At 59.7% G+C, this 54,811-nt stretch carries 60 protein-coding genes (2 of these 60 only partly in view); 28 read left to right on the top strand and 32 right to left on the bottom strand.

All coding sequences use genetic code 11. From position 1 onward, the window contains the following. Together ACQZ45_RS05950 and ACQZ45_RS05945 are read right to left on the bottom strand one after the other, a co-directional pair. Positions 1-375: the start of a 2-dehydro-3-deoxygalactonokinase gene (locus tag ACQZ45_RS05950; protein WP_003519045.1), read on the bottom strand. Its footprint begins 540 nt before the window's first position; only the first 375 of its 915 coding nucleotides appear in the window; its start codon is at positions 373-375; the stop codon falls past the left edge of the window. Next, positions 375-1,145, bottom strand: a complete 771-nt coding sequence (locus tag ACQZ45_RS05945) for an SDR family NAD(P)-dependent oxidoreductase (protein ID WP_003519044.1) — start codon at positions 1,143-1,145, stop codon at positions 375-377. The genes ACQZ45_RS05950 and ACQZ45_RS05945 overlap by 1 nt, the downstream gene beginning before the upstream one ends. Positions 1,146-1,228: 83 nt before the next feature. Here ACQZ45_RS05945 and ACQZ45_RS05940 point away from each other — a divergent pair, with 83 nt between their 5' ends. The 12 genes from ACQZ45_RS05940 (at position 1,229) to ACQZ45_RS05885 (ending at position 13,133) form a co-directional block, all read left to right on the top strand. After that, the gene (locus tag ACQZ45_RS05940) at positions 1,229-2,098 is read left to right on the top strand and encodes an IclR family transcriptional regulator (protein WP_003519043.1); all 870 of its coding nucleotides are present in this window, start codon (positions 1,229-1,231) and stop codon (positions 2,096-2,098) included. A gap of 208 nt (positions 2,099-2,306) precedes the next feature. Beyond that, positions 2,307-3,047 (top strand): helix-turn-helix transcriptional regulator, encoded by a 741-nt coding sequence (locus tag ACQZ45_RS05935; protein WP_003519040.1) that lies wholly within the window; start codon positions 2,307-2,309, stop codon positions 3,045-3,047. Between the two features lie 78 nt (positions 3,048-3,125). Then, positions 3,126-4,349 (top strand): CmpA/NrtA family ABC transporter substrate-binding protein, encoded by a 1,224-nt coding sequence (locus ACQZ45_RS05930; RefSeq protein ID WP_003519038.1) that lies wholly within the window; start codon positions 3,126-3,128, stop codon positions 4,347-4,349. A 127-nt stretch (positions 4,350-4,476) separates the two neighbouring features. Next, positions 4,477-5,628 carry an Mrp/NBP35 family ATP-binding protein gene (locus tag ACQZ45_RS05925; RefSeq protein WP_111801209.1) on the top strand — a complete coding sequence of 384 codons (1,152 nt, stop codon included), beginning with the start codon at positions 4,477-4,479 and terminating at the stop codon, positions 5,626-5,628. 337 nt (positions 5,629-5,965) lie between these two features. Continuing rightward, a complete protein-coding gene (gene corA / locus ACQZ45_RS05920) occupies positions 5,966-6,943 on the top strand; it encodes a magnesium/cobalt transporter CorA (protein WP_003511691.1) in 978 nt (325 codons plus the stop codon). 15 nt (positions 6,944-6,958) lie between these two features. Beyond that, a complete protein-coding gene (locus tag ACQZ45_RS05915) occupies positions 6,959-8,878 on the top strand; it encodes a potassium transporter Kup (protein WP_448742219.1) in 1,920 nt (639 codons plus the stop codon). A gap of 146 nt (positions 8,879-9,024) precedes the next feature. Beyond that, on the top strand, positions 9,025-10,176 hold the full coding sequence (locus ACQZ45_RS05910) for a cell wall hydrolase (protein WP_019564219.1): 1,152 nt from the start codon (positions 9,025-9,027) through the stop codon (positions 10,174-10,176). A gap of 270 nt (positions 10,177-10,446) precedes the next feature. Further along, positions 10,447-10,812, top strand: a complete 366-nt coding sequence (locus ACQZ45_RS05905) for an AtpZ/AtpI family protein (RefSeq protein WP_003511695.1) — start codon at positions 10,447-10,449, stop codon at positions 10,810-10,812. A gap of 60 nt (positions 10,813-10,872) precedes the next feature. Continuing rightward, the gene (locus ACQZ45_RS05900) at positions 10,873-11,622 is read left to right on the top strand and encodes a F0F1 ATP synthase subunit A (protein WP_003511697.1); all 750 of its coding nucleotides are present in this window, start codon (positions 10,873-10,875) and stop codon (positions 11,620-11,622) included. Between the two features lie 73 nt (positions 11,623-11,695). Further along, positions 11,696-11,923: a F0F1 ATP synthase subunit C gene (locus tag ACQZ45_RS05895; RefSeq protein ID WP_003494147.1), complete on the top strand. Its 228-nt coding sequence runs from the start codon at positions 11,696-11,698 to the stop codon at positions 11,921-11,923. Between the two features lie 81 nt (positions 11,924-12,004). Next, complete coding sequence (locus ACQZ45_RS05890; RefSeq protein ID WP_003511698.1) at positions 12,005-12,646, top strand: F0F1 ATP synthase subunit B; 642 nt, start codon at positions 12,005-12,007, stop codon at positions 12,644-12,646. Between the two features lies 1 nt (position 12,647). After that, a complete protein-coding gene (locus ACQZ45_RS05885) occupies positions 12,648-13,133 on the top strand; it encodes a F0F1 ATP synthase subunit B (RefSeq protein ID WP_003511699.1) in 486 nt (161 codons plus the stop codon). Positions 13,134-13,319: 186 nt separating this feature from the next. Here the strand turns inward: ACQZ45_RS05885 and ACQZ45_RS05880 are convergent, their stop codons facing one another. From ACQZ45_RS05880 to ACQZ45_RS05870, 3 genes are all read right to left on the bottom strand, one after another. After that, a complete protein-coding gene (locus ACQZ45_RS05880; protein WP_113292244.1) occupies positions 13,320-14,009 on the bottom strand; it encodes a permease in 690 nt (229 codons plus the stop codon). Positions 14,010-14,146: 137 nt separating this feature from the next. Next, entirely contained in the window at positions 14,147-14,800 is a 654-nt protein-coding gene (locus tag ACQZ45_RS05875) for a ribonuclease HII (protein WP_112958945.1), read from the bottom strand. A gap of 337 nt (positions 14,801-15,137) precedes the next feature. Further along, positions 15,138-16,295, bottom strand: coding sequence for a PA0069 family radical SAM protein (locus ACQZ45_RS05870; RefSeq protein WP_003511704.1), 1,158 nt, complete (start codon positions 16,293-16,295; stop codon positions 15,138-15,140). Between the two features lie 288 nt (positions 16,296-16,583). On the opposite strand from ACQZ45_RS05870, the gene ACQZ45_RS05865 reads away from it, so the two are divergent. Further along, complete coding sequence (locus tag ACQZ45_RS05865) at positions 16,584-17,102, top strand: hypothetical protein (protein ID WP_003511706.1); 519 nt, start codon at positions 16,584-16,586, stop codon at positions 17,100-17,102. A 27-nt stretch (positions 17,103-17,129) separates the two neighbouring features. Here ACQZ45_RS05865 and ACQZ45_RS05860 read toward each other — a convergent pair whose 3' ends face one another. The 3 genes from ACQZ45_RS05860 to ACQZ45_RS05850 all read right to left on the bottom strand — a co-directional run bounded on the left by ACQZ45_RS05860 (position 17,130) and on the right by ACQZ45_RS05850 (position 20,262). Then, positions 17,130-18,563: an FAD-binding oxidoreductase gene (locus ACQZ45_RS05860; protein WP_113292245.1), complete on the bottom strand. Its 1,434-nt coding sequence runs from the start codon at positions 18,561-18,563 to the stop codon at positions 17,130-17,132. Positions 18,564-18,611: 48 nt separating this feature from the next. After that, entirely contained in the window at positions 18,612-19,589 is a 978-nt protein-coding gene (locus ACQZ45_RS05855) for an L-threonylcarbamoyladenylate synthase (protein WP_113292246.1), read from the bottom strand. A 64-nt stretch (positions 19,590-19,653) separates the two neighbouring features. Beyond that, entirely contained in the window at positions 19,654-20,262 is a 609-nt protein-coding gene (locus ACQZ45_RS05850) for a DUF6656 family protein (protein WP_013635584.1), read from the bottom strand. A gap of 331 nt (positions 20,263-20,593) precedes the next feature. Between ACQZ45_RS05850 and ACQZ45_RS05845 the strand changes: the two genes are divergently transcribed. The 4 genes from ACQZ45_RS05845 (at position 20,594) to ACQZ45_RS05830 (ending at position 24,323) form a co-directional block, all read left to right on the top strand. Next, positions 20,594-21,838, top strand: coding sequence for an aromatic ring-hydroxylating oxygenase subunit alpha (locus ACQZ45_RS05845; protein WP_003511714.1), 1,245 nt, complete (start codon positions 20,594-20,596; stop codon positions 21,836-21,838). A 7-nt stretch (positions 21,839-21,845) separates the two neighbouring features. After that, on the top strand, positions 21,846-22,928 hold the full coding sequence (locus tag ACQZ45_RS05840) for an FAD-binding oxidoreductase (RefSeq protein ID WP_013635587.1): 1,083 nt from the start codon (positions 21,846-21,848) through the stop codon (positions 22,926-22,928). Between the two features lie 181 nt (positions 22,929-23,109). After that, a complete protein-coding gene (locus ACQZ45_RS05835) occupies positions 23,110-23,574 on the top strand; it encodes a BA14K family protein (protein WP_003511718.1) in 465 nt (154 codons plus the stop codon). Positions 23,575-23,798: 224 nt separating this feature from the next. Then, positions 23,799-24,323, top strand: a complete 525-nt coding sequence (locus ACQZ45_RS05830) for a BA14K family protein (protein ID WP_003511720.1) — start codon at positions 23,799-23,801, stop codon at positions 24,321-24,323. 103 nt (positions 24,324-24,426) lie between these two features. Here ACQZ45_RS05830 and ACQZ45_RS05825 read toward each other — a convergent pair whose 3' ends face one another. After that, complete coding sequence (locus tag ACQZ45_RS05825) at positions 24,427-25,422, bottom strand: transporter (RefSeq protein WP_003511722.1); 996 nt, start codon at positions 25,420-25,422, stop codon at positions 24,427-24,429. 223 nt (positions 25,423-25,645) lie between these two features. Between ACQZ45_RS05825 and ACQZ45_RS05820 the strand changes: the two genes are divergently transcribed. From ACQZ45_RS05820 to ACQZ45_RS05810, 3 genes are all read left to right on the top strand, one after another. Further along, entirely contained in the window at positions 25,646-27,430 is a 1,785-nt protein-coding gene (locus ACQZ45_RS05820) for an acyl-CoA dehydrogenase (protein ID WP_113292247.1), read from the top strand. Between the two features lie 10 nt (positions 27,431-27,440). After that, complete coding sequence (locus ACQZ45_RS05815; protein ID WP_003511725.1) at positions 27,441-28,199, top strand: crotonase/enoyl-CoA hydratase family protein; 759 nt, start codon at positions 27,441-27,443, stop codon at positions 28,197-28,199. 90 nt (positions 28,200-28,289) lie between these two features. Beyond that, positions 28,290-28,604, top strand: a complete 315-nt coding sequence (locus ACQZ45_RS05810) for a hypothetical protein (protein ID WP_003511727.1) — start codon at positions 28,290-28,292, stop codon at positions 28,602-28,604. On the opposite strand, the gene ACQZ45_RS05805 is transcribed toward ACQZ45_RS05810, so the two are convergent. Then, positions 28,605-29,855, bottom strand: coding sequence for a class I SAM-dependent RNA methyltransferase (locus ACQZ45_RS05805; RefSeq protein WP_113292248.1), 1,251 nt, complete (start codon positions 29,853-29,855; stop codon positions 28,605-28,607). It lies immediately after the preceding gene. Then, on the bottom strand, positions 29,852-30,604 hold the full coding sequence (locus tag ACQZ45_RS05800) for a TlyA family RNA methyltransferase (protein ID WP_003511732.1): 753 nt from the start codon (positions 30,602-30,604) through the stop codon (positions 29,852-29,854). Before ACQZ45_RS05800 ends, ACQZ45_RS05805 begins: the two co-directional genes overlap by 4 nt. Before the next feature lie 277 nt (positions 30,605-30,881). Here ACQZ45_RS05800 and ACQZ45_RS05795 point away from each other — a divergent pair, with 277 nt between their 5' ends. Further along, positions 30,882-32,903 carry a methyl-accepting chemotaxis protein gene (locus tag ACQZ45_RS05795; protein WP_003511735.1) on the top strand — a complete coding sequence of 674 codons (2,022 nt, stop codon included), beginning with the start codon at positions 30,882-30,884 and terminating at the stop codon, positions 32,901-32,903. A 126-nt stretch (positions 32,904-33,029) separates the two neighbouring features. Next, positions 33,030-33,413, top strand: coding sequence for an ACT domain-containing protein (locus ACQZ45_RS05790; RefSeq protein ID WP_003511736.1), 384 nt, complete (start codon positions 33,030-33,032; stop codon positions 33,411-33,413). A gap of 62 nt (positions 33,414-33,475) precedes the next feature. On the opposite strand, the gene ACQZ45_RS05785 is transcribed toward ACQZ45_RS05790, so the two are convergent. Then, complete coding sequence (locus tag ACQZ45_RS05785; RefSeq protein ID WP_003511738.1) at positions 33,476-33,931, bottom strand: Lrp/AsnC family transcriptional regulator; 456 nt, start codon at positions 33,929-33,931, stop codon at positions 33,476-33,478. A 119-nt stretch (positions 33,932-34,050) separates the two neighbouring features. Here ACQZ45_RS05785 and ACQZ45_RS05780 point away from each other — a divergent pair, with 119 nt between their 5' ends. Continuing rightward, positions 34,051-35,013: a nucleoside recognition domain-containing protein gene (locus ACQZ45_RS05780; protein ID WP_448742218.1), complete on the top strand. Its 963-nt coding sequence runs from the start codon at positions 34,051-34,053 to the stop codon at positions 35,011-35,013. On the opposite strand, the gene ACQZ45_RS05775 is transcribed toward ACQZ45_RS05780, so the two are convergent. Together ACQZ45_RS05775 and ACQZ45_RS05770 are read right to left on the bottom strand one after the other, a co-directional pair. Then, positions 34,994-35,347 (bottom strand): putative quinol monooxygenase, encoded by a 354-nt coding sequence (locus ACQZ45_RS05775; protein WP_003511740.1) that lies wholly within the window; start codon positions 35,345-35,347, stop codon positions 34,994-34,996. The two genes, ACQZ45_RS05780 and ACQZ45_RS05775, sit on opposite strands and share 20 nt — an antisense overlap. A 6-nt stretch (positions 35,348-35,353) precedes the next feature. Then, positions 35,354-36,148, bottom strand: coding sequence for a helix-turn-helix domain-containing protein (locus ACQZ45_RS05770; protein WP_003511741.1), 795 nt, complete (start codon positions 36,146-36,148; stop codon positions 35,354-35,356). Positions 36,149-36,255: 107 nt separating this feature from the next. On the opposite strand from ACQZ45_RS05770, the gene ACQZ45_RS05765 reads away from it, so the two are divergent. Beyond that, a complete protein-coding gene (locus tag ACQZ45_RS05765; RefSeq protein WP_003511743.1) occupies positions 36,256-36,618 on the top strand; it encodes a nuclear transport factor 2 family protein in 363 nt (120 codons plus the stop codon). 41 nt (positions 36,619-36,659) lie between these two features. Here ACQZ45_RS05765 and dxs read toward each other — a convergent pair whose 3' ends face one another. The 7 genes from dxs to ACQZ45_RS05730 form a co-directional block, all read right to left on the bottom strand. Next, the gene (gene dxs / locus ACQZ45_RS05760) at positions 36,660-38,579 is read right to left on the bottom strand and encodes a 1-deoxy-D-xylulose-5-phosphate synthase (RefSeq protein ID WP_003511745.1); all 1,920 of its coding nucleotides are present in this window, start codon (positions 38,577-38,579) and stop codon (positions 36,660-36,662) included. Between the two features lie 98 nt (positions 38,580-38,677). Continuing rightward, the gene (locus ACQZ45_RS05755; RefSeq protein ID WP_003511747.1) at positions 38,678-39,601 is read right to left on the bottom strand and encodes a pirin family protein; all 924 of its coding nucleotides are present in this window, start codon (positions 39,599-39,601) and stop codon (positions 38,678-38,680) included. Positions 39,602-39,703: 102 nt separating this feature from the next. After that, entirely contained in the window at positions 39,704-39,958 is a 255-nt protein-coding gene (locus ACQZ45_RS05750) for an exodeoxyribonuclease VII small subunit (RefSeq protein WP_003503059.1), read from the bottom strand. A 2-nt stretch (positions 39,959-39,960) separates the two neighbouring features. Next, on the bottom strand, positions 39,961-40,896 hold the full coding sequence (locus ACQZ45_RS05745; RefSeq protein ID WP_003511750.1) for a histone deacetylase family protein: 936 nt from the start codon (positions 40,894-40,896) through the stop codon (positions 39,961-39,963). A gap of 26 nt (positions 40,897-40,922) precedes the next feature. Continuing rightward, entirely contained in the window at positions 40,923-41,486 is a 564-nt protein-coding gene (locus tag ACQZ45_RS05740; protein ID WP_003511752.1) for a biotin transporter BioY, read from the bottom strand. Between the two features lie 31 nt (positions 41,487-41,517). Next, a complete protein-coding gene (locus ACQZ45_RS05735) occupies positions 41,518-42,123 on the bottom strand; it encodes a CbiQ family ECF transporter T component (RefSeq protein ID WP_003511754.1) in 606 nt (201 codons plus the stop codon). After that, a complete protein-coding gene (locus tag ACQZ45_RS05730) occupies positions 42,120-42,800 on the bottom strand; it encodes an energy-coupling factor ABC transporter ATP-binding protein (RefSeq protein ID WP_003511755.1) in 681 nt (226 codons plus the stop codon). Before ACQZ45_RS05730 ends, ACQZ45_RS05735 begins: the two co-directional genes overlap by 4 nt. A gap of 115 nt (positions 42,801-42,915) precedes the next feature. Here ACQZ45_RS05730 and ACQZ45_RS05725 point away from each other — a divergent pair, with 115 nt between their 5' ends. Then, positions 42,916-44,109 (top strand): winged helix-turn-helix domain-containing protein, encoded by a 1,194-nt coding sequence (locus ACQZ45_RS05725; RefSeq protein WP_113292249.1) that lies wholly within the window; start codon positions 42,916-42,918, stop codon positions 44,107-44,109. 168 nt (positions 44,110-44,277) lie between these two features. Here the strand turns inward: ACQZ45_RS05725 and ribB are convergent, their stop codons facing one another. The 3 genes from ribB to ACQZ45_RS05710 all read right to left on the bottom strand — a co-directional run bounded on the left by ribB (position 44,278) and on the right by ACQZ45_RS05710 (position 46,901). Further along, complete coding sequence (gene ribB / locus ACQZ45_RS05720) at positions 44,278-45,378, bottom strand: 3,4-dihydroxy-2-butanone-4-phosphate synthase (RefSeq protein ID WP_003511757.1); 1,101 nt, start codon at positions 45,376-45,378, stop codon at positions 44,278-44,280. A gap of 12 nt (positions 45,379-45,390) precedes the next feature. Beyond that, positions 45,391-46,488 carry a chorismate synthase gene (aroC, locus tag ACQZ45_RS05715; protein WP_113292250.1) on the bottom strand — a complete coding sequence of 366 codons (1,098 nt, stop codon included), beginning with the start codon at positions 46,486-46,488 and terminating at the stop codon, positions 45,391-45,393. Positions 46,489-46,625: 137 nt separating this feature from the next. After that, positions 46,626-46,901 carry a hypothetical protein gene (locus ACQZ45_RS05710; protein WP_448742217.1) on the bottom strand — a complete coding sequence of 92 codons (276 nt, stop codon included), beginning with the start codon at positions 46,899-46,901 and terminating at the stop codon, positions 46,626-46,628. A 40-nt stretch (positions 46,902-46,941) separates the two neighbouring features. Here ACQZ45_RS05710 and ACQZ45_RS05705 point away from each other — a divergent pair, with 40 nt between their 5' ends. Further along, positions 46,942-47,202, top strand: coding sequence for a DUF1344 domain-containing protein (locus ACQZ45_RS05705; protein WP_003511760.1), 261 nt, complete (start codon positions 46,942-46,944; stop codon positions 47,200-47,202). Positions 47,203-47,402: 200 nt separating this feature from the next. Here the strand turns inward: ACQZ45_RS05705 and ACQZ45_RS05700 are convergent, their stop codons facing one another. The 4 genes from ACQZ45_RS05700 to ACQZ45_RS05685 all read right to left on the bottom strand — a co-directional run bounded on the left by ACQZ45_RS05700 (position 47,403) and on the right by ACQZ45_RS05685 (position 50,749). Further along, positions 47,403-47,996: a histidine phosphatase family protein gene (locus tag ACQZ45_RS05700; protein WP_013635606.1), complete on the bottom strand. Its 594-nt coding sequence runs from the start codon at positions 47,994-47,996 to the stop codon at positions 47,403-47,405. 31 nt (positions 47,997-48,027) lie between these two features. Continuing rightward, a complete protein-coding gene (fabI, locus tag ACQZ45_RS05695) occupies positions 48,028-48,846 on the bottom strand; it encodes an enoyl-ACP reductase FabI (RefSeq protein WP_003511762.1) in 819 nt (272 codons plus the stop codon). Between the two features lie 131 nt (positions 48,847-48,977). Then, positions 48,978-50,087, bottom strand: coding sequence for a DnaJ C-terminal domain-containing protein (locus tag ACQZ45_RS05690; protein WP_025592658.1), 1,110 nt, complete (start codon positions 50,085-50,087; stop codon positions 48,978-48,980). A gap of 212 nt (positions 50,088-50,299) precedes the next feature. Then, on the bottom strand, positions 50,300-50,749 hold the full coding sequence (locus ACQZ45_RS05685) for an RT0821/Lpp0805 family surface protein (protein WP_003511767.1): 450 nt from the start codon (positions 50,747-50,749) through the stop codon (positions 50,300-50,302). Between the two features lie 56 nt (positions 50,750-50,805). Here ACQZ45_RS05685 and pdxH point away from each other — a divergent pair, with 56 nt between their 5' ends. Then, the gene (pdxH, locus tag ACQZ45_RS05680) at positions 50,806-51,426 is read left to right on the top strand and encodes a pyridoxamine 5'-phosphate oxidase (protein ID WP_003511768.1); all 621 of its coding nucleotides are present in this window, start codon (positions 50,806-50,808) and stop codon (positions 51,424-51,426) included. Between the two features lie 31 nt (positions 51,427-51,457). On the opposite strand, the gene ACQZ45_RS05675 is transcribed toward pdxH, so the two are convergent. After that, the gene (locus tag ACQZ45_RS05675; protein WP_162736256.1) at positions 51,458-52,237 is read right to left on the bottom strand and encodes a TSUP family transporter; all 780 of its coding nucleotides are present in this window, start codon (positions 52,235-52,237) and stop codon (positions 51,458-51,460) included. 150 nt (positions 52,238-52,387) lie between these two features. Between ACQZ45_RS05675 and ACQZ45_RS05670 the strand changes: the two genes are divergently transcribed. Next, entirely contained in the window at positions 52,388-52,693 is a 306-nt protein-coding gene (locus ACQZ45_RS05670; protein WP_113292251.1) for a MazG nucleotide pyrophosphohydrolase domain-containing protein, read from the top strand. Positions 52,694-52,960: 267 nt separating this feature from the next. Here ACQZ45_RS05670 and ACQZ45_RS05665 read toward each other — a convergent pair whose 3' ends face one another. The 3 genes from ACQZ45_RS05665 to tldD all read right to left on the bottom strand — a co-directional run. Next, entirely contained in the window at positions 52,961-53,635 is a 675-nt protein-coding gene (locus tag ACQZ45_RS05665; protein ID WP_013635610.1) for an HAD family hydrolase, read from the bottom strand. Between the two features lie 6 nt (positions 53,636-53,641). Beyond that, positions 53,642-54,079 carry a bleomycin resistance protein gene (locus tag ACQZ45_RS05660; RefSeq protein ID WP_003511773.1) on the bottom strand — a complete coding sequence of 146 codons (438 nt, stop codon included), beginning with the start codon at positions 54,077-54,079 and terminating at the stop codon, positions 53,642-53,644. A 275-nt stretch (positions 54,080-54,354) separates the two neighbouring features. Continuing rightward, positions 54,355-54,811 carry the 3' portion of a metalloprotease TldD gene (tldD, locus tag ACQZ45_RS05655; RefSeq protein WP_113292252.1) on the bottom strand. Its footprint extends 959 nt past the window's final position, so 457 of the gene's 1,416 nt are visible here — the last part of the coding sequence; its start codon lies off the right edge, out of view; it ends in the stop codon at positions 54,355-54,357.

Here is a 54,811-nt window from a genome sequence, read left to right as displayed (position 1 = left end):
TTCGCCGCGCATCACATCAGGTGCGTTTTTGTCCCGCTGCGCCAACCCCGGCAGAATGCGGACATCCCGCTCCTGACCCGGCACGCGCACCGCACCATCAAGAACCGCTGAAAGCGATGCAGGCACGTCGATATAACCGGCCTCCACCCAGCCTTGCCGCGCACCCGCCATGCCGCAGATAAGAACCGGCAGTTTTTCCGGTGCGCCGATGGCACCGAGATGCGATTGCAGCACCTCTGTAAAGCCGGTCCGCATGGCCGTCGTCATGCCTTCAGCACTTCTGCGCTCAGCCAGCACCGCGCCGGACCGGCTGAGCAGCCAGAGCCGGAAACTGGTCGTGCCCCAGTCGACGGCGATAAAAGCGGGTTCAGACATTATAACAGGCCTCCGTCTACGATTATGGATTGCGCGGTGATCGCGCTCGATGCCGATGATGCGAGAAACAGGCACGGACCCACCAGATCGGCGGCGACAAGCGTGCGCTTGAGACATTGCCGTGCCGTGGTCGAGGTGACGTTGTCGTCCGTCAGCCACAATTCTTTCTGCCGTTCCGTCACGATCATGCCCGGCAGCAGCGTGTTGACGCGGATATTTTCCGGCCCCAACCGTCCGGCCAGGCTTTTCGTCAGGCCGATGATGCCGGCCTTGGCTGCCGCATAAGAAGGAAGCTCGCCCATGTTCAGCAGAAATGAAATCGAGGAGAAATTGATGATGGCTGCGTCCTGCGCCTGCCGCAGATGTGGCAAGGCGGCCTGAACCGTGAAGAACATCTGCTTGAGATTGACGGCCTGATTGGCATCCCAATAGGCTTCTGTGACGGTATCGATGTCGTGGCGGTCGTCCCATGCGGCATTGTTGACGAGCACCTTGATGCCGCCGGTTGCAGCTGCCGCCGCCTCCACGCTCTGCCGGGTCGCCGCAACGTCGCGCAGGTCGGTCTTGAAGAAATGGACCGGATGGCGTGCGGCATGAGCAAGCCGCGCAACGAGCGCCACGCTCGGCTCTTCGGCGATGTCTATGAACGCGACCCTTGCGCCCTGCGCCGCAAAGGCCTCCACCAGCGATGCCCCGATGCCGGAGCCGCCGCCGGTGACGAGCACGCCCGCGTCCTTGAGGTCAGGGAAATGGGCTTGCATCATCGGCATCGTCTCGTCCAGTAGGGGCTTGATTGTTCCATTATTTGGAACTAGATTTTACTAAATGGAATTATTCTCTTGGCCGCAGACTTATGTCAAGACAGATGACGGTGGATGTTGCCATGCCCGATCACAGAAACCCAAATGACAGCGAGCATGAGGTGGTTCCTGCCTTGGAGCGAAAAAAGGAAAGCGTAACCGGCACGCTTGGTAAGGCCGTCTCGCTTCTGGAGCTTATCGCCCTTGCCGAAAGACCGATGCGCTTCACCGACGTTGTCGAGGCTTGCGGCCAGCCGCGCGGCACGGTGCACCGCCAGCTCGCCCATCTCGTGGCCGAAGGTCTGGTCGATCATGTCGCCGACCAGACCTATGTCGTGGGTCTGAGGCTGCTGCAATTGGCTGCCAAGGCCTGGAGCAGCAATGATCTGCGCAGCGTTGCCGCGCCGCATCTGGCGGCATTGCAGGAGGCGACGCAGGAATCCGTGCATCTTGCCGTTCTGAATGGCGGGCAAGTCACCTATCTGGACAAAATGGAGGGCAAGCATACTTTGCGCATGCATTCGCAGGTGGGCAAGACATCCCCCGCCTATTGCACAGGGGTGGGCAAGGCCGCGCTGTCAATACTTTCCCCTGACGATCTCGCTGCACTTGCCGCAGAGCTGGACTTCCACCGCTTCACGCAAAATACGATCGTAACCCCGCAAATGCTGGCGCAGGATGTGGACGCCATTCGCAGCAATGGCTACGGTTTCGACCTTCAGGAGCATGAGATCGGCATTCACTGCGTTGCCGCGCCGGTAAGGGCGCCGGGGCGCAATTTTCTCGCGGCGATTTCCGTCACCGGCCCAGCCTATCGCGTGGATGTGGAGCAACTGCAGAAATGGGGTCCTCTGGTGCGCGAAACGGCCGATCAAATTTCGGCAGAACTTGCCTGCAGATTATCTCCGGTTGCGAATGGTTGAGAAAAATGGATGCGTGAAGCTTTTGGTTTCCGCTTCAAAAACGGCAGATCGCGCGCCGATGCGTGTAAGTGAAATCTTATTTTCGATTATTCGGAATTAAGTTTCAACTTTTGTTTGCATGAATCATTTTGGCGAGTAACATCCGCGCAATTTCCGCACGAAGGCAGGCCTTTGCGGCGGTATTTTCTCTTTTTTGAAGAACCGCTTCATGCAGAAAACAGAGACGGCCGCCGTTCAGTCGATTGGTGTTGATTGCGTTCGCGAGATCGCCGGTCTCAACACGCAATTCGATATATTCCGGTTTTTGAAACGGCTGACGGAAGCCTGGGGATTCAAGGCCTTCATGGTGCTTGACCTCTCGGCCGAAATGGCGAGCGAATTGTCGCAATGCACCATCATCACCAGCTGGCCGGCCGAGCTTTTGCAGCGTTATGATGAAGAGGGCCTGCTGCAGAGAAGCCGGGTGATGGCGCAGTTGAAAAAATCGACCACACCCTTTTCCGTCTCCCTGGATTTTCTGGTCAGCGGCGACGAAAACGCGCCGAAGAAACCGGTCATCGGACTTTTTGAGCGGTTCGATATGATAAATTCGGTGTGGTTTCCCGTTCACGACATCACCACGATGCGGGGAGCGGTGTCCTTTTCCGGTAACAAAACGACTTTGCCCACCAGCCAGCTGGCGGAACTTTTTTACATTTCCAGCCACATCTTTGCCCGGCTATCAGAAATCCGCCGCCTTGATCTGCGGGTTCCCGAGACGTTGAACGAGCGCGAGATAGATTGTCTGAACTGGACGGCCGCCGGCAAGACTAGCGCCGAGATCGCTGAAATCATGATGCTCTCGGAACATACCATCAATCACTACCTGAACCGTGCGACGAAAAAACTCGATACGGTCAACCGCACCCAAGCCGTCGCAAAGGCGCTCCGGGTCGGTCTGATTAAATAGCGAAACCGCAAATTTATCATTGTGATAAATGGGTTCCTGGGCGATCCTTCTTTCGAATCACCGGGAAGGAGAAATCGTTTGCCGGAACGGCATAGGATAAAAGCGGGGTTTTCTCCGACTGTCGATTGCGCCGTACTGATAGCCGCTGCCGAAAAAGGCTTTGCTGCCGACGAAGGCGTCGAACTGGAACTCATCCGAAAACAATCCGCGCGCGCCGTGCTTGCAGCACTTGGCGAGGACGAGGTTCAGATCGCCCATTTGCCCGCCGCGGTTCCCGTCGGTTCCGCGGTTGGCCTCGATGACCTGCCGGCCGATATTGTCGGCGTCTTCACTCTTTCCCTTGGCGGATCGGCAACGACCGTTTCGCACGGATTTTTCGACGAGCTTTACCGGGAGGGCATGAAGCTGCCGGACCCGGCCGCGTTCGGGCGGGCGATGGCCCGTGTCTGTTCCGCGCGCCGGGCGGCGGGTGAAAAACCGCCGGTCTTTGCGATCGAGGATATCGTGTCCACGCCGTTTTATGCGCTGCGTTATCTGCTCGGAAGCTGCGGCGTGCTGCTCGGCCGCGACATGGAAATCGTTGAAGCCCTGCCGAAGGCTATGCCGGCGCTTTTGGAAAGCGGCAAGGTCGATGCGCTCTGTACCGCCGAACCGGCGGGCAGCGCTGTGGTGCTGGGCGGCGGCGGGCGGATCGTCACCACGGGAGCGCTGATCTGGCACAATGCGCCTGAAAAGATACTGGCCGTGAAGCGGCCCTGGGCGGAAGAGAACGCCACTGTGCTGGAAGGCTTGCTGCGTTCGCTTTATCGCGCCGGCGAATGGTGCGCCAACTCCGCCAATATCGAGGAACTTACCGGCATTCTTGCCGCCCCCCATTATATTGACGAGAACGGCGAATTCCTGCTTCCAGCGCTGACGGGTTATATTTCCACTTCGCAAAGGGACATGCAGCGTTTTCAGGAGTTTTTCGTAACAAGCGCCAAGGCCGCCAATTTCCCCTGGCAAAGCCAGGCGCTGTGGTTCTTCAGCCAGATGTTGCGCTGGGGCGAGGTTCCCCCCGATCGCCGGTTCGATGCAGCCGTGGTGGAGGCCGCGCGCAATGCCTATCGGCCGGATATCTTCCGCAAGGCGATGAAGCCGCTTTTCGTGCCGGTGCCGGGCGCGAACCTGAAGCTGGAAGGCACGTTGCGGGAGCCGGTCCATGTCGGGGCGTCACGCTCGGGTCTTGTCCTCGGCCCCGACTGTTTTTTCGATGGTCGGGTTTTCGATCCGGAAACGCTTGATATGGACGACGAAATCTGAAGTCTGCGAATAAACCGTCGCGGTGATCCGCTGTTTGCGGTTTGGCATTGGCGAACGGGCCGCGTTTGTCTATGGATGGCGCGGAATGCAGCCCATATCCGGCGGGATGATGTAGCGGAGTAAACATATGGCAGAGGTCAGCAAGCACCAGGTCGAAAAGGCTTTGGAGGCAGTCATCTATCCGGGCAGCGGCAAAAGCATTGTGGCGCTTGGCATGGTCTCGGAAATCTTCATCGCCGACGCGAAAGCCTATTTCTCTATTACCGTCCCGGCCGACAGGGCAGCCGACATGGAGCCGTTGAGGCTTTCGGCTGAACAGGCCGCCAAGGGCGTTCCGGGTATCGCCGGTGCCGTCGTCGCGCTGACGGCGGATCGCAAACCCGGCACACAACAACCCGCACCAGCGCGCCCGGCGCCGGCACCGCCGCGCCCTGCGGCTGCAACCGGCCGCCCGCCCGCGCAACCCGGCTCGTCGAAGGTCGGCGTTCCCGGCGTCGGCGCGATCATCGCCGTTGCCTCGGGCAAGGGCGGGGTCGGCAAGTCCACGACCGCCGTCAACCTGGCGCTGGGCCTACAGGCGCTGGGCCTCAAGGTTGGCATGCTCGACGCCGACATTTACGGCCCCTCGCTGCCACGACTGCTGAAGATTTCAGGACGCCCGCAGCAGCAGGAAGACCGCATCATCATTCCCATGGAAAATTACGGACTGAAGGTCATGTCCATGGGATTTCTGGTGGATGAGGAAGCGGCGATGATCTGGCGCGGGCCGATGGTTCAGTCCGCATTGATGCAGATGTTGCGTGAAGTCGCCTGGGGTGAACTCGATGTGCTGGTGCTCGACATGCCGCCTGGCACCGGCGACGCGCAACTCACCATCGCCCAGCAGGTGCCGCTCGCCGGCGCCGTCATCGTCTCCACGCCGCAGGATCTGGCGCTGATCGACGCGCGCAAGGGCATCACCATGTTCCGCAAGGTGGAAGTGCCGCTGCTCGGCGTCGTCGAGAATATGAGCTACTTCATCGCACCGGATACCGGCGCGCGTTATGATATTTTCGGCCATGGCGGTGCCAAGGCAGAGGCTGAGCGGATTGGCGTGCCGTTCCTCGGCGAAGTGCCGCTCACCATTTCCATCCGTGAAATGTCTGATGCCGGAACGCCGGTCGTTGCCGCCGAGCCGGATGGTCCGCAGGCCGCCATCTACCGCGATATTGCGGAAAAAGTCTGGGCCCGCATCGGTGCGGGCGAAAGAAAAGCCGCCCCGAAAATCGTTTTCGAATAACGTACCGGTTAAGGAAGAAAAAAGGCCGGGCGGTTGTCGTGCCTGGATATATTTTAAAAACAATATGTTAACTGGTGGCTTCGGGAAAGGCCGATGCATTTGAACGCCAGAGATGCATCGCCTGCAATGCTGTCGCGAGAAAATATTGCTTGATTGGGTCTCGCTTTGGGAGCATAGCCCTGCGCCGTTTGGTTCTTGGTCCGTCAGTCCGGCGGGATGTGAAAATCCCGCTCGTTCCGGTGTTCCCTGAAGTGTCGTCCAAAGGTTTGCCGACCTTGAACAGGATATGTTAAGCAGCATTGCGGCTGAAGCCAGCGATGCGGACCGGAGAAACGGATTGATAAAAGCCTATCGCGCCAACTGCGAGGCGATCAGCCTGTCGCCAGACGACGGCCGTGAACAGATTCCCGACGATATCGTCTGGATCGACCTTATCAATCCGACGAGGACGGAAGAGCAGTATGTTGAAAAACTGCTGGGGCTAGAGCTGCCGACCCGCGAGGATTTGAAGGATATCGAACCTTCCAGCCGCCTTTACATGGAAGATGGCAACGTCTTCATGACCGCCTCTCTGGTTTGGAAGGCAGATTCCGACGGTCCGCGCCTGACCGATGTTGCCTTTATTCTTGCCGGCAAGCGCCTTGTGACGATCCGTTATGCCGAGCCGAAATCATTCCACCTCTTCACCGCCGCCATCACCCGCGTCCCGCACGAGATGCGCAGCGGCACCGCGCTGTTGCTGAAACTGCTGGAAACCATCGTCGATCGCACGGCGGAAATTCTCGAAAACTCGGTGGCAGGCATCGACAATCTCGCCGCCGATCTTCTCGGCAGCCAGGCGCGCAGCAAGCGCAAGGCGCCGCGTTATCTAGAAGACCGACTGACGAACATTGCCGCCTATCACCGGCTGATCTCCAAGGTTCGTGACAGCCTTGCTTCCCTTGCACGCCTGCAGACTTTCCTGTCCACAAGTGGGCAGGTCCAGCAGGACAAGGAAGCGAGGGAACAGAGCAAATCGATCGGTCGGGATATCCAGTCGTTGAGCGAACATGCCTCCTTCGTTTCCGGCAATCTGACATTCCTGCTGGACGCTTCTCTCGGCATCATCAACATCGAGCAGAACGGCATCATCAAGATCTTCTCGATCGCGTCGGTCGTGTTCCTGCCGCCAACTCTGGTGGCGTCGGTTTACGGAATGAACTTTCAGCTCATGCCGGAGTTGAACTGGACGTTTGGCTATCCACTCGCGCTCGTCGTCATGCTGATGTCGGCAATCATCCCGTTTCTCTTTTTCCGTTGGAAGGGCTGGCTCTAAGGAGCCAGGATCATCATGTCTCAAATCGCAGACAAGGACTTTACCGAGAAGCCGGATTCGGATGACAAGCATCAGAACAAGGGGCTTTATGCCGCGATCCTTGGTTCTATCGGCGTCGTCTACGGCGATATCGGCACCAGCCCGCTCTATGCCTTCCGCGAAGCGCTAAAGCCGATCGCCTATGATGGCGTGACGAGAGAAGAAGTCATCGGCCTGACATCCCTGATGATCTGGTCTCTGACGATCATCGTAACGTTCAAATACATCACGCTCCTGCTGCGCGCCGACAATGACGGCGAGGGCGGCACACTCTCGCTTCTGGCGCTGTTGATGAAGACGGCGGGCATTCACCGAAGCGTTCTCATCGTGCTCGGCCTCATCGGCGCAGCCCTGTTCCTGGGCGATGCCATGATCACGCCTGCGCTATCAGTGCTTTCGGCGGTGGAGGGTCTGAAGCTCGTCACTCCGGCCATGGACGACTTTATTATTCCGATCTCCGTCTGCATTCTCATCGGCCTATTCGCGATCCAATCGCACGGTACGGGAACGGTGGCGAAATTCTTCGGACCGATCACCGCTGTCTGGTTCCTGGTCATGGGTGTAGCCGGCCTCATTCACATCGCCGATGATTTCGGCATTCTCTATGCCTTCAACCCCTGGCATGCGGTCGAGTTTCTCGCCAATGAAGGCTTTTATGGCATCGTCGTGCTGGGCGCGGTTTTCCTGACGATCACCGGTGCTGAAGCGCTTTATGCCGATCTCGGCCATTTCGGCCGCCGTCCCATCCAGTGGGCATGGTTCTGTCTGGTTTTCCCGGCGCTGACGCTGAATTATCTCGGTCAGGGCGCGCTGGTTCTCAAGGACCCGGCGGCGATGTCCAATCCGTTTTACCTGATGTTCCCGCAATGGGCGATCCTGCCGGCCGTCATTCTTGCGACCGCCGCCACCATCATCGCCAGCCAGGCGGTTATAACAGGCGCGTTCTCGCTCGTGCGTCAGGCGATCCATCTCGGCTATCTGCCGCGGATGGAAATCCTCTTCACTTCGGAAACCAATACCGGGCAGATCTATCTTCCCGCCGTCAACACCATCCTGCTGTTCGGCGTCGTCGCACTGGTACTCACCTTCAAAAGTTCGGATGCACTGGCCACCGCCTACGGCATTTCCGTTACCGGCGCGATGGTCGTCACCAGCATGATGTTCTTCGAATTCGTTCGCAAGCGCTGGCAATGGTCCATCTGGCTGGCGATTGGCGTGCTGGCGCCGCTTCTGCTGCTGGAACTGATTTTCCTCGGTGCAAACCTGCTCAAGATACATGATGGCGGCTACGTGCCGGTGTTGCTGGCAATCGCTTTCACCATCATCATGACTACCTGGCAGCGCGGCTCGAAAATCCTTTTCGCCAAAACCCGCCGCAGCGATGTGCCGCTGAAGGCTTTCGTGGCTTCGGTGGAAAAGGAAAGCGCCCATGCGCCGGTGCGCGTGCCCGGCACAGCGATTTTCCTGACTGGCGATCCGGATGCCGCACCCGCTGCATTGCTGCACAATCTCAAGCACAACCACGTCCTGCACGACAAGAACGTGATTTTGACGATCCGCACGGAAGACCAGCCGCGCGTCCGCCCCGAAAATCGTTACACATTGACGAAGCTGAGCGATCGTTTTGCCGTAGTCGAACTGCATTTCGGCTTCATGGAAACGCAGAACGTCACCCAGGCGCTCGGTTACCTCAGGCGCACGGGTTACAAGTTCGACATCATGTCCACCTCGTTTTATCTCGGTCGCCGCAAGCTGGTGCCGGATCCGAAATCGGGCATGCCCGGCTGGCAGAATCGACTGTTCATTGCGCTTGCCGAAACGGCCGCCGATCCCTCGGACTACTTCCGCCTTCCGGCCAACCGCGTGGTGGAACTCGGATCTCACGTCGTCGTCTGATTATTAGAAGGTGGTTACACATTAACGTGAAGCCGCGCCCGCGCGCGGCGTTAACCAAGCATCAAGGTTAATAAGAGATTCTCGAACACCTGTAACAAATATGGTTCCTGGTGTTCGGAGTGCTGGTTTTGCGTTCGAAAAGAGTAATGCGTCGTCGGTCCTTTGCGTCCCTTCAGGCATGGACCTCACCCGTTGTCTTCGGCCTTGCTGCCTGGCTCGTCTTTCCTTCCATTGCCGCACGCGCGGATTTGGCCTCCCTGCTGGCAGGGCTGGACAATGGCGGCGAGCAATGGCGCATGGTGCTGACCGCGTCTCCGGCAGGCTCTGTCCATAATGCCTCGCTCACCTTTAACGATGCGGAAGGGGAGGCGGCGTTGCATGGCAGCGGCATGACCCTGCCCGATGGCCGCAAGGTGGCTTTCGTCACCAACAAGAAGGGTGACGAGACGACACCCGACAGCGAGCGCGTCAACCGTGCCGCCAAGAAGGGTCGCATCGTCGCAACCGAAATCATGCAGCCGCCAAAGGCCTTCACCGCCGGTTCCGTGCTGGAACGCACCAGCATGCTGGATATAGAGCCGCTGAAGCGCAAGGACCGCACGGCTTTCGTGAAACCGAAACGCGGCAGCGACGTCAAACTTGCCTCCTTCTATTTCCGCCGTGAAGAAAAGAAGGCCGACAAAAGCGTCTCTCCGATGCTGGCGGAACTCGTCACCAACAGGACTCCCGATATTCTCGCCACGGCTTACGCGCCGGCCGAACCGGATTTCGCCCGTGAATCGCCGTTCGACGCCATTCTGAAAAAGCCGGAGGCCGGCCGCTTCGTGCCGTTGATCGGCGCGGACGATCACGCATGGGCGGCAACGCCGCTGCCCGCTGCCGTGTTTTCCGCAGCCGAACAGCAATGCCTCGCATCCGGCATCTATTTCGAGGCGCGCGGTGAATCGGTCAAGGGACAGGCGGCGGTGGCACAGGTGATCCTTAACCGCGTGCGCAACCCCGCTTATCCGAAAACCATCTGCGGTGTGGTTTATCAGAACAAGGACTGGCGCAACCGCTGCCAGTTCTCCTTCGCCTGCGACAATATAAAGGACCGGGTGAATTCCGAACGTCACTGGAAAATGGCGCGCGAAGTGGCCATGGCAACCACCGCCGGCAAAATCTGGCTGACGGAAGTGGGCTCGGCGACTCACTATCATGCCGTCTATGTTCGTCCCGCCTGGGGAAAATCCATGAAGAAGGTCGGTAGGATTGGCTTGCACGTCTTTTATCGAACCTATGGTGGCGGCTGGAGCTGATACCACCGCCAATTTGTCGCAATTTGCGTGTCAAAAATGCCGATTCCCGGGGGAAACATCGTCGACAAACGGCGATTTGGCGTTAAGTCTTTGTTTTTAAATATTTAATTTGTGAAAAAACAAGCTTCGCCAGTGCCTTGACTAGCGAAGCCCCTAAAACTATGTTGCGCGCGACTTCAGAGCGGGCTGGAACAGGCTTAATCCGTCACCGTTTACAACTCCAAAGGGTTCTGGCATGGCTGGAACGGAGAAAATGGGTGGGATTTTAAGATGACTGGCAACCGTGACGATAGTCTGGACGAGCGTCGCAAGCGCCTTGCCGAAGAGTTGGCAAAGGTGAAGGCGGAGGATGAGGCGGAAGTGAGGGCGGAGACCAATGCCGCGGAAAGCCGGAAAGGCTTTGCGATGGCGGTGAAGCTCTCATCGGAGTTCATTTCGGCCATCGTGGTCGGCGCTATGCTGGGTTATCTTCTGGACTATTTTGTCGGCACGACGCCGTGGGGGATGATCGTTCTTCTTCTTCTCGGTTTCTGCGCAGGCGTATTGAATGTGTTGCGCTCCACGGGCGCGGTGGCAAAGCCGCCGCTGCTTGAGAGAGCCGACAAGCGAGACGAGGGTGGAAAAGACGGCGTTTAAGCTGTTTTTTCTTGCAGTTGAGATGCCGCCATGAGCGGCGACAGGTAAAGAGGGCAGCCGGTGGCAAACGATCCGACCCATCAGTTCTTGGTGCAGCCGATCATTCCGATCGAAATTGGCGGCGTCGATTTTTCCTTCACCAATGCGTCGCTTTTCATGGTCGCGACCGTGGCCGCCGCTTCCGGTTTCCTTTATTTCGCAACGTCGAGCCGCGGTCTGATCCCGACCCGCATGCAGTCCGTTGCTGAAATGTCCTATGAATTCATCGCCTCCATGCTGCGCGAAGGCGCCGGCAAAAAGGGCATGGTGTTCTTCCCATTCGTATTCTCGCTGTTCATGTTCGTGCTGACTGCGAACCTTCTCGGCATGTTCCCGTATTTCTTCACGGTCACCAGCCAGATCATCGTCACCTTCGCGCTTGCCTGCCTCGTCATCGGCACGGTCGTCGTTTACGGTTTCTACAAGCACGGTCTGCATTTCTTTGGCATCTTCGCACCTTCTGGCGTGCCGAAGGCGCTATTGCCGCTTGTCGCGTCAATTGAAATGATTTCGTTCCTGTCGCGCCCGATCAGCCTTTCCGTTCGTCTCTTCGCGAACATGCTGGCTGGCCACATCACGCTCAAGGTTTTCGCAGGCTTCGTCGCCTCCATGGGTGCGCTCGGCGCGCTCGGTATCGGCGGTGCAGTCCTGCCTCTCATCATGACGGTCGCAATGACCGCTCTCGAATTTCTCGTTGCCTTCCTGCAGGCTTATGTGTTCGCGGTACTGACTTGCATGTACCTGAACGATGCTGTGCATGGTGGTCACTGAGAAGTAAAGTCGCTGGCCCCGGCAACGGGCGCCAAAAGATAGCCGCAACAACCAATATCTCAAGGAGTCTCACATGGAAGCGGAAGCAGCAAAGTACATCGGCGCAGGTCTCGCATGCCTCGGCATGGCTGGTACGTCCCTCGCACTCGGCCGTATCTTCGGTGATTACCTCTCCGGCGCACTGCGCAACCCCTCTGCTGCCGACAGCCAGTTCGGCCGTCTGGTATTCGGCTTCGCCGTTACGGAAGCTCTGGGCATCTTCTCGCTGCTCGTAGCTCTCCTTCTCCTGTTCGCTGTCTAATAACGGCATCAGGTCTGGATCACGGCTCGCGCAAATTGCGTGCCGTGATCCTTCGCATTTGCAGTCCCCCTGGAGGTGAGCATGTTCGTGACCGAGGCTTATGCCCAGTCAGCACCGACCGTAGGTGAAACGCATACGGAAACTCCGGCTGTCGGCCAGCCGCAACCGGAAGCCACGCACACGGAAACCGGTGTAGCGCACGGCGCCGAACACGGTGCTTCCGGCGTTTTCCCGCCGTTCGACCAGTCTACTTATGCATCGCAGGTCCTGTGGCTGGCGATCACGTTCGGCCTTTTCTACCTGCTCATGCAGAAGGTCATCGTTCCTCGCGTCGGCGGCATTCTCGAAAACCGTCATGGGCGCATTGCACAGGATCTCGATGAAGCGGCACGGCTGAAAAGCGAAGCCGACGCTGCCGTCGAAACCTATGAAAAAGAACTCGCGGCAGCCCGCGCCAAGGCAAGCTCGATAGGCTCTGCGGCACGTGACGCCGCCAAGGCGAAAGCCGATGCCGACCGCGTCGCTATCGAAGCCGGACTTGCCGAGAAGCTTGCCGCCGCCGAAAAGCGCATTGCGGGTATCAGGGATCAGGCATTCGCGGATGTCGGCGCCATTGCCGAGGAAACCGCGACCGCAATCGTCGACCAGCTGGTTGGCGCCAAGGTCAAGGATGCCGACGTCAAGGCCGCCATTGCAGCCGCTTCGACTGTGAAGGGAGCCTGATATGGCGTTTGATGCATCATTTTTCGCTCTTGTCGGTCTTGTCCTTTTCTTCGTCCTGATCGCCTATCTCAAGGTTCCGGGCATGCTCTCCAAGTCTTTGGACGAGCGCGCACAGAACATTCAGGACGAGCTGGCCGAAGCCAAGCGTCTGCGCGAAGAGGCACAGCACCTGCTGGCCGAATATCAGCGCAAGCGCAAGGAAGCCGAAGCTGAAGCAGCTGGCATCGTTGCCGCTGCCGAACGCGAAGCGGCCGCCCTGACCGCCGAAGCCAAGCAGAAGACGGAAGAATTCGTCGTCCGCCGCACGGCCCTGTCGGAACAGAAGATCAAGCAGGCAGAAGAAGACGCCATCGGCGCCGTTCGTGCCGCCGCCGTGGACATCGCCATTGCAGCTTCCGAGAAGCTCATTGCCGAAAAGACCACCGCTGCCGCAAAGGCCAAACTTTTCGCCAACACCATTGGCGAAGTGAAGTCGAAGCTGAACTAAGTTCATCTCGGACTATTCAAAACCCCTCCGGCGCCCGCCGCGAGGGGTTTTTTGTTTTATGCCTCAGCACTTTGGTGCCGGCTTGCAGCGTGTCTATTGATGTCTGTCGACCTTTGGAGAAAAAGCATCGGCTTTGAGGACTGGATGCTGGCCGGCAATTCGCGGCGGCCAATTTGTCGAGGCTTGTTAAGTGATCGCGGGATAGATTGTCTTGGCCTCGAGCGCTATCAGCACCGCCAGTACAAAAGCCGCTGCGGTGGCAACCAGAAATGCGCCACTGAAAGCCAGGCCTGCTTTCGCGATACCCAAGCCAAGATCCTGCATCAGCCATCGTATCTGTGCCTGCGCATACCAGATCGTGGCGAGCGCGATAATGGCGAGCCCGAACGTAAGGCCATGTTCCAGAGGCATGGATGCAAAATCGAAACCCAGAACCAGGACAAATGTAAACGGCGCAGCCACGTAACATTGGCTGAAGAACGGCGGACGCAGGGAGTTTCGGGTGATCCTCACCCGTTTCCACCGCAGAAGCGTGACGGCCATACACAGCGGATAAATCCCGAATATAACGCCACGCGCTATGAGCAGGTTCGAACCCGAACCAAGCTCCCGGGCGGCCAATGCGGGATCGTAAATGGTCGGAAGGGAAGCGGAGAGCCCCTGCGAAAATAGCAGAGTGATCAGGAGGAAGAGGGGCGGACTCAGTGTGTCGTCATACTGGTCCTCGAGCCGATCCGCGAGTTCGCTATCGGCGTAGCGCATCATGCTGAGCGGTGCGACGACCGATCGCCACATTGTGAGCGGATAGAAGAGGAGCCATGAAACCAGCTCGTAGAGAAGTTCTTCGAGCGACTTCAACAGTTTCATGAAATCCAAATCTCTTCTCCCAAAGCCCGTCAAGTCCACGCATTGAGATAGAATTCTACCAGTGGAGACGGAGATCGTCACCTCATGGCAGGGCGCTGAAATCCGGGGCGAGGCCGCATTCTCCGCTTCAGGATCGTGGTTTTCGATCAGTCCTGCTTCAGCGGCCTGAAACTCATCCGGTGCAGCGGGCAGGGCCCATGGCTTTCTATGGCGCGCAGGTGGGCTGGTGTGCCGTAACCCGCATGGCCTTCGAAACCATAGGAGCTGTGCACTACACCGGCCCGTTCCATCATCCGGTCACGGGTCACCTTGGCGATGATCGAAGCGGCGGCGATTGAGAGGGAGCGGGAATCGCCCTTGATGACGGCCTTTGACTCGCAGGTGATGCCCGGCGGCTTGTCGCGGCCATCTGTCAGCACGAGGGCCGGGGAGATTTCGAGGCCGAGTACGGCGCGACGCATCGCGTCGAGGCTGGCGCGCAGGATATTCATGGTGTCGATAAGGCCGGGGCCGGAGGAGGCGACGGAAACGATCGATGTTTCCATGATTTGCAGAAACAGGCTTTCCCGTTTCAGCTTGGTCAGTTTCTTGGAATCGTCAAGACCACCAGGAATATTGTCGGGATCGAGAATGACAGCTGCCGCAACCACTGGTCCCGCGAGAGGCCCCCGGCCTGCCTCATCCGTGCCGGCCACGGGCCAAAGCCCCTTCTTCCTCGCTTCAAGTTCGAAGGAGAAATCGGGGCCCGTATCGGCGAGATCAAAGAGGGCAGGAGAATCGGGTGTGGTGCGGCGTTTCATGCGGCAGAAACTTGCACACACACCCGATCTCCTGCAAGCCCCCGGAAGCGGGCGATGACGGGCGCGGCCAGCCGGGTCAAGGGGCGTGGCCAACCGTGCCCCTTAGGTCGTCATGACCTTTGATCCTCCAACGGGGCGGCGGAGGAAAAACGATCGCACGCGAGGCGGCGGGTTCCGGGGGGGATGTCCGACGGGCCAGGGAAAACCCGCCGGGCATTTCGTCAAGAGCATGGCCCCGTCAACAGGAAAGGGCTGCCACTCTTTATGGGTCTGCACCGCTGGGTATCGTTGCGCGCATCGTAATGCGCCTTTGATCGGCCAAGCGGGCCTCATATTTTCAAAGCAGTGACAATTGCACGCCGGCACCTCCCGGCGGCACGAAGATATCGTCGCGCAGGTGAATGCCGCGGCGGATGAGGCCAAGCCGTTTCGTCGCCATTTCGAAGCGCCTGCCTATCTGCCATGCATAAGGGCCAGCACCCTTCATGCGTTTTCCGAATTCCGCATCGTAATCCTTGCCGTCGCGCATGGAGCGCACCAGCGACATGACATGCCGGTAGCGGTCCGGATAGTTGCGCAGCAGCCAGTCGCGGAAGAGGGGGCTGACCTCCAGCGGCAGGCGCAGCAGCACATAGGAGGCCTCCGTTGCGCCAGCGGCCTTGCCGGCTTCGAGAATGCGTTCGATCTCATGATCGTTGAGTGCGGGAATGACGGGTGCCATCATCACCGCCACGGGAATGCCGGCATCCGTCAGCGCCTTGACCGCTTCCAGCCGCTTTTCGGGCGTGGCGGCGCGCGGTTCCATGCTGCGTGCCAGCTTGCGGTCCAGCGTCGTCACGGAAATACCAACCTTGACGAGACCTTTCTTGGCCATGGGCGCGAGAATATCGATATCCCGCTTGATCAGGGCCGATTTGGTGACGATGGCGACGGGATGGTCTGCCTTTGCCAGCACTTCCAGTATCTGCCGCATGATCCGCCATTCGCGCTCGATCGGCTGATAGGGGTCGGTATTGGTGCCGATGGCAATGACGCGCGGCTTGTAGCCGGGCTTCGCCAGCTCCCTTTCGAGCAGCTTTGCCGCATCCGGCTTGGCGAAAAGCTTCGCCTCGAAATCCAGCCCGGCAGAAAGCCCCATATAGCTGTGCGTCGGACGGGCGAAACAGTAGATGCAGCCATGTTCGCAGCCGCGATAGGGATTGATGGAACGGTCGAAAGGGATGTCAGGCGATTCGTTGCGGCTGATGATGCTGCGCGGCTTTTCCACCTGCACTTCGGTGCGGAACTCCGGCAGCTCCTCGAGGGTCTGCCAGCCATCGTCGAAAACCTCCCGCTGCAGGGCCTCAAAGCGCCCGCCCGGGTTAAGTCCGGCACCACGCCCGCGACGACGGTCGATCTCGATGCGCAGGCCCGACGCATCGGCCAACGCATTGGCAATGTCAGGCGTATGGCTCGGCTGGAAAGCAGCCTGCCCCGAAAGCGTATGGTCTCTCATCTGGATGCTCCCAGGGTGCAGCACGCCTCTCAAGGCAAGCCAACGCCCTAAACCGTTTCCATTCGAACCGGCGTTTCATTGCCTCTTCGAATGATTAAATTCCTACCGCAGAAACGAGAACATTACAAGAACAAAAAAAGCAAAATCGATAGCTGGCCGACCCGCGGCCGGGGTCTTGTTTGTATCAATCGCACCTGAAGGTGGGTTAGAGTTAAGCCTGAACGGTCGCGGATTTTCTGACATCCAGTGCAGTGGCAATTTATTGTGCGATGCGTTAGAGCTATGCATATGTTGACAGTCATAATGGAATGCCGGGATCAGGAACCGGAACTGGCGCATACGCTGTCTGCGCTTGTAACCGGGGCCGTGGAAGGGCTGGTAAGCGACGTTGTGATCCTCGATCACGGTTCGCGCGATGGATCGTCGCGCGTCGCCGATGCCGCTGGCTGCCGTTTTTATGCGCAGTGGGACATTGAGGATGTCATGCGCTCGGCGCGCGGGCATTGGATCCTGCTGGTCGAACCGGGTGCGCGTCCGCAGAGCGGCTGGATCGAAGAGATTCTCGAATATGTGGCTGTCTGTGCCGAGCCCGCGCGTTTCTCGCCGTCCCGGTATCACAAGCGGCCCTTTTTCAGCCGGATAGTGCGCCGCCGTCCTCCCTTGGAATGCGGCTACCTGATGCCGAAGAAACATGCGGTGGCGATCGCAAAATCCGGCATGGGCCTGACACAGCTCGTGCACGCGCAAAAGCCGCGCCGCCTGAATGCGGAGCTGGTTCCCGCCTGGACGGCGAGAACTTCCAACTAACATGCAACGATGATGAAGCTGCTGTCCCTAGCGGGCGGTGATCACCTTGCCGGGGTTCATAATGCCGGCGGGGTCAAAGGCGTGTTTGATGCGTCGCATCAGGTCCATTTCAATGCCAGGCCTGATCGTGGCCAGCTCGTCGCGCTTCAACTGGCCGATGCCATGTTCGGCCGAAATCGAGCCGCCGAGCGACAGTACGATGCCGTGCACGATCTCGTTCATATCCCGCCAGCGACCGATGAATTCAGCTTTGTCCGCACCAACCGGCTGGGAAATATTGTAGTGGATGTTGCCATCGCCCAGATGGCCGAAGGCGCAGACGCGGGCGCCGGGAATGGCGGCAAGAACGGCCTTTTCCGCCGTTGCCATGAATTCCGGTATCTTCGACACCGGAACGGAAACGTCGTGTTTGATAGAGCCGCCTTCCGGCTTTTGCGCATCCGACATGCTTTCGCGCATATGCCAGAGCGCCTGACGCTGCGCTTCCGATGAAGCGATCACCGCATCCTCGACCAGCCCAGCGGAAAAACCGCGCTCCAGCAGCGATTGCATCATTGTTTCAGCCGTCTCAGCCGAATCGGAGGTGGAGATATCGATGAGCGCGTACCAGTCATGCGGCGTTTGTAGCGGATCGCGCACGCCGGGAATATGTTTGGCGGTGAATTCCACGCCGATGCGCGGCATCAGCTCAAAACCGGTCAGCGCCGTGCCGCAGAGGTTCGAGGCCATTTCGAACAGCTTCAACGCGTCCTCAGTGGATCGAAGACCGGCAAAACCCACCTGATGGCCGAGCGGCACGGGGAAAAGCTTCAGCACCGCACCGGTGATAACGCCGAGCGTGCCTTCCGAACCGATGAAGAGATCGCGCAGATCGTAACCCGTATTGTCCTTTTTCAGCCGGCGAAGCCCGTCCCAGATTTCACCTGTCGGCAGCACCACTTCAAGCCCCAGGCAAAGCTGGCGCATATTGCCATAAGCGAGAACCGCCGTGCCGCCGGCATTGGTGGCCAGATTACCGCCGATGCGGCACGAACCCTGCGAACCGAGCGACAGCGGGAACATCCGCTCCACGGTCGATGCGGCCTTGTGAATGTCGTCGAGAATGCAACCGGCATCCGCAACGATGGTATTGGCGACCGGATCGATGTCGCGGATACGGTTCATGCGCTCGAGCGAGAGGATGATGTCGGTTCCGTCAGCACGCGGCGTCTGGCCACCCACAAGGCCGGTATTGCCGGTCTGCGGCACGATGGGCGTGCCGTTTTCGCTGGCGAGCTTGAGGATGGCTGCAACCTCCTCGACAGTGCCGGGCTTGAGCAGCAGCGGTGACGCACCATGGTAAAGCCCGCGATTCTCCACAAGACGCGGCGCCATTTCCACAGCGTCGCGCACCGCGTTTTTTTCGCCGACAATGGCAGTGAAGCGGTCGAGGATGTCGGAGGAGGGGGCTGCGATTGTCATTGGCGTCTCGCTGTCATTTGAAACGGTGGGCGAAATGGTGAAGTGCCGTCAGCCTCGCGGCGCGGCGGCGCGGGAAAGGCGGTCATTGATCGCCTCTCCAAGACCGTGGCCGGGAATGGTTGTGACCGCGATTGTCGCGGCACCGCTCGCGTCGGCTGCTTTGAGATAATCGAACAGATTGGCGGCCGCCTCGGCAAGGTCGCCGGAAGGGCTGAGGTCGAGAACGGTACGGGCCGTCTCTTGTCCCTCAACCGCGATGCCGCCGAACCGGATCAGTGCCTCGTTGGCAGAAACGGATGTCGCGTCGAGGCGAACGGCTGCACCGGGCGCATAATGCGAGGCGAGCATTCCGGGTGCCTCGATGGCGGCTGATGCCTTTTCCGGCCGTTCGAGCTGGGTGCCGGTGATGCGCTCGATCTCCTCGGTGACGATGCCGCCGGGACGAAGCAGCCGCACCCGCCCGTCGTCTTCCACTTTGACGATGGTGGATTCGACACCGACGGAGGTAGCACCGCCATCAAGAATGAGGTTGATCCTGTTACCGAGATCAGCCTCGACATGGGCCGCACTGGTGGGGCTGATCTTGCCTGAACTATTGGCACTGGGCGCAGCAAGAGGTTTGTCGAACCGGCGGATCAGATCACCGGCGAAACCCTGCGGAACGCGAATGCCGACGGTATCGAGCCCGGCCGTTGCGAGTGAGTGAATGCCGCTTGCCGGTTTCAGCGGCAGAACCAGCGTCAACGGGCCCGGCCAGAAGGTTTCTGCGAGGCGTCGCGACACGGGATCGAAAACCGCATAACGTTCGGCCATGGCGATATCGGCCATATGGCAGATCAGCGGATTGAACTGCGGCCTGCCTTTCGTTTCGTAAATGCGGGCAATGGCCGCCGGATCGGTTGCGTCCGCAGCAAGGCCGTAGACGGTTTCCGTGGGCAGGGCGATTGGCTGGCCGCGGGAAAGCTCCTCGACGGCCGCCTGCAAGGCGGTTTCCCGCTCGTTTTCGATATCGATATGACGCGCCATGATGCTGCCTTTCAGGGCGTCAATAGCGTATTTCAGGGCCTTATGGAAAGCGCTATCGTGGCTTTTATATTGCCTTGATGATCTTGCGCATCTCGTCCGAGCGGGCGCCGAGCATAAGCACGTTTTTGAGCGCAACGCGTGGGTCGTGGGTCTGGAACAGCAGGCCGCCGCGATGGAAGGAGGTATCGATGGCGACGTTCTTGTTTGGAAGCGCGTTGATGGCGACTGCGAAATACATCCGCGAATAGCGCGCATCGATGTTTTCGAAGAAGTTCTCGGCCCCGCTCAACTCGGCGAAGAAATTCGCGAAATAGAATGACCAGAGCACATGGCGCTCGGCGTCGAAACTGGTTTTCGCTGCCGTGACATGGCAATAGCCGAGATGCGGCCGCTCATCCAGCAGATGGTGGAAAACCATCTTGGGAAAACGGATGGACTGGTGAAAGCCATTGAGACGGCTATGGGTGGCGTCGGCAGCAGCCTCGAGCTTGCGTCCGGTCATCGCCGCCACTTCTTCATGGCTGTAATAGACGCGTTCCCTCGGCAGCCAGCGTTCTTCGTAGCGGCTGATGCGCCCGGTTCGCAGGAAATCCGAATGCGCGGTCTTTGAACGTATCGGCGTGACCGAATGTTTGCCGGCATCGAAATAACGTATGCGTGTCGCCTTCTCCACCCGGAACGCCCTCGTTGTTGTCGATCAGGCAATATAGTTTAGGGCATGTTAAAACTCCGTTGCGCCACAACCCCGTTTTTTAACGGGTAGAGAGGGAGCTGCGCGACATCATGCGTCATATTGCGACGTGGTTTCCGGCGGGGAATAGCTGCCGGATTTCGCAGCGGAATGGCGTGCAACGGCCATTGGCGCATGTCGCAATTTGTCGCCAATGCGGAAGCCGATGTCGCTGTCTGCGCTACCGCAAATGAACGCTGATGTTTAGATGGGATCACACTTCCGCAGTCCGATAAATGGTGTGGGGCAGGGCGGTTTGATCGAGGATTTGGCCATGGAATTGCGTGATACCGTACTGCGTCAGCTGAAGAACCGCCGCGAAGGCTTCAGCCTGGAACAGTCTTTCTACACGGACCCGGATTATTTCAATCTGGACATGGAAACCATCTGGTACCGCGACTGGCTGTTTGTCGGCCATGATTGCGAAGTGCCGAAGGCCGGTAACTACATCACCGTTCAGGTCGGCGCCTATTCCGTCGTCATCATTCGCGGTCGCGATGGACAGATTCGCGCCCTCCATAATTCCTGTCGCCATCGCGGTTCCCGCGTCTGCTCTTCTCATAAGGGCCAGTCCGCACGCCTCGTCTGTCCCTATCACCAGTGGACCTACGATCTGGACGGCAAGCTGCTGTTTGCCCGCCATATGGGCGATGATTTCGACAAGGCTGAATTCGGCCTGAAGCCGGTCCACTGCGAAACCGTTGCCGGTTACGTCTTCATCTGCCTGGCAGACCAGCCCGCCGATTTCGCGCCGATGCGCGCCGAGGTCGAAAGCTACATGGCGCCGCATCGCATCTGGGAAGCCAAGGTTGCGCATGAAAGCACGATTATCGAAAAGGGTAACTGGAAGCTCGTCTGGGAAAACAACCGCGAGTGCTACCATTGCGCCGCCAACCATCCGGAACTCTGCCGCACCTATCCTGAAAACCCGAGCGTTACGGGTACGGACGGTGGTGCAAGCGATCCCGAGATCGGTGGCCACTGGGCACGCTGCGAGGCTGCCGGCCTGCCGAGCCGCTTCAAGATCGATCCGAAAGGCCAGTTCCGTGTTGCCCGCATGCCGCTGATCGGCGAGGCGGAAAGCTACACCATGTCGGGAAAACGCGCCGTGCGCCGGCCGCTTTCGGATGATGTCAGCATCAGCCATATCGGCGCGCTGCTTCTGTTCCATTATCCGACGACCTGGAACCACTTCCTCGGCGACCACACCATTTCCTTCCGCGTGCTGCCGCTCAACGCCAATGAGACCATGGTCACTACCAAATGGCTGGTGAACAAGGATGCGGTTGAAGGCGTGGATTACGATCTCGAGGACCTCACGCACGTCTGGAACGAAACCAACGATCAGGACCGCCGCATCGTTGAGGAAAACGCCTTCGGCATCCGCTCGCCCGCTTACCAGCCCGGCCCCTATTCCATGGAAGACGAGGGCGGCGTGATGCAATTCGTCAACTGGTATGCCGATTTCATGGTTGACCGGCTGTCGGGCGACAAGGCCCGCCTTTCGGCAGTAGCGTAACGCGAAGATGAATATGGCTGTGACCTACAAGCACATAGACGAGATGAAGCCGTGGAGCGACAAGCTCCACCTGCTGGAATGCATTTCGGTGACGCCCGAGACGCCTGACGTGATGACATTCCTGTTCCGGTCGGAGGATCAGAACTGGTTCCGTTACCTGCCGGGCCAGTTCGTGACGCTGGAGTTGCCAGTAGGCAAGGAGCCGCTCTACCGCACCTACACATTGTCCTCCAGCCCGTCGCGGCCCTATGCGCTGTCGGTCACGGTCAAGGCGCAGGCCACCAGCATCGGCACGCGCTGGATGTTCGACAATCTGAAGCCCGGCATGAAAATCCGGGCACTCGGCCCGCTCGGCGATTTCTCTTATGTCCGGCATCCCGGCGACAAATACCTGTTCATCTCGGCCGGCTCCGGCGTGACGCCGATGATGTCGATGGTGCGCGACATGAGCGACCGCGCGCCGCAGAGTGATATCGCCTTCATCAATTGCTCGCGCTCGCCATCCGATATCGTGTTCCGTCACGAGCTGGAATATCTTGCCCGCTTCATGCCGAAACTGTCGCTCGGTTTCATCGTGGAAAATTGCGGCCGCACTGATCTCTGGTCCGGCTTGAAGGGCATGGTCGACAAGGCCAAGATTGCGCTTCTGTCGCCTGATTTCATGGATCGCACGGTGTTCTGTTGTGGACCGGAGCCTTTCATGGCCGCCATCCGCTCCATGCTGGATGCTTCCGGCTTCGACATGAGCCGTTACCACCAGGAAAGCTTTTCGCCAGCCGCCCCGGTTGCTGTGGGCGAGAGTATTCACACCGTGGCGGATGGCGAAGCACTCTCGATGGTGGGGTTTACGCTTTCCGGCAAGGAAGTGCCGTGCCAGCCCGGCCAGACCGTTCTGATGACGGCGCGCGCCGCCGGTGTGCGCATCGGTGCCGCCTGCGAATCGGGGATTTGCGGCACCTGCCGGGTGCTGAAGCTCTCCGGCGAGGTGGAGATGAACCACAATGGCGGCATTCTCGATGACGAAATCGATGAAGGCTATATTCTCGCCTGCTGCTCGCGGCCGTTGACCGACGTGAAGGTGGAAGCCTGAGCGCACGAAATCCTGCGTCTTATGCGGGAATCTATTTTTGAACCGGAACCAAAGGTCTTAAAACTCGTTTGCACGTCATCGAATTCTTTTCGGGTGTTTCAATGGGGCTGCCCCTACCTCCGACAAGACCGAGTAGTTAGAAAGCGCGGTTCAACGCGCCACAGCAAACGGAGGAAAGATCATGATGAATTTCCGCACGACGAGCGTCGCTACGGCGGTTGTCCTGTTCCTGACAAGCTTCACGCCGTCGCAGGCGTTCCAGGCGCCTGTTCCAATGGCGAAGCCGGCAATCTCAACCGAGAATGTAGTGCCGGTACAGTACCGTGAATGGGACCGCCGAGGTGACCGTAGATACGGCGACCGCATGTATCGTCCGCGCCCGTCGCGGGACGGATATTATAACGGCCATCGCGGCTATCGCGACCGCCGTCCGGGCTACCGCTATCACAACGGAATGTGGTTCCCGCTGGCGGCCTTCGCCACTGGCGCAATCATTGGCGGCGCCATGGCGCAGCCGAGACCGGCCTATGGCGGCAGCCATGTTGCCTGGTGCCAGAACCGTTGGCGCTCTTACCGCGCCTACGATAACAGCTACCAGCCGAACAGCGGTCCGCGTCGTGTATGCGTATCTCCATACAGCCGTTAAGCACGCCTTTCGAAAGCCCGGATCCGATCCGGGCTTTTGCTTTCGAGTGCCGAGTTTCGGTAACCGAAGCGTGACAACGCCGTTAATGCTGGGTTCAGGCGAAAGCGCCTAGCCTGCAACCTGTGATGTTCCAGCCAGCACCGACAAACTGGCTGGATAAAAAGAAAAAGGTGTTATTATTCACGTGCAACGGCCTGTCGACCGTCGTGAATGGAGGAAGTCAGATGAGAAGCTATGTGAAGAATATCCTGGCTGTCGGTCTTTCTGCAATCGTGGTTGCAGGAGCGATTGTTCCCGCTGAGGCAATGCCATTGCTGATGGCGCCGAAGAGTGTCGAGACCCTGGGTAACGATGCCGGCAAGAATGTCGTCAATGTGCAATACTGGCGCGATCGTGACAATCGTGGCGGCTGGGGCGGCGAACGCCGCGGCTGGTACGGCGGCCATCGCGGTTATCGCGACTACCGCCCGGGTTATCGTCACCACGACGGTTACTGGTTCCCGCTCGCAGCCTTTGCGACGGGCGCGATCATCGGCGGCGCACTGTCGCAGCCGCGCGAAGTCTACCGTCCGGTTCCGGAATATCGCCCGCGTCCGGTCTACCGCGAATATCGTCCGGTCCGTCGTGCCGGCATGAGCCAGGCGCATGTGAACTGGTGCTATGGCCGGTATCGGTCCTACGATGCCTATAGCAACACGTTCCAGCCCTACAATGGCCCACGCCAGCCCTGCTATTCGCCTTACAGCTGATAGCACTACTCCGTCACTCCGGCCTTCATCCGGCAAGACGGAGTAGGGATTGACCAGCCTGATAGTTATTACGAGCCGCCCGGATACGGGCGGCTTTTTGTTTTCACAGAATGCGCGCCCGCTTCAGCACGAACCAGGCAAGCATAACCGAAATCACGATGAAGATGCTGGCCGCCATCGTGCCGCCGGTGCCGACCGTAAATGGCAACTCATCCGTGTTCATGCCGAAGAAGCCGGTGACCAGCGATGGCGGCAGCAGGAATGCCGTCATCAGCGACAGGATATAAAGATGCCGGTTGGTTTCGGACGAGAGCTTGGAATCGATTTCCTCGTGCAGCAGCCTTGCGCGTTCCTGAAGGGCGTAGACATCGTGATCGACGGCCTCGAGGCGGCCCATCAGCCGCGAGGCGACATCCTCGAAACCGTCAGGCATCTCGTCCTCATCGGCGGCAGACGCCCGCCGCATCAGGGTGAGCACCGTGCGCAGATGCCGGTGGAGGCGAACGACCGTGCGCCTGAGCGGCGCAAGCCGCCGCCGCTCGTCGCGGTTTTCGCTGTCATAGACCAGGTCCTCGATGGCGTTCAGCTCTTCGGTCGTTTCCATCACCAGGCTGATCAGCGAACGCTGGAATTCCGCGACGAGGCCTTCGAAGACATGGGCCGGCGTGAGGTAGCGGTTGGAATTCTTGTCGACTGCCGCTTTCAGCCGGTCCACTGAGCGCAACGGTTGCAGCCGGGTGGTGATGATAAAACGGTCGCTGACCGCGAAATGCAGCCAACCGAAATCACGCGTTTCCTGATCGAACTCGCGCTGGAAATCGACCAGCGTCCCATAAAGTGACTTTTCATCCACCGTGATGGACGGATGGGTTTCATGGGTGGTGAGGCTTGCCAGCGCTGCCGGATCGAGACCATCGATCGTTTCGAGAAAGCCCGCCACCCGCTGATCCGCAAGATTGAGGTGCAGCCAGAAGAAGCCCTCGCATTGCGCCATCTCGCCAAAGCCCGCATCGGGCGCAAGCCGCCGGCATGGCGCCGTTCCGGGGTGGAATTGATAGGCCCAGACAAGGCCGGGGATAGCGGGCGTTATGAGATCCATCGTGGCAGTCCTGACCGGCGGAATGGGAGGGGAGGCGTCCGTCGCCCCAAGACGGAAACGGCAGCGGTGGCACGGCACCTGTCAGCGCATGCTGAGCAAATTCATATGACAGTTTTATAACAATCCCGCTTAAAAGGCGGGAATTTTCAAATTGACGTTTACGTAAAAATCATTTAGCCCGAAAGCAACAGCACGATAGGCAAGAGCTTCGGGAGGAGGCAGCATGTATACCGCGCCGGTGGATGATATCGCCTTTACACTCAAACATGTGGCGGGTCTGCAAGACGCGTTGTCCAGAGGTGCTCTGGGAGACCTCGGTGAAGATGTGGTCGATGCCATATTACAGGAGGCCGGCCGTTTCGCCACCGAGCAGGTCGCGCCGCTTGCCGATATAGGCGACCGACAGGGCGCGCGGCTGAGCGACGGCAAGGTCTCAACGCCGGACGGTTGGGCCGATCTTTACCGGCGCTGGGCTGAGGCCGGCTGGAACAGCCTCACCGCACCGGAAGAATTCGGCGGCCAGAACCTGCCGCATATGCTGAATGTCGCCGCACTCGAAATGTGGAATTCCGGTTCCATGGCTTTCGCGCTTGCGCCGACGCTCACCATGGGCGCGGTGGAAGCTCTCGTTGCCCACGGTAGCAACGACCTGAAGCGCATCTATCTTCCCAAACTCGTCTCCGGCGAATGGACCGGCACGATGAACCTCACCGAACCGCATGCGGGATCGGACCTTGGCGTGCTGAAAACCCGTGCCGAGCGTAATGGTGACGGCACCTACCGCATTTTCGGGCAGAAGATTTTCATCACCTGGGGCGAACATGACGCCGCGGACAATATAATCCACCTCGTTCTTGCCCGCCTGCCGGATGCGCCGGCCGGCACGCGCGGAATTTCGCTGTTCCTCGTGCCGAAATTCCTGCCCGAAGACGATGGCACGCCGGGCAGTCGCAACGACGTCTTCTGCCATTCGCTGGAGCACAAGCTCGGCATTCACGGCTCGCCCACCTGCACGATGATCTTCGGGGACGGAAAGTTTGGCGAAGAGAAGGGTGCCCTGGGCTGGCTGATCGGCGAGGAGAACAAGGGTCTCGCCTGCATGTTCACCATGATGAACAACGCCCGCCTTGCCGTTGGCATGCAGGGCGTGGCGATCTGCGAGGCGGCGACACAGAAGGCAATCGAATACGCCAGGGAACGCACGCAGGGCAAGGCGCCCGGCTGGCAGGGTTCGGGCATGAGCCCGATCATCGAGCATCCCGATATCGCCCGCACACTGTTGACGATGAAAGCGCTGACGCAAGGTGCGCGCGCCATCTCCTTCAACTGCGCCCACGCCATCGATATGGCGCATGCCGCCGAAGACGTGGCTGAACGCGCCCACTGGCAGGAGCGCGCAGCTCTTTTAACGCCAATCGCCAAGTCCTTCTCCACCGATGCCGGTGTCGATGTCGCTTCCATGGGCATTCAGGTGCATGGCGGCATGGGCTTCATCGAGGAAACCGGTGCGGCGCGTTACCTGCGCGATGCCCGCATCGCGCCGATCTACGAAGGCACCAACGGCATTCAGGCGATCGACCTGGTGGTGCGCAAGCTGCCGCTTTCCGATGGCGCACAGGTGCGCGGTTTCATCGCAGAATTGCGTGAAATCGTCGCCCGAACTGCTGCCTCGAACCGCACCGATCTCGGCGAGACTGCCCGTTATCTCGAAACGAGTCTCACCGATCTCGAAACGGCGACCGACTGGTTGCTGGAACGCCGGAAAGCGGGGGAAACCGAAACCGCGCTGGCCGGTGCCACGCCCTATCAGCGCCTCTTCGGGCTGGCGCTCACCGGAGCCTATCTTGCCAAGGGCGCCCTGGCCCAGGTGGATGACGGCAGGGGAGCGCATCGCGCATCGCTCTGCCGGTTTGCGGCGGAAAACCTGCTGGCGGAAACGGCAGCGCTGAGGGATCGCGTCATTGCCGGTGCAGCAAGCCTTGCCGCCGCCCGCGCCGTGCTGGGTTAAGGAGAAAACCATGTCGGACGACCATATTCTCGTCGAGCGGGTCAGTCATGCGCCTGACGTTCTGACCATCCGCTTTAACCGGCCGGAAAAGAAAAACGCCATCACCGATGCAATGTATCTGCGCATGGCAGAGGCTCTGAAGGCCGCCAATGCAGACCCGGATATCCGTGTCGTCGCGTTTCTGGGTACGGAAGGCTGCTTTTCCGCCGGCAATGACATGGCCGATTTTCTTGCCTTCGCCATGTCTGGCGCAAAGGGCAAGCTCGCGGTGCTCGATCTTCTGAAGGCGCTGGCAACCTTCGAAAAGCCGCTGGTTTCGGGCGTCGATGGGTTGGCCATCGGCATCGGCACGACGCTGAACCTGCATTGCGATCTGACCGTTGCCTCCAACCGCAGCCTGTTCAAGACGCCGTTTGTTGATCTGGCGCTGGTGCCGGAAGCTGCGTCCAGCCTGCTTGCGCCAAAGCTCATCGGCCATCAGCGCGCCTTTGCCCTGCTGGCCATGGGCGAAGGTTTTACCGCCGAACAGGCCTTGCAGGCCGGAATGATCTGGAAAGTCGTGGCGCCGGAACATGTCGAAAGCGAAACGCTGGCGCTTGCCACGCGGCTTGCCGCCAAGCCGCAGCAGGCGCTGAAGATTGCCCGCGATCTCGTGCGCGGCAATCCGGCAGATGTGCTGGCCCGCATCGATGAGGAAGCCCGCCATTTCACCGCGCAATTGCAGAGTGCCGAGGCGCGGGCCGCTTTCGAGGCATTCATGCGGCGTTAAGCGTTCCGGCAGGAATTCCTTGCTGTTAAGCAACCGGGTAATATGGCTTGGGTTAGATAACGCAACGTCATCCTTCGAAGGCCACCCGCCATGCGTCACTTTGTTTTCGCCCTGACCGTCCTCCTCTCCGCTGCGACTGTCGCAGAGGCAGCGGCGACCGTGCCTTTGCCGGGTTCGAGCAATAACGTCATTCTGGCGCAGTCCACGCAAGACGACAGCCCGAATTATTACTCCGGCAATTCCCGCGATCGCCAGCGCCGCGCGCGTTTCGTTTGCGTCATCACTCCACCGGACAGCGCCAATCGTCGTCGGCCCTATGTCTGCCCCATCGAGCAGGGCCGCGTTGGCGGCGCCTGCCGTTGCTCGGGCGTGGTCGGCAACGGCACTGTTGACACCGCCTGGTGATTATTTCTCCAGCGTCGCCACCGCTTCCACATGCGGCGACCACAAGAACTGGTCGACCGGCGTGACGCGCGTGACGCGATAGCCGCCCTCCACCAGAATGGCGAGGTCGCGCGCAAGCGTCAGCGGATTGCAGCTGACGGCTACGATTTTCTTCACCGCGCTGCGCGCAAGTTCCTTGCACTGGACTTCCGCACCGGCGCGCGGCGGATCGAACACAACGGCATCGTAATTCTTCATTTCGCTCGTCATCAACGGCCGGCGGAAAAGATCACGCTTTTCGATGCTGACGGGTTTCAGGCCCTGCGTGTTGCGCGCGGCGAAATCGAGCGCTTTCAGCGGCTTGTCCTCTGCCTCAACCGCATGCACGCGGCCGACGCGCGCAAGCCGCAGCGCAAACGTGCCGGAACCGCAGAAGAGATCGGCGATGCGTTTGGATTTGCCAACATGGGCAAGCACCAGTTCCGCCATGGCGTCTTCGGCCTGTTTGGTTGCCTGCGTGAAACCGCCGGCCGGTGGGGAAACCGGAATGCCGCCGAATTCAATGATCGGCTTTTGCGGTTCGATCAGGATTTCGCCTGATAGCGCGACACGGGCGATGCCACGCATTGCCAGCACCGTTTCCGTCAATGTGCGCCGCTGTTTGTCGCCGACGGATTTGATGCCGTCGACGGAAATGTCGAGGCCCGAAAGCGTTTCAAGAACGGTCATGCGGAACGGTTCGGCATTCGACGCAAGGGAAAGGCCGATTGCGCGCACGGCGTCCAGCCGCGCGACGATACCAGGCGAGGTGACGGGACATTCCTCGATGGCGACGATGTGATGGCTGTTTGCCTGGTTGAAGCCGAGCAGTAGGCCTTTTTCCGTCTTGCGGGCGGCAAACACCGCGCGGCGGCGCTCGCCGGGGCGACAGATGACGAGATCGTCTACTGGCGGCGTCAGGCCTTTCGATCTCAGCGCCGAAACCACCAGCTCCCGCTTGAAGGCGTGGTAGGGCTGGTCGGCAAAGTGCTGCAGCGAACAGCCGCCGCAGGTGCCGTTAACGCCCTCGGGGCCGAAGTGGCGGCACACGGGTTCGCGGCGATCCGCGGAGGCTTCCGCAATCGAGATGATGGTGCCGGTATCCTTGACCTTGGCGATCGCCACCGTTTCGCCGGGCAGGGCGAAGGGCACATAGACCGGGCCGTCGGGACAGTGCGCAATGCCGTGGCCCTGGGCGCCAAGGCTCTTGATGCTGACGGTCTGCGTGCTCATGGCTTTTCGCCTCCGAGAAGAAATTCGATATTGCCATCGCCGCCGGAAATCGGCGAGGGGATGAGGCCGAGGCTCTTCCAGCCCATGTCTTCAACGAGCCAGCGTTCCAGTTCGGCAGCAACGGCAGGCGCCGTTTCCGGCTCTTTCAACAGCCCGGCCTTGCTGATGGCATCACGGCCTGCCTCGAATTGCGGCTTGACCAGCAGAACCGCGTGCGCGCCGGAGGCGGCAAGTGCGAGTGCCGGGGCAAGGGCGAGCTTTATGGAGATGAAGGACACGTCGGAGACGATGAAGTCCACGGACCGGTCATCAATGTCGTCGGTTGTCAGGAAGCGCGCATTCAGCCCTTCCAGATTGGTCACGCGCGGATCGTTCTCGATCCGTGGATGCATCTGCCCGTGGCCGACATCGATGGAGGTGACGTGTTTTGCGCCGCGATGGAGCAATACCTCGGTGAAGCCGCCGGTGGAGGCGCCGACGTCGAGGCAATCAAGGCCCTTCGGATCGAGCCCGAAGTGATCGAGCGCGGCGGTGAGCTTGAGGGCGGCGCGGGAAACATAGGCCTGCGCCGGATCGGTAATGGCGATCTTGACGTTTCCGGCAACGGTTTGGCTGGGCTTCGTGGCCGTTTTCCCGTTGACGCTCACGGTGCCGCGCGCAATCGCATCGCGCGCACGCGAGCGGCTGGCAAAGTGGCCGAGCGAAACAAGAAGCTGGTCAAGCCGTTCATTTTCAGGTGTTTTGGACATGGTCCCGTGTCAATGACCGCCAAACCCCGCAGATGCAAGCGATTTATCGCGCGCAAGGCTTCGCAACGGCACCATTTGCCGCAGCGCAGGGTCGTTTCGTGGTCGTTAAACAGCATATGCGATTAATCCAATATAAAGGCTTGTATTGCACTTTGTCTGCAAGGCCCGTGCGGCCAGTCGGAACCTGCCATGACGGCATCTCCTCCCATTCCCAAAATTGCGACCGTTGCAGCGCAGACGCTTGCTCCGTGGCATCAGGTCGCCGAGAGAGTTTGCGATGTCGCTAAAAAATTTCCCCATCAACATTAAGCTCATTGTCACCTTCTGCGTCTTGATGGGCGTTTGCCTGCTCGCCTCGGCGGTGGTCTTCTGGCAGACGCTGGGGAGCGAGCACGTCACGGTCCAGAACAACAAGGCCAACAAAATCCTGCATGCGGTTGACGGTGCGACGGCCGCGATGCTGGAACAGGCCGTCAACCAGCGCGGCTTTCTGCTGTTTCGTAGCGACAGCACCTACAACGATGTTTTCGCCCAGCGCGATCTAATGCTGAAGAAGCTCGGTGAAGCCCGTGCGCTTGCCGCCGGCCAGCCGGACATTCTGAAATCCATCGATGACATGCAGGCATCCGCCACCGTGTTCTTCAAGGAACTGGCGGAACCGCAGCTTGCCGCCCGCAAGACGACCGAAGCACCGATTTCCGAAATCATCGAGATCGGTCGCAATCAGGCCAAGGGTCAGCTCGACGGTTTCCGCGCCTCCGCCGCCAAGATCAAGGACCAGCTGAATGGCTTGTCGGCAAGCTACGCCGCACAGCAGGATGCTGCCGCACTCAACCTCAAGCTCGCACTTCTGGGTGGCGGCGCGGTTGCCGGTCTTTTGGCCGTGGCCCTCATCTGGGCCCTGTCGCGCTCCATCGTCACGCCGATCGTCGGTATGACGGCGGCTATGAGCAGGCTTGCCGACGGCGATATGACCACGGAAGTTCCGGCTCTCGACCGCAAGGATGAAGTCGGCAAAATGGCGAAAGCCGTTCTCGTCTTCAAGGAAGCTGGGCTGGAAAAATCCCGCCTTGCCAGCGAAACCGAGCGCATGCGCTCCGCAACCGAGACCGAGCGCCGCCGCAACGAAGAAGAGAAGGCCCAGGACGAAGCCGCTAACGCCCTTGCGCGTGATGAGCTTGGCAAGGGTCTTGCGGCTCTGGCGGAAGGCGATCTCGCCTACCGTATCGAAACGCCGTTCGCCTCCTACATCGACCCCATCCGTATCGACTTCAACAGCGCTGTCGAAAAGCTGCAGCAGGCCATGCGCGCAGTTGGCGAGAATGCCGCTGCAATCAATGCCGGGGCTTCGGAAATGCTCTCTGCTGCCGACGACCTGTCGCGCCGCACCGAACAGCAGGCTGCTTCCATTGAGGAAACCGCCGCAGCACTGGAAGAAGTCACCACCACGGTGCGTGATAGCGCAAGGGGTGCTGAGGACGCTGGCAATCTGGTTCAGCGCGCCCGCAGCGGAGCGGAAAAATCCGGCATCGTGGTCCGCAAGGCGGTTGCCGCCATGCGCGAGATCGAAAAATCATCAGGCGAAATCGGCAATATCATCGGCGTCATCGACGATATCGCTTTCCAGACCAACCTGCTTGCGCTGAACGCAGGCGTCGAAGCCGCCCGTGCGGGTGATGCGGGCAAGGGGTTTGCCGTCGTCGCGCAGGAAGTGCGTGAACTCGCCCAGCGTTCCGCCAATGCCGCAAAGGAAATCAAGACGCTGATCGGCGCTTCCAGCCAGCAGGTGGAAAACGGCGTCAACCTCGTCGACGAGACCGGCAAGGCGCTCGAACTCATCGTGGCGGAAGTCGAGGAGATCAACACCCATGTCAGCGCCATCGTCGTCGCTGCCCGCGAACAGGCGACTGGTCTGCAAGAAATCAACACGGCCGTGAACACCATGGATCAGGGCACGCAGCAGAATGCCGCAATGGTTGAGCAGCAGACCGCTGCCAGCCATTCGCTCGCCCGTGAAGCGGAAGCGCTCAATAGCCTGCTCGGCCAATTCAAGGTGGGCGGCGTTCGAGGTGCCGTTGCCGGCGCCGGCGGATATTCTGCTCCTCGCCAGTCCTCGGTGAAGCCTGTCTACCAGTCCGCACCCGCCGCACCAGTCAGAAAAGCCGCAGTGAAGCCTGCCTCCACAACCGCAAGGCCGGTCGCGTCACCCGCCCGCGCCCTTGGCCAAAGCCTTGCCCGCGCCTTTGGCGGCAAAGCAGAAGCGCCGGCTGCCAAGGATCAGGACTGGACGGAGTTCTGAGCCTGACGGTCACGATCATCAAGCGTGAATCAGGGGGCTGTGAAGCCCCCTTTTTGTTGCTAGATTTACGGCGCGAGCACTCAACCACGCGTTCTGTCGCAGTTTCCCAACAAAGGTGATTTCGAGATGGCACCTAGGATCAAGTTGAAAGTTCTGGATGGTGCATATGGGGTGGCCCGACTTGAGGCATCTGAAGCCATTCCGGCCTGGGCCGATGGCGGTGGCTTCGTCAGTATCACCCGGACCGATGATGAGCTTTCCATCGTCTGCCGGGAAGATCGTATACCTGGGCATGTCAGATCTGATACGGGTTGGTCCTGTCTAAAGCTACAGGGGCCATTTGCCTTCGATGAAACGGGCATCGTCTTGTCCGTTATCGAGCCGCTCTCGACCAATGAGATCGGTATATTCGTGGTTTCGACTTTCGATGGCGACCACCTGCTTGTGAAATCGAACGATCTGGAAAAAGCTTTCGTTCTGCTGAAAAATGCAGGGCATTCGCTCATCTAGAGACCCATTTGCCACGACGACTTCTCCAAGGAGGAGCGTTTTGACGAGTGAAATGGAAGAATTCAATCGAGCCGAATGGCTGTTTCCTCTTTCGCCGTTCGTATGACGACCATGGTGAAGAAGCGTGCGACATTGTTCTGGTCGCGGAACAGCCTGTCGCATAGCGCGTCGAACTCCTCCATGTCGCGCAAGCGCAGCATCAGAACGACATCGGTGGCTCCGGTAACGGAATAGGTGTGCGAAACCGCGTCCTCGGCGCTCGCCAGGTCGAGAAAACGGCGCATATGCTGCTCGCCGTGCAATTTCAGCTCCACCGTCACCAGCGCCTTGATTGCCCGTCCGGCTCTGGCGGGATTGAGGATCGCGACAATGCGGTCGATCACGCCCGATTTGCGCAGCCGCTGCAGACGGCGCAGGCAGCTGGATGGCGACAGCCCCACCTCCTCGGCCATGTCCACATTGGTGCGCGATGCGTCACGCTGCATGAGGTTTAAAAGTTTGCGGTCGATACGGTCCATTGCCGCAGCATAATCTCTAATGGTCAACTTGCAATAAAATTGCACAAAGCTGCAATCTTTGACCACAAATGCGAACCGGCTCGAGCTAGTGGATTGAGACAATCTTTAAGGAGTTTCAGATGCCATTGCTGATGCCGGTCTGGCGTAAAACGCGGGAAACGCTTGAAATCTATTGGGTGCTTGTCCGGATCACCGTTCCGATTGCGATCCTCACCGAACTGTTGTCGAGAATAGGCGCGATCGAGGCCGTGGCCCCGGTCTTTGCGCCGGTCATGAACCTGATCGGGCTTCCGCCGGAGCTGGGGCTGGCCTGGTTGACGGGAATGCTGGTGGGAATATGGGGCGCGGTGCCGCTGGTCTTCACGCTGGTTCCGGTATCCTCGCTCAGCGTGGCGGATGTCACGGTTTTCTCGGCCCTCATCCTGTTCGCGCATGGGCTGCCCATTGAGCAGAAGATCATTGAAAAGGCCGGTCCCGGCGTGATCGCAACGACGCTGCTGCGTATCGGGGGCGGATTGCTCTATGCCTTTCTCCTGCACCATTTTCTGGAGGTGACAGGGTGGCTGTCGGCCCCGGTGAACCCGGTCTGGACTGCCATGGGCGCCACACCCGACTGGGCGGACTATTTTTGGGGCCTTGGCGAAACCATGCTTTCGATGCTCGTCATCCTTCTGGTCCTGTCCTTTGGCCTTGAAATCCTCAGGCTGACCGGCGTCCTGGCCTTGATGATGAAAGCGCTTTCGCCCGTGCTGCGTCTTGCCGGCATTCGCGGCGAGGCCGAACATCTCACCGCCATCGGATTGTTCCTCGGTATCTCCTATGGCGCCGGTCTTCTGATCCGCGAGGCGCAATCGGGAGCGATATCGCCGCGTCAGGTCTTTCTGTCATGCGTGTTCATGGGGTTTGCGCATAGCGTCATTGAGGACACCATTGTCGTGATGTCGCTGGGTGCAGATGTCTACGGCGTTCTGGTCGGACGGCTCGTTTTCGCCATTGTGGCAACCGCCGCTATTGCAGCCTTGCTGCATCGCCTGTCCGACGAAGTGTTCTTTGCACGGATGTTCAGGCCACAGGGTACGTAGACGAAGACACGCCAGGTTTCGCCGCGGGGCCGGCATGATCAGCCCGCATGGGGTGCCAGACGGAAATGTCGCGCGGGGCATCTAGAAGCTCGGGCAAGGCATCGTGCCAAGCCTGCCGATAGGGACGATGAACCTGCACGTCGAGGACATCCTGATGGTCGCTCCAGGTCTCATGCAGCAGGAAGTGGTTTTCGTTTTCGCCGTCCCGATGCAGGGTTGCGTTCACAAAGGTGTTCTCGTGTCGCATGGCGTCGAGCAGATCATTCAGCAATCCTAGAAAACGTTCGCGCTGATCGGCACGGACCTTGAAGCCGATGAGATAGGTGGTGTGCATGGATAGTTACTCCTTTGTACCGTTCATCAGGGCGGCGCGGGTCTCGGCGTCGGCCGGGTAGAAACATTCCAGCACCAGCTCGGACAACGTCACATCCGTGGCGGTTCCGAAAACCGTGGTGGTCGAAATGAAGCGCAGCACGCCCCCGGACAACGGATCGCGTAGTTCGAGCGGTATCGCCAGCGGATCGGCCCCGGCGGAATGCCGTGGAGCTGCGGGCGCGGGATAGGCGGAAAGTTCCGCATGCAGCCGGGAAAGCGTCTCGTCTCCGGTCTCTTCGACTTGGCGGCGTAGGCGATCCAGCAGGTGATGCCGCCATTCGGCAAGATTGACGATGCGTGAACTCAAGCCATCAGGATGCAGGCTCAGCCGCAATACATTGAGGGGCGGGTGAAGCAGGTCTTCGGATATGCCGGCGAGAAGCGATTTGATCGCATCATTTGCAAGAACCAGATTCCAATGGCGGTCGACGGCAAGTGCCGGGAAGGGCATGTGGCCCTGCACCACGGTTTCGACGGCCTTACGAACGGCCGTCATATCAGGCGCATCCAGTGATCGTTCGGAATGGATCGGCGCATAGCCTGCCGCCAGCATCAGCCGGTTGGCGGCGCGGGCTGGCATGGAAAGCTGCTCTGCCAGCCTCGCCAGCATTTCACGGCTGGGCGAAGATCGCCCGCTTTCCACAAAACTCAGATGGCGCGCCGATATCTCGGCATCGGACGCCAGATCGAGCTGGCTCAATCTGCGGCGCGCCCGCCATTCCTTAAGCACCTGGCCGACATGTTCTTGATGATGTGTCATGCCCCGCAGCCTAGCAGAAGATATCGGCAATGCGATTACCTCGCAGGTAATTGTTCTGCGTCACAGCCCCCGGCATGCTCAGGCCGTCAACCAAAAGGAGCGCAATCATGACGCAACATCTCGCAATCGCCGAAACCTACCTCGCTGTCTGGAACGAGGAGAACGATGAACGCCGCCAGCGCCTCGTCAGCCAAGGCTGGGCTGAAATGGCGTGCTATACAGATCCTTTGATGCAGGGTGAGGGGCAGCAGGGGATTGCCGCGATGATCGAGGCGGCGCGGCAGAAATTTCCGGGATATCGCTTTGTGCTCACAGGCACCCCGGATGGCCACGGCAACTTCACCCGTTTTTCATGGCGTCTCATTTCGCCTGACGGAGAAGATGTTGCCGGCGGAACCGATGTCGTCAGCCTAAATGCCGAGGGGCAGATTGAAAATGTCGTCGGTTTTCTCGATGGCGCCGCATCCTGAGGCAGAGGCGGGTCGTCCCGCCTTCTGTCCCGGTAATTCTGTCAGCCGGCGAAACCGACGCCGGCCTGACGCTGGCCGAGCGCATTGAACACGGTGGAAACGATGCCGGCGCGGTCGAGGCCGGCATTGGCATACATGGTCTCCGGCTTGGCCTGCTCCACCCAATGGTCGGGCAGCGTCAGGGTCCGAACCTTCGGGCCGTGGTCGAGCAAGCCTGCGCTTGCCATGAAATGCAGCACATGTGCACCGAAACCGCCGACAGAGCCTTCCTCGATTGTCACCAGAACCTCATGATGAGCGGCAAGCTGGCGGATGAGGTCGAGGTCGAGCGGCTTGGCGAAGCGCGCATCGGCAACCGTGGTCGAAAGTCCGGCCGCATCGAGGTCTTCGGCAGCCGCCAGGCACTCCGCAAGGCGCGTACCGAAGGAAAGAAGTGCAACCTTCGTGCCTTCCTTGATGATGCGGCCCTTGCCGATCTGCAAAATCTCACCGCGCGCGGGCATCTCGACACCCACGCCTTCGCCGCGCGGATAACGGAAGGAAATCGGGCCTTCATCATAGGCTGCGGCTGTGCGAACCATATGTTTCAGCTCGGCCTCGTCGGACGCCGCCATAACCACCATGCCGGGCAGGGTGGCAAGGAATGTGGTGTCGAAAGAGCCGGCATGGGTCGGTCCGTCTGCGCCGACGAAACCGGCGCGGTCGATGGGGAAGCGCACGGGCAAGCTCTGGATCGCCACATCATGCACCAGCTGGTCGTAACCGCGTTGCAGGAAGGTGGAATAAAGCGCGCAGAACGGCTTGTAGCCATCCGCCGCAAGCCCCGCCGCGAAGGTGACGGCGTGCTGCTCGGCAATGCCGACATCGAAGGTGCGGGCCGGGAAAAGCTCGGCCATCTTGTCCAGCCCGGTACCATTAGGCATGGCGGCGGTGACGCCGATGATCTTGTCGTCGAGGGTCGCTTCCTGGATAAGCGCTTCGGCAAACACGCTGGTATAGCTCGGCGCATTCGGCTTGGCTTTCGCCTGCGCGCCGGTAATGACATCGAACTTGTTGACGCCGTGATATTTGTCCGCTGCCGCTTCCGCCGGCGCATAACCCTTGCCCTTCTGCGTCACCACATGGATGAGAACAGGGCCTTTCTGGTTGTCGCGCACATTGCGCAGCACAGGCAGCAGGTGATCGAAGGAATGACCGTCGATCGGGCCGATGTGATAGAAGCCAAGCTCCTCGAACAGCGTGCCGCCGGTTACGTAACCGCGCGCATGGGTCACGGCGCGGGTAATGGCGCGGTCGATGGTCTTGCCGAGATAGGCGGTGAGTTTCTTGCCGAAATCGCGAAAGCCCATATAGGTGCGGCCGGAGGCCAGCCGCGCGAGATAAGCGCTCATCGCGCCCGTCGGCGGCGCAATCGACATGTCGTTGTCGTTGAGGATGACGATCAGCCGCGCGTCGAGCGCACCGGCATTGTTGAGCGCCTCAAACGCCATGCCCGCAGACATGGAGCCATCACCGATGACGGCGATAACCTTGCGGTCGCTCTGATCCAGCCCCGCAGCCACCGCCATGCCGAGACCGGCGGAAATGGAGGTGGAGGAATGGCCGGCGCCGAAATCGTCATATTCGCTCTCGGCCCTACGCGTGAAACCGGAAAGGCCGCCTTCCTGGCGCAGCGTGCGGATGCGCTCGCGACGGCCGGTCAGGATCTTGTGCGGATAACATTGGTGGCCGACATCGAAGATCAGCCGGTCTTCAGGCGTGTTGAACACCTTATGGATGGCAATCGTCAGCTCCACCACGCCCAGACCGGCACCCAGATGCCCGCCGGTGCTCGACACCGCGTCGATCATCTCGTCGCGCAACTCCCTTGCCAGTTCCGGCAGGTCGCGATCGTCGATCTCCTTGAGATCGGATGGAAAATTCACCCGGTCAAGCAATGGGGTCTGTGGCATTCCGGTCAATCGTTCGGCCTTTTCTCGTGTCAGCGGTGGGCACCAGTGCGTCTTTCATATGGAAAGCCGGCAGTTGAGCCCTGCATGTCGTTCACTTCTATAGAATTTCAACCCTCCGGCAAAGGGACAAACTCTTCTTCGTCGCCGGGAACGATATCGAAGCGTCCGGTTCTCCACTCCTGTTTGGCCTGCTCTATGCGTTCTTTTGATGACGAAACGAAGTTCCACCAGATGTAACGGCGCTGGTTGAGTGCCGCACCGCCGAAGATCATGATGTGACAGCCGCCGCTGCCGCTCTGCAATGTGATGTCGTCGCCGGGCCGGAAGACGAGCAACTGGTCGGCGGCAAAAACGTCACCCGCGACATCCAGAGAGCCGGAAAGAATGTAGATCGCCCGTTCCTCATGGTCGGCGGAGAACGGGAATTTCACACCCGGTTCCAGCGTCAGGTCAACGTAAAGCGTGTCAGTAAAAGCCGAAACGGGGGAAGTGAGGCCTTCGAAATCACCGATGACGACCCGACCGGATGCGCCCTTGATATCGATCAGAGGCATGTCTTCCCGGGCGGTATGGGAAAAGGCCGGGGCGATTTCCTCCATATGATCGGGGAGGGCAAGCCAGGTCTGCAGGCCGGACATGGAAAGCGGATGGCCGCGCAGGTTTTCGGGCGTGCGCTCCGAATGCACGATTCCGCGCCCCGCCGTCATCAGGTTGATGTCGCCGGGCCGGATGACCAGTTCGGTGCCGAGGCTGTCGCGATGCTTGATTTCGCCGTCAAACAGATAGGTAACGGTGGAAAGCCCGATATGCGGATGCGGCTTGACATCCAGCGCCTCGCCCGCCTTCAGGATGGCCGGACCCATGCGGTCGAAAAAGATGAATGGGCCGACCAGCCGCCGCTGCCGCGTCGGCAGCGCACGCCGCACGGCGAAGCCGCCAATATCGCTGGTGCGCGGAATGATGAGGTTTTCGATGGCGTCGCAGGCGAAAGCATCACCCGCGACAGGATCGTTGCCGGGAAAGAAGGACATCCGAAGCTCCTCGTGTCGTTACACGCAAGCTTACCACGAACGATACGACGTGGGAGCGCCGTAATGTTGAACGCTGTGTCGCCCCCGTTCAACAGGACGTGTTTATTCCCCGTCCAGCGGCTCCACGCCCTGTGGTTTTCCGGCGCGGTCGAGACGGATTTTCTCGATACGCTTTTCGGCGGCGTTCAACAGCGTCTCGCAATGTTTTTTCAGGGCTTCGCCGCGCTCGTAGATGGCGATCGACTCGTCCAGCGCCACGTCTCCGCGCTCCAGGCGTGCAACAATGCTTTCCAGCTCGGCGACGGCCTTTTCGAAGGAATAACCGCTGACATCGGCTGTGTTGGCATTTTCCGTCATTTTCAACCCTTCATCATTCTCAAAATATGCATGGCCGCCGATTCCGCCAGCCCTTCCAGATCATAACCGCCTTCAAGCAGGCTGACGACCCGGTTCGAGGCGTATTTGTCCGCCATTTCCAGCAGCCGCCCCGTCGCCCAGTCGAAATCCTCGCCCACCAGATTGATCTGCGCCAGCGGATCGCGGTGATGCGCGTCGAAACCGGCGGAGATGATGATGAGATCGGGCGAAAAATCGGCGATCGCCGGCAGGACGCGGGATTTGAACGCCTCGCGAAAATACTCGCTGCCGGTATTGGGGGAAAGTGGCGCGTTGACGACATTGTTCTTCACGCCGGTTTCGTTTTTATCGCCGCTCCACGGGTAAAGCGGCATCTGGTGGGTGGAACAGAACAGCACTGACGTGTCGTTCCAGAAGATATCCTGCGTACCGTTGCCGTGATGCACGTCCCAGTCGATGATGGCGACGCGCTCTGCGCCGTGCACCTTCTGGGCGTGACGTGCGGCGATTGCTGCATTGTTGAAGAGACAGAACCCCATAGCCTTTGCGGTTTCCGCATGGTGGCCGGGCGGGCGGGACGCAACGAAGACGTTGTCGGCGGCACCCGTAAACACGTCATCTACCGCCACCATCGCAGCGCCTATACCGGTCAGCGCCGCCTGCAGGCTTTTCGGCGAGACATAGGTGTCGGCCTCGACGCGGTTGATCTCGCCATCTTCCTCGGGAATCTGGCGCATGACGGACAGCAGATGCTCCTCCGGATGCGCCAGAAGCACGGCATCCTCGTTGGCCTGCGGTGCTTGCTTGCGGACCAGTCGCTCGAAATTCGGATGTTCGAGCGCAATGTTCAGAGATCGCAGCCGATCCGGCCGCTCGGGATGGCCTTCCGGCGTGATGTGTTCAAGGAAGATCGGATGTTCGTAAAGACGGGTCGCCATTCTCTAATCCTCCCGAAATAAGCTGATCAAGCGCGCTGCGGCAAAAGCGGATAACCGACCATCACAGCGCGGCCGGCAAGGGCGGCAAGCACGGCCTTCAACGCATCGCCGGGAATGAAGGCGAGCGAACCCATGAACGCCTTTTCAAACCCGAGCCCGACCACCAGCGCCAGATAGGAGATGCCGAAGGCATAAAGCACGACCACGCCGCCGGCGAGGCTGGCGATGAAGAAACCGATACCCTGCGTCAGAGCCGACTGGCCGCGATTGACGAGTTTTTCCGAGAGCATGCCGGTGACGAAAGCGGCAGCAATCCAGCCGATCAGGAAGCCCGTGGTCGGCGTGGTGAAGATGGAAAGGCCGCCGCGTCCGCCTGAGAGGACTGGCAGGCCGATTGCGGCGATGAGGATGGTCAGAAGAACCGCGAGCGTGCCGCGTTTCGCCCCCAGCACGACACCGGCCAGCATGACGCCAAGCGACTGCGCGGTGATGGGCACCGGAATGAAACCAAGCGTGATCGGCGGCAAAAGTCCGAGTGCGATGATGATGGCGGAAAACAGCGAGATCAGCACAAGGTCGCGGGTCGTCATGGCTCGGGAACTCCGGATGGTTGTTTTGCCGTCAGCTTTGGCCTCTGAAACCGCGCGCGTCAATGGCGTCGGCAATGGCATCCGCATCCTTCAACGTCATAATGACGAGCGGCACGATGATCGTGGCCAGCCGAACGGGGAGGCCGCGCGCGCGGTGCGCATCGCGCACCGCATGGTAACGATTGACGATCTCCGGCACGAACCGCACGACGAGCCCGACCGCGAGCCCGATATCGGCCGCCTTGACCAGCCCCAGCCTTTCCAGCGGGGCGGCGGCAAGCGCGATTTCGTCCATGAATTGCGAAATGCTGACGGTGATGGTGACGGCGGTGGCGAGAAGCGCCAGTGCAGTCAGCCGCAAAAGATTGACACTCGCATCGTGTACCGGAAGCAGCAGATGGCTGAAGGCGGCAACGAGGAGAATGGTCAGCATCACCGGGCGTAGCCGCAGGCCGATCTCGCGGAATTGCAGCCGCGTCTCGCGCAGAATGGCGGCGGCGACAACGACGGCGCATCCCAGCAAAAGCAGATCGCGGGTGAGAAACAGCGCAATGCTGAAAACCATCAGCGTCACGAGCTTGAGGCGTGGAGAGACGCGGTAGAGCCAGCCCGTGCCTTCGACATGAAGCGACTTCATCGCGACGCAACCTCCAGATAACGTGCCACCGCCTCTTCGGGGTTGGCGTCTGCAACCAGCTCGCCTTCGTGAAAAACCAGTACGCGATCGAAGCCGGAAAGCAGCGGCAGATCATGGGTGATGACGACAAGCGCCTGCGACAGCGCAGCCATTGTCTTTTCAACGGTCGCGCGGTTTTTGAGGTCGAGCTGATTGGTCGGTTCATCGAGAATGAGGATTTGCGGTTCAGTGACCAGCAGGGCGGCCAGCGCCGCCAGCTGCAATTCGCCGCCGGAAAGCTCGTGCGCGCGCCGTTCTTCCAGATGAGCGATACCGAGCCGGGCAAGCACGGCCTTGACCCGCGTTTCTGTCTCCGTCTTGCCGATACCGAGTCGCTTGAGGCCGAAGGCGACATCGTCGCGTATGATCGGCAGGATGATCTGGTTCTGCGGATTCTGGAAGATGAAACCGACTGCCTGCAATACCGCTCTCGCATCTTTGACGGTGTCGAGACCGTTCACCGACACCTTGCCGCGCGTCGGCTTTGTCAGACCATTAATCAGCCGCGCAAAGGTGGTCTTGCCCGAGCCGTTGAGGCCAATGACGCCGATACGCCGTTCAGTCAATGTCAGGGACACGGGCAGTAAAGCCTGCCTGCCCTCGAAGGCGACGCCTGCGGTGTCGAAACGGATTTCCAAGATTGATGCATCCCTCTATCGCTTTCCGGTTCTATATAGTGTCATCAACAGAAGTGAAACAAAGAACAAAAAAAGAACATTGCAATCCTGAAAAAGCCGTCATACCTTCTGCTTTATGACGATCAAGGTTTCAAACGAAGCGGCAAGGCGGATTTTTCTGGCGCGGCAGGGGCTTTGCTCTCCGCCCGGAAAGGCGCTTTCCAAGGATGGCCTGTTGCAGCTCATTACCGATATCGGATTCGTGCAGGTGGACAGTATCGGCACGGTGGAGCGCGCCCATCACCAGATAATATTCTCCCGAAACCAGACCTACAGGCGCGAACATCTGACAGCACTGCTGGAAAAGGACCGCGCGCTGTTCGAGCACTGGACGCATGATGCCTCCATCGTGCCGACCGAATTTTACCCCTATTGGAAGCACCGCTTCCGCCGCCGCGAGCCGATCATTCAGGAGCGCTGGCGCAAATGGCATGGTGAGGGGTTCGATGCGGCTTTCGCCGAGACGCTAGAGCGCATCGCCGCCACGGGTCCTGTTCTGGCGCGTGAGTTAAAGGAGGAGGGGCATCAGTCCGGCGGCTGGTGGAACTGGCATCCTTCCAAGACCGCACTCGAATATCTGTGGCACACCGGCAAGCTTGCCATATCCGGCCGCGTGAATTTCCAGAAGGTCTATGATCTGGCGGAGCGGGTCATTCCCGGCGAGCACCACGAAAGCGAAGTGGAGCATACGCAATTCGTCGACTGGGCCTGCCGGCAGGCGCTCACCCGGCTGGGTTTTGCCACCCATGGCGAAATCGCCGCCTTTTTTGATCTCGTTACCCCGCAGGAGGCGAGGGACTGGGTCAAGAGCCGCCGTGACGAACTGTGCGAGGTCTCGCTTCTCGCAAGCGATGGCGGTGCTGCCCGTCCGTCCTATGCCTTTGCGGATTTCAGCGCCGATGTCGCCAACCTGCCGGAACCGTCGTCCCGCGTTCGTGTGCTGAGCCCCTTCGATCCGCTGTTGCGCGACCGCAACCGCACGGAGCGGCTGTTTGGCTTCTATTACCGTATCGAGGTCTTCGTACCCGAGCCGAAACGGCAATATGGCTATTACGTCTTCCCGCTTCTGGAAGGCGACCGACTGATCGGCCGTATCGACATGAAGGCAGACCGCAAGCGCAGCACGCTGGATGTGCGCCGCCTGTGGCTGGAACCGGGCGTGCGCGCTTCAGCGGGAAGGCTCGAGAAACTAGACGCGGAATTGTCGCGGCTTGCGAAGTTTACGGGGGTGGAGAGTGTGAATTATCTGGAGGGGTGGCGGGATGTGTAATTGCGCCTTGAGCCGGCGACTGCCTCTTCCGTCATGCTCGGGCCCGTCCCGAGCATCTGCAACGGAAAATGTATAGGATGCGTCTGCAGATACTCGGCACAAGACCGAGGATGACGCCGGACGGGCGGAGAGGACGCCAAATCGAAGCGCCCTCGCGACGTCCCTAAATCACCCGATATCCGTTGCCGAAATCTTGATCCCGAAGCCTTCCAGCCCGACATAGTGGCGCTCGCGGGTCGTCATCAGCTTGATCGAGCTGATGCCGAGGTCTTTGAGAATCTGCGCGCCGAGGCCGATTTCCAGCCACTCATTTTCGCGGGAGCGGGCCTGTGCGTGCGCTTCGTCGGGATCACGCGCCTTGCGCCGTCCGTCCACCTGGCCGACGCCGACAGAACCTTCGCGCAGATAGACGATGACGCCGCGGCCTTCTTCGGCGATCTTCTGCATATAGTGCTGCACCGGCTGGCGGTCGCCGAACACGTCGTCAGCAACGTTTTCAGGGTGCAGGCGGACGGGAATATCGACGCCATCGCGGATATCGCCGAAAATCACCGCCATATGCTGCATCCGGTCCCATGGCAGGGAATAGGTATGCGCCTTGGCCGGTCCGAAAGGGGTTTGGATGGTGAAGGAGGATTCCATCTCCACCAGCGTTTCTTTGCGCTGGCGATAGGCGATCAGATCGGCGACCGAAACATGCTTCATGCCGTGTTTTTCGGCGAAATCCAGAACCTGCGGACCGCGCATCACGGTGCCATCGTCATTGACCAGCTCGCTGATGACGCCGATGGGCGGCAGGCCGGCGAGCCGGCAGAGATCGACCGCCGCTTCGGTATGGCCGGAACGCATCAGCACGCCGCCTTCGCGGGAAATCAGCGGAAAAATGTGGCCTGGCCGGGTGAAATCCGACGCGCCGACATTCGGGTTGGCGAGATTGCGCACTGTCAAGGTGCGGTCATCCGCGGAAATACCGGTCGTCGTGCCATGCTTGAAATCGACGCTGACGGTGAAGGCGGTCGTGTGGGCGCTGTCGTTTTCCGCCACCATGGCGTTGAGGTTCAGCCTCTTTGCCTCGTCACGCGGCATGGGCGCGCAAACGATGCCGGATGTGTGGCGCACGATCAGCGCCATTTTTTCCGGCGTGCAATGAACCGCCGAAATAATCAGATCGCCTTCGTTTTCACGGTCGTCGTCGTCGGTCACGACAACGATCTCGCCTGCTTCGAAAGCGCGGATAGCGTCGACGACACGTTTCTGATCATAGGCCATTTCGGATTTACCTCACTTCAACCGGCCGGTCTGGCCACGATCTCTCAAATAATGGTCGGCAACGGTGCAGGCCACCATCGCCTCGCCGATCGGCACGGCGCGGATGCCGACGCAGGGGTCGTGGCGGCCCTTGGTGCGCACATCCACATTGCGGCCGTCGGTGTCGATGGACTGGCGCTCCGTCAGAATGGAGGAGGTGGGCTTGATGGCGAAGCGGGCGATAACGGGCTCGCCAGTCGCGATGCCGCCCAGAATGCCGCCGGCATGGTTCGACAGGAAAATCGGTTTGCCGTCATTGCCCATACGCATCTCGTCGGCATTCTCCTCGCCGGAAAGCTCGGCCGAGGCAAATCCCTCGCCAATCTCCACGCCCTTGACGGCGTTGATCGACATCAGGCTAGAGGCAATATCCTGATCGAGCTTCGCGTAGATCGGCGCGCCGATGCCGGCCGGAACACCTTCCGCCACGACTTCGACGACCGCGCCGATCGACGATCCCGCCTTGCGGATACCGTCAAGATATTCTTCCCATACCGGCACCATCGCCGGATCGGGGCAGAAGAACGGGTTCTGATCGACCTGGTCCCAATCCCAATTGTCGCGGTTGATCTTGTGTTTGCCGATCTGCACCAGCGCACCGCGCACGTTGAGGCTCGGTACCACCCTGCGGGCGATTGCGCCTGCGGCAACACGCGCCGCCGTCTCGCGGGCGGAAGAGCGTCCGCCGCCGCGATAATCGCGAATGCCGTATTTCAGATCATAGGTGAAGTCGGCATGGCCAGGGCGGAAGCTGCGGGCAATCTCGCCGTAATCCTTGGAACGCTGGTCGGTATTTTCGATCAGCATGGAGATCGGCGTGCCGGTGGTTATCATCGTCTCGCCGTCCTCATCCAGCATCACGCCGGACAGGACTTTGACGATGTCATCTTCACGGCGCTGGGTGACGAAGCGGCTTTGGCCGGGCTTGCGCTTGTCCATCCAGTGCTGCACCTCGGCAAGCGTGAAGCGGATACCGGGCGGGCAGCCGTCCACCACGCAGCCCAAAGCGGGCCCATGGCTTTCGCCCCAGGTGGTAACGCGAAAAAGATGACCGAAGCTGTTATGCGACATATTTCTCTAGACCGGAAAACGAGGGCGCGCCTGCGGACAGGGGCCGTTTAAAACAAGCGGATTTGTCATAGTAGAAAATCGGACCAAGGCAAAAGCCTTTCTTTCATCGCAAGTCCGATAAGAAGGTGACGCACCGTTCACGACGCCGAGCAGCGCGGAAAACGACAGGCGTAACGATGGCTGACGACTGGCCGGATGAATGATTCGGCGGAAACGGCGCAGGGTTTTCCAGGTGACAAAAGTTTAAAGGTGCTGGTGTTTTCCACGCTGTTTCGCGGTTTTCCAATATTGCCGGGAAATGCGGTGTAAAAATCACTAACGACTTGAACGTGATCCAAAATCCGTTCATCAATTGGGCCGAAAATGTCATGGTTGCGGGCAATTTCCGCCACATTCGAAAGGCAATTCTTCATGCATGTAAGGTTTTCACGCAAATTCACGAAAGCTAGATCGATGCGTATGATGATTGCCGCCCTTCTGGCCACCGCCAACTTGCTTATGCCTATCAACAGCTACGCCCAAAGCGTCGATGTCGAGGGAACGATCAGCAAGATCGACGTGAATGCGCTGACCATTACCTTGAACGACGGCAAGAATTACCGTGTGCCGGAAGAGTTCAATTTCGAAGGCCTGAAGGCAGGTGTGAAGGTCGTTGTTTTCTACACGGAAGTGGACGGAAAACGCGTGGTCGATGATCTCGAGGTCGTGCAGTAAACTGCGGTTTCGGCTCTGCCTGTTGTCGAGGCGGACCTCTTTAGTCCCGGTCGGGAAGCTCCAGAATTTCCATTATGCAGGACTTGATCCGACATCCAGCCGACGAGCGTCTGCGTGGCGGGATTGGTTTTTTCAGCCTAAAGATTTGGGCTGGCCGGGTTCCGGCTCGAGGCCGGAATGACGGAGGAGGATCGGTACCCTTACGAAATCCACTCAGCACTGTTCCTGTCGATCTCGACCTTCAAAATCCGGTCCTGCGGGATCTGCGTCGTAGAGGCTTCATCCTTGTCCATGCCGGAAACCAGGCGGAAGATCGAGCGGATCACGCCGCCGTGGCAGACACATACCGTCGGCACCTCGACTGAGGAAAGCCATGCGCCAATACGCCAGGACAGGATTTCATAGCTTTCGGCATGCTGACCTGGGGGAATGAAGTCCCACTTGTTGGCCTTGCGCGCTTTCACCCGGTCGGGAAATTCTTTTTTCAGTTCCGGCAGGGTCTGGCCTTCCCAGTCGCCGAAGGAAACTTCGACGAGGCGGTCATCGGTGCGGTATGCGTGGGGATCGAGCCCCATCGCTCCGCGCATCAGCTCCATGGTCTCGCGCGTGCGCCCGAGCGGGCTTGCCACGTAATCGAAATCACGCGCGGTGTCGCCGAGAATTTGCGCCAGAACCTTGCCGTTGCCGACCGCTTGCGCGCGGCCGAAATCATTGAGCGGAATGTCTTTCTGGCCCTGAAGCCGGCGTATCGCATTCCAGTCCGTTTGTCCGTGCCGGATCACATAGACGAGCAAGGCGATACCCCTGTTTCAAAGTTCGGTCGGCTCAGTCCTTGACCACCGAAATATCCGGCGCGTCAACGGCCTTCATGCCGATGGTGTGATAACCGGAATCCACGTGGTGGATTTCGCCGGTGACAGCCGTCGAAAGGTCGGACAGCAGGTAAAGCGCCGACTTGCCGACTTCTTCGATGGAAACGGTGCGCTTCAGCGGCGCGTTGTATTCGTTCCATTTCAGAATGTAACGGAAATCGCCAATACCGGAAGCCGCAAGCGTCTTGATCGGGCCAGCGGAAACCGCGTTGACGCGGATGCCGCGACTGCCGAGGTCTACCGCGAGATAACGAACGCTGGCCTCGAGTGCAGCCTTGGCCACGCCCATGACGTTATAGTTCGGCATGACCTTCTCGGCACCGTAATAGGTGAGCGTGATGATCGAACCGCCATCATTCATGATCGGCTCTGCCCGCTTGGCAACGGCGGCCAGCGAGAAGACGGAAATGTCCATGGTGCGGTTGAAGTTGTCGCGGCTGGTGTCGAGATAACGGCCGGTCAGCTCGTCCTTGTCGGAAAAGGCGATGGCGTGCACGACGAAATCGATCTTGCCCCAATGCTTTTCCAGCCCGGCAAAAACCGCATCGATCGTCTCGAGGTCGGTCACGTCACAGTGGCCGGCCATGAAGGCGCCCAGTTCCTGCGCCAGCGGTTCAACACGCTTCTTCAGCGCGTCGCCCTGCCAGGTGAGCGCGATTTCCGCGCCCGCGTCCGCGCAAGCCTTGGCAATGCCCCAAGCGATTGAACGATTATTGGCGACACCCAAGATGATGCCGCGTTTGCCAGCCATTAGGCCGGATGCCTGAGCCATTGTATGCTCCCTGATACTTTCGATTGATCCTGCCTATGGCATAGGCTGCAATCCTGTTCAAGATTGCCGAGGATCATCTACTGTTAGGGAACGTAACAAAGGGTGCGTTGTCCCGCCTATTCGCAAAACTTTTACAAATAAAGGCCTTCGCGCATGTGGCGCATGAGGTCAGTCACCTTCTCGTCCGGCTTTTCGAGCAGGATGATGCGCAATTCGATGACAAGATCGCCATATCCACCCTTGCCGTCCGCAAGCCCCTTTTCGGCAAGCCGCAGCTCGCGATCGGAGCCGGACCAGGCAGGAATGGTGACGGTTTCCTCGCCAAGCGGCGTCCGGATACTCGTCTCGCAACCCAGAACCGCGTCACTGAGAGAGATTGGCAGCGTCGTATGAATATCGAAGCCGCGAAGGGAAAAAGCGTCGTCGCGTGCCGCCAGCAACGTGACGGCCAGATCGCCGCGCGCAATGTTCGGCAACTTCAGCCCCTGGCCCTTTAGCCGCACCACATGGCCGTCCGTCATGCCGGGTTCAAGTTGGAAGCGTACCTCGCGTTCGTCGGCAAGGGATACGGTGATCCATTTGCGCTCCAGAAGTTCGGTGACCGTAACGGTGGCTTCCGCCGTGATGTCAGGTGCCTTTTCCGGCGGCGTCTGCGGGGGGCGGAAGCGGCGCACGAGAGCGCTGAAGAGGTTGGCGGCGAGCGAAGCGGCTGCGGTTTCGCTTGCAGACGTCTGCGTGGTTTCGCCAGCACCGGGCGCATCGCCTTTAACGCCCGTGGCTGCGGCTTTCGCCGCTTCGGCTGCCTGCTGCACCTTGGGGTCGTTCTGCGCGTCGGCGCCGAAAATCCGCTCGACGATATCTTCGGCCGTTTCGGGTTTTGCATCGGCTTTCTGGCCGGTTTGCGCCCTGTTGCGGGCATCCGCACGGGCCAGTTCCTCCATCAGCTTCTCAGCGGCCCTGGCGCGCTCGGCGGCCTCGCGCGCCGCCTCCCGCTGCTGCATGATTGTTTCGCCGCGCTGCTTTTTCTCGGCCGCCTTGCGGGCCTGGTCGTAAAGATCGCGCTTTTTGGGGTCTTTCAGAAGATCATAGGCCTGCCCGACCTCGGCGAATCGCGCCGACGCGTCAGGGTCATCGCGATTGGCGTCCGGATGGACGGTTTTTGCCTTCGTGCGCCAGGCAGCCTTGATGTCTTCGTGACGGGCGTCACGTTTTAAGCCGAGGATAGAATACGGATCGCGCATGCGAAACACCAGTTACGTTGGCTCAGGCACGTGCAGCCGCTCATGGCGCAATCCTGAAACAAACCCCTCCGAAAAGGGATGCCTGCGATCATTCGCATGCATGCCCTCGGTTCAAACAACGTCGACTGTGGCAATAAGTTGCTAAGCAGTTGTTTACGGGGAATGCGCGCCGCCATGCGGCCGGATTAATTCCGCGCGCCAGGGTAAACAGTTTATTTCTGTTCGAAGCGGGTGAGTAACCATTCGCCGGTTTCCGACAGGCAGGCCTGTCCGGCATAACTCGCCACACCTTCGAAAGAGTGGCGCGTCGTCTTGAAATCGCGGCAGACGAAACCGCTGGACTTGTCTTCGTGAATGGTTGTGACGACACCGGCGCTGCCGGTTGCGGCATTGGCCCAGGGCAGGGGCTGTTCCGCGAGTTTGGTGAGATCCGCCGATGTGACCGCATTGCGGATGGTCGCGTCGTCGGTCTGCGGGTTATTATTGGGCTGGTTGGGAACAGAGGCGGTGGAAAGCGAGCGATCGACCTTGTCGCCGCCGAACAGGTCAAGGCTGACGCATCCGCTCAGCACCACAAGCATTGACACGATGGCGGAAACTTCCGCTATCGATGAAAGGAGGCCCTTTGTTCGACTGTTCGACTTTGCTATGACGGTCACCATCTTTCGCCAGAGATCATCTCTGGGGTCCAAATCAGCTCGGGAGCATTTTAGTCAATATGTCGGAAACGGGGTTAACATCCAGTGACTTCACTGAAGAAAATGAACCGTTCACGCTTTTTGCCGAATGGCTGAAGGACGCGACGGCCTCCGAAATCAACGATCCGAACGCGGTAGCACTCGCAACCGTCGATGAAAACGGCCTGCCGAATGTGCGCATGGTGCTGCTGAAGGACGTCGACGATCGCGGCTTCGTTTTCTATACGAATTTCGAAAGCCAGAAGGGGCGCGAGATCCTGGGCCAGAAAAAAGCGGCCATGTGTTTCCACTGGAAAAGCCTGCGCCGGCAGGTGCGTCTGCGCGGCGAGGTGGAGATCGTTACCGACGCGGAAGCGGATAGCTATTACGCCTCGCGTCCGCGCGGAAGCCGCATCGGCGCCTGGGCGTCGAAGCAGTCGCGGCCGCTGGAAGGCCGGTTTGCGCTGGAAAAGGCGGTTGCCGAATACACCGCGAAATATGCGATCGGCGATATTCCGCGCCCCTCCTACTGGTCCGGTTTCCGCATTCGCCCGGTCAGCATCGAGTTCTGGCACGACCGCAAGTTCCGCCTGCACGACCGTGTCGAATTCCGCCGCGAGACGCCGGATGAACCGTGGTCCAAGGTCCGCATGTATCCTTGAAAGCTGCAGGGGGCAGGCCGTCCTTGCCTGCCTATTTCAGCAGCGAATCAAATAGCGGCAGGCCGATGACGGCGGAAATGGCGATCAGGCCGTAGCAGATGCGCCTGAACGCCGCCTCGTCGGCAAGCCCGTGCAGCCGCGCACCGGCATAAAGACCCGCCCCGTAAAACGGCAGGGCCAGCAGGAAAAAAACAAAGACGTCAGCGGTGAACAGGCCACCAAAAAAATAGCTGGTGGCGGATATCACGGTCGAAATCGCGAAATAGAGAATGACATTGGCGCGCACGAAAGCGCCCTTGAGGGCGCCGCCAAGCCAATAGGCGACGATGGGTGGACCGCCCAGTTGCGCCGCACCTGAAAACAGCCCGGCAACAAGCCCGGTGAACAGGGTGAGCGGCGTTTTCGGCCGGCCGCTGTAACGCCAGCCGGAAACGAGAAATAACAGCAGCACGACAACCACGATGGAAATGATCCAGCGCAGGGTGAGCGGATCCCCGCCGGAAAGCAGCAGCGTTCCAAGCGGGACGCCGACAAGCGCACCGGCTGCCATGGTGAAGACTTCACGCCGGTCGGCCATGCGCCAGGCCGGCGGTATCATGCCGAGCGTCAAAACGCCGTCCACCACAAGAAGAACCACCGAGGCGATGCGCGGGCCGACAATGGCGCTTGCCAGCGGAATGAAGATGAGGGCCGCACCAAAGCCGGAAAAGCCGCGGGCAAGTCCGGCGAGAAAGGCGGCGCCCGCAAACATGGCGAGCAGCGTCGGACTATGCGCGATGATGAGAGCCGAGAAAAAATCGAGGAGAGGCATGGGTGACTGCATGGGTTTCGAATACCTCTTTATCCCGCATGCAGGCACCTGTCGCGGAAATTTCAGCTGATTATCGCACGATACGCTTTCGAAACGACGCCGCCGGAGAATCGTGATCAGAGTTGTATCTCACGAACAAAGGATGAACAAATGCTTGCTGTCTTGATGCGCCAGTTTGAAGCTGCCTCACAGAAATACGCCGAGGAAAATAGGATCATCCGCGATCCCGACTGGTATATGCTGAAGCTTCAGGAGGAGGTTGGTGAGGTCACGCAGGCCTGGAACCGGATGACGGGGCGTGGGCGCAGCAAAGACAGAAGCGAAGAGGAGATGAAACGGGATCTGGCCGACGAAACCGCCGATCTCTTGGGCCACGTGTTGCTGCTCGCCCATTGTAACGGTCTCGACATCGAAGCATCGATAGAGCGCAAGTGGCGTTTTACACCGTCGGTTTGACAGTTTGCGGGGAGGGACTCGATCCTAGCGCTGCGACTCTGTCGCTGCCGCGATTATGAGAGCGAAACGATAGAGAGCAGAGCTGCGAGAATGGCGGCCACCGGTGTCATGACCTGCCGCAGGGTAATCTGAAATGCGGAAAGAGCGAGCAATATCAGCGCCGCGCCGTTTATGAATGTGCCGACAAATGCATTCGAGCAGGATCGGCCTGTCAGCCTATATGTGAGACACCATAAAGACCAATGGCTAAAGGCATGTGACGCGCCTTCATGCCTCTGATAACGGCGCCTGTTGCAGGAGACCGGCAACCGCATGAAGATCGCTTGAAACGGCGATGCATTTTTCCCGCATTTCCTCGGTCGGCGGCGCGACATCCGGCACCATGATCGTCATCATGCCCGCCGATGAGGCGGAGCGCACGCCGTGCCAGGAATCCTCCAGCGCCAGGCAACGGCCCGGATCGATGCCGAGACGTTTTGCGGCAGTAAGATATGGCATGGGCGACGGCTTCGGCTCCGAATAGTCGCCGCGGGCGACGATGGTATCGAAACGTTTGAGCAGGTCATAGGGGCCGAGATGACGCGTGACGGAATCGTGCCGCGAGGAGGTGGCGATGGCGCGGCGTATATCGAGCCTGTCGAGAAGATCGAGGATTTCGACGACGCCGGGTTTCAGCGCCACGCCTTCTGCCATCATCACGGCAAGATGCCGGAGCCAGGCGTCACGGAAGCTGTCGATCGGAAAATCCGCGCCATAATCGGCGAAAATGGTGCCGGTAATGACATCCCACGGGCTGCCGCAGACCTTCTGATAGGTCTCTACCCGCATTCCGTGGCCGCCCTCATCTGACGCGGCCAGAAAGGAATCGCGATAAAGCGTCTCGCTTTCGATCAGCAATCCGTCCATGTCGAAAACGACAGCATGCGGGAGAAAAGGCAGCATGGCGGCTCAACCGAACCGGAAGGGGCGTTCGCCGAGGCTTTCGAACGGGCGGAGCAGGTAACCGTCCGGATCGGCGACGATGAATTGCCGGTTGCCGACCTCGACTGTGCCGCGCCTGTACCATTTTTCTTCTGACGGCAGGACAAGATCGATCGAGGCCCGCTCAAGCCGCGCGAGGATGGGCAGCAGGGAAGGAACGGCAAGTTGCAGATTCATGCCGCGGCCCAGCGGAAATTCAAGCGCTGCATTTTCCGCCACGAAGGTCCGGGTCGCACCGATCTGGTCGATCATCAGTTGCGCATCACCCAGCGCCAGATAGGCAAAGCCCTCTTCGGCGCGCTCATAAACCACATGAAAACCGATCAGGTCGCAATAAAAAGCGCGGCTTTTCTGCCAGTCGCTGACGGCTAGTTCCGGGACGAGGGCATTTCGTATGATGGTCATGGTCTCCTTTGCCGCGCAGGCCCGGCTATGGGAGGCGTGGCCTGCGGTAATGGGGCGATATTATCGTCTTCCGGGTGACTTGCCAGAGGAATCCTCATCATGGCAGCCATGTGCGGAGTTGTGGGCTGAAGCAGGTTCAACTTTTCGGCCTACCACAGCCTTTCTCACCTCATGCCGTACATGATCCGGCACCCAGTCAGCCCAAGTCCTTGGGCTGCAAAGACTCCTTTCGCCAAGCGGACACGGGTAGGCTCGATTCCGGCTCGAGGCCGGAACTACGCCTTCGTGCCGCCGACGGTGATCTGGTCCATGCGCAGATGCGGCTGGCCGACGCCAACCGGAACCCATTGCCCGGCCTTGCCGCAATTGCCGATGCCGGTGTCCAGTTTCGAATCGTTGCCGATCATCGAGACGCGCTTCATTGCGTCCGGCCCGTTGCCGATCAGCATTGCACCCTTCACCGGCGCGCCGATCTTGCCGTTCTCGATGAGATAAGCCTCGGTGCAGCCGAACACGAACTTGCCTGATGTGATATCCACCTGACCGCCACCGAAGGAAACGGCATAGATGCCCTTCTTGACGGAGGAGATGATCTCCTCGGGCGTCTTGTCGCCTGACAGCATGTAGGTGTTGGTCATGCGCGGCATCGGCACATAGGCATAACCCTGCCGGCGGCCATTGCCTGTCGCCTTCGCACCCATCAGCCGGGCGTTCTGGCGGTCCTGCATGTAT

It is taken from the genome of Agrobacterium sp. 16-2014-1-2a (assembly GCF_053522705.1).
The sequence above is the reverse complement of the archived record's forward strand: the minus strand, read 5'-3'. Positions and strand labels throughout refer to the sequence as shown.

Bases quoted from the DNA above. Each gene is read 5' to 3' on its own strand.
- ACQZ45_RS05945 (WP_003519044.1), bottom strand. From the start codon at position 1,145: ATGCCGATGATGCAAGCCCATTTCCCTGACCTCAAGGACGCGGGCGTG.
- ACQZ45_RS05940 (WP_003519043.1), top strand. From the start codon at position 1,229: ATGTCAAGACAGATGACGGTGGATGTTGCCATGCCCGATCACAGAAAC.
- ACQZ45_RS05935 (WP_003519040.1), top strand. From the start codon at position 2,307: ATGCAGAAAACAGAGACGGCCGCCGTTCAGTCGATTGGTGTTGATTGC.
- ACQZ45_RS05925 (WP_111801209.1), top strand. From the start codon at position 4,477: ATGGCAGAGGTCAGCAAGCACCAGGTCGAAAAGGCTTTGGAGGCAGTC.
- ACQZ45_RS05915 (WP_448742219.1), top strand. From the start codon at position 6,959: ATGTCTCAAATCGCAGACAAGGACTTTACCGAGAAGCCGGATTCGGAT.
- ACQZ45_RS05910 (WP_019564219.1), top strand. From the start codon at position 9,025: ATGCGTCGTCGGTCCTTTGCGTCCCTTCAGGCATGGACCTCACCCGTT.
- ACQZ45_RS05905 (WP_003511695.1), top strand. From the start codon at position 10,447: ATGACTGGCAACCGTGACGATAGTCTGGACGAGCGTCGCAAGCGCCTT.
- ACQZ45_RS05895 (WP_003494147.1), top strand. From the start codon at position 11,696: ATGGAAGCGGAAGCAGCAAAGTACATCGGCGCAGGTCTCGCATGCCTC.
- ACQZ45_RS05890 (WP_003511698.1), top strand. From the start codon at position 12,005: ATGTTCGTGACCGAGGCTTATGCCCAGTCAGCACCGACCGTAGGTGAA.
- ACQZ45_RS05885 (WP_003511699.1), top strand. From the start codon at position 12,648: ATGGCGTTTGATGCATCATTTTTCGCTCTTGTCGGTCTTGTCCTTTTC.
- ACQZ45_RS05875 (WP_112958945.1), bottom strand. From the start codon at position 14,800: ATGAAACGCCGCACCACACCCGATTCTCCTGCCCTCTTTGATCTCGCC.
- ACQZ45_RS05870 (WP_003511704.1), bottom strand. From the start codon at position 16,295: ATGAGAGACCATACGCTTTCGGGGCAGGCTGCTTTCCAGCCGAGCCAT.
- ACQZ45_RS05865 (WP_003511706.1), top strand. From the start codon at position 16,584: ATGTTGACAGTCATAATGGAATGCCGGGATCAGGAACCGGAACTGGCG.
- ACQZ45_RS05860 (WP_113292245.1), bottom strand. From the start codon at position 18,563: ATGACAATCGCAGCCCCCTCCTCCGACATCCTCGACCGCTTCACTGCC.
- ACQZ45_RS05855 (WP_113292246.1), bottom strand. From the start codon at position 19,589: ATGGCGCGTCATATCGATATCGAAAACGAGCGGGAAACCGCCTTGCAG.
- ACQZ45_RS05845 (WP_003511714.1), top strand. From the start codon at position 20,594: ATGGAATTGCGTGATACCGTACTGCGTCAGCTGAAGAACCGCCGCGAA.
- ACQZ45_RS05840 (WP_013635587.1), top strand. From the start codon at position 21,846: ATGAATATGGCTGTGACCTACAAGCACATAGACGAGATGAAGCCGTGG.
- ACQZ45_RS05835 (WP_003511718.1), top strand. From the start codon at position 23,110: ATGATGAATTTCCGCACGACGAGCGTCGCTACGGCGGTTGTCCTGTTC.
- ACQZ45_RS05830 (WP_003511720.1), top strand. From the start codon at position 23,799: ATGAGAAGCTATGTGAAGAATATCCTGGCTGTCGGTCTTTCTGCAATC.
- ACQZ45_RS05825 (WP_003511722.1), bottom strand. From the start codon at position 25,422: ATGGATCTCATAACGCCCGCTATCCCCGGCCTTGTCTGGGCCTATCAA.
- ACQZ45_RS05820 (WP_113292247.1), top strand. From the start codon at position 25,646: ATGTATACCGCGCCGGTGGATGATATCGCCTTTACACTCAAACATGTG.
- ACQZ45_RS05815 (WP_003511725.1), top strand. From the start codon at position 27,441: ATGTCGGACGACCATATTCTCGTCGAGCGGGTCAGTCATGCGCCTGAC.
- ACQZ45_RS05810 (WP_003511727.1), top strand. From the start codon at position 28,290: ATGCGTCACTTTGTTTTCGCCCTGACCGTCCTCCTCTCCGCTGCGACT.
- ACQZ45_RS05805 (WP_113292248.1), bottom strand. From the start codon at position 29,855: ATGAGCACGCAGACCGTCAGCATCAAGAGCCTTGGCGCCCAGGGCCAC.
- ACQZ45_RS05800 (WP_003511732.1), bottom strand. From the start codon at position 30,604: ATGTCCAAAACACCTGAAAATGAACGGCTTGACCAGCTTCTTGTTTCG.
- ACQZ45_RS05795 (WP_003511735.1), top strand. From the start codon at position 30,882: ATGTCGCTAAAAAATTTCCCCATCAACATTAAGCTCATTGTCACCTTC.
- ACQZ45_RS05790 (WP_003511736.1), top strand. From the start codon at position 33,030: ATGGCACCTAGGATCAAGTTGAAAGTTCTGGATGGTGCATATGGGGTG.
- ACQZ45_RS05785 (WP_003511738.1), bottom strand. From the start codon at position 33,931: ATGGACCGTATCGACCGCAAACTTTTAAACCTCATGCAGCGTGACGCA.
- ACQZ45_RS05780 (WP_448742218.1), top strand. From the start codon at position 34,051: ATGCCATTGCTGATGCCGGTCTGGCGTAAAACGCGGGAAACGCTTGAA.
- ACQZ45_RS05775 (WP_003511740.1), bottom strand. From the start codon at position 35,347: ATGCACACCACCTATCTCATCGGCTTCAAGGTCCGTGCCGATCAGCGC.
- ACQZ45_RS05770 (WP_003511741.1), bottom strand. From the start codon at position 36,148: ATGACACATCATCAAGAACATGTCGGCCAGGTGCTTAAGGAATGGCGG.
- ACQZ45_RS05765 (WP_003511743.1), top strand. From the start codon at position 36,256: ATGACGCAACATCTCGCAATCGCCGAAACCTACCTCGCTGTCTGGAAC.
- ACQZ45_RS05755 (WP_003511747.1), bottom strand. From the start codon at position 39,601: ATGTCCTTCTTTCCCGGCAACGATCCTGTCGCGGGTGATGCTTTCGCC.
- ACQZ45_RS05750 (WP_003503059.1), bottom strand. From the start codon at position 39,958: ATGACGGAAAATGCCAACACAGCCGATGTCAGCGGTTATTCCTTCGAA.
- ACQZ45_RS05745 (WP_003511750.1), bottom strand. From the start codon at position 40,896: ATGGCGACCCGTCTTTACGAACATCCGATCTTCCTTGAACACATCACG.
- ACQZ45_RS05740 (WP_003511752.1), bottom strand. From the start codon at position 41,486: ATGACGACCCGCGACCTTGTGCTGATCTCGCTGTTTTCCGCCATCATC.
- ACQZ45_RS05735 (WP_003511754.1), bottom strand. From the start codon at position 42,123: ATGAAGTCGCTTCATGTCGAAGGCACGGGCTGGCTCTACCGCGTCTCT.
- ACQZ45_RS05725 (WP_113292249.1), top strand. From the start codon at position 42,916: ATGACGATCAAGGTTTCAAACGAAGCGGCAAGGCGGATTTTTCTGGCG.
- ribB (WP_003511757.1), bottom strand. From the start codon at position 45,378: ATGGCCTATGATCAGAAACGTGTCGTCGACGCTATCCGCGCTTTCGAA.
- aroC (WP_113292250.1), bottom strand. From the start codon at position 46,488: ATGTCGCATAACAGCTTCGGTCATCTTTTTCGCGTTACCACCTGGGGC.
- ACQZ45_RS05710 (WP_448742217.1), bottom strand. From the start codon at position 46,901: ATGAAGAATTGCCTTTCGAATGTGGCGGAAATTGCCCGCAACCATGAC.
- ACQZ45_RS05705 (WP_003511760.1), top strand. From the start codon at position 46,942: ATGCGTATGATGATTGCCGCCCTTCTGGCCACCGCCAACTTGCTTATG.
- fabI (WP_003511762.1), bottom strand. From the start codon at position 48,846: ATGGCTCAGGCATCCGGCCTAATGGCTGGCAAACGCGGCATCATCTTG.
- ACQZ45_RS05690 (WP_025592658.1), bottom strand. From the start codon at position 50,087: ATGCGCGATCCGTATTCTATCCTCGGCTTAAAACGTGACGCCCGTCAC.
- ACQZ45_RS05685 (WP_003511767.1), bottom strand. From the start codon at position 50,749: ATGGTGACCGTCATAGCAAAGTCGAACAGTCGAACAAAGGGCCTCCTT.
- pdxH (WP_003511768.1), top strand. From the start codon at position 50,806: ATGTCGGAAACGGGGTTAACATCCAGTGACTTCACTGAAGAAAATGAA.
- ACQZ45_RS05675 (WP_162736256.1), bottom strand. From the start codon at position 52,237: ATGCCTCTCCTCGATTTTTTCTCGGCTCTCATCATCGCGCATAGTCCG.
- ACQZ45_RS05670 (WP_113292251.1), top strand. From the start codon at position 52,388: ATGCTTGCTGTCTTGATGCGCCAGTTTGAAGCTGCCTCACAGAAATAC.
- ACQZ45_RS05665 (WP_013635610.1), bottom strand. From the start codon at position 53,635: ATGCTGCCTTTTCTCCCGCATGCTGTCGTTTTCGACATGGACGGATTG.
- ACQZ45_RS05660 (WP_003511773.1), bottom strand. From the start codon at position 54,079: ATGACCATCATACGAAATGCCCTCGTCCCGGAACTAGCCGTCAGCGAC.